Genomic DNA, 57671 nt, shown 5'->3' with positions numbered 1-57671 from the left:
ACGAGCATGATATTGCCTTAATCAACGCTGAGACCACCACCGTCATTGACGATGAAGGTAGGTTTACCGTTTTCGATAACCACTATCGCCCTATGAGCAACCCAGATAGTGCCAACCTGACCAATCTCATTCAAGCAATGGAAGAACTAAAGCGCTTCTATCGTACGGAAAGAGATTAGCGCAAACTGATCCCGCCAGTGCTACCGCTTTGCGATACACTGGCGGAAACCATCTTCCCACCCATCATTATAGCTCTCATCATAGTGCATTCTTTCGATATCCTGATGATATGATTCACCGTGCACCTTTCCCTGTTGCGTTCTAGAATAACAGCCATCTTGATAACCATCGAGGTACTCTTGCTCAAAACCGAATTGCCGCAACACACCAATACGATCTGGCCCTGAACACCCAACGATGAACAGTAACAAAACCACACTAACAATACCTCCCTTCATCTATCCCCCTGATTGCATATGCATTACCCTCTTTTTAACATAGTCGACACCAACCAATGACGCGAACAACCCAAAGATTTCCGACGCGCTACCTGATTAAAGTCGACCCCCGTAACCTTCTCTTTGTAACAAAAATTGAATTGCATATAACAATATGAAGTGCCGAAGAAAAAAACTATTTTCACCTTGAATGAGTTCAAAATTGTTACCATGATAATGATACTCATTGCATAACGGGAGGGGGGTGGCATTAATGTCACTTATCACAGGCTTTTTTAGCGCACTTTGTCACAAGCTAAATCAAAACCAAGGGTTAAAAAGCCTTTGTGATGCGTTGTGGTCTCAACTTGTTAGCGATTTTGATGTGCAACAATTGACCCTTATCATCTCCTACCAATCACAATGGAAAGTATTGATGACGGCATCGAAAGGCGAGTATTGCTATCACTCCCCTCCCATTGCTACTTATGACCGAATGCCACACCCGTTTTATCAAATCAGTCAGTCAATACGAGATAACGTTCCAAATATTGAGTGGCAGGGTTCACTACAGCGCGTTTGGTTACCATTACAAAGAAAATCACGTCCGCTTGGTTGTCTCGTGATCGATGTAGCCGCGCAAGTCCACTTTAGTCATGATGACCTCACTGTTTTAACCTCTCTATTGGCCGCAGAAATAGAAGGTCGCATACTCAATGAAACGGCACAAAGTGATTACAGTTCATTGCGTGATAAAGAGAGTCAACTCTTTAACAGCCAAAGAGAGCAAAAAGCCTTACTCGATCGCATGCAAGCTTTGCATGCACTTTCATCCACCTTCTCACAAACTCGAACGATGAATGAGTTACTTTATACATCGGTAGAGCACGGTAAAAAAATGCTTGGCATTGACCGTATGGGGGTATTGCTTTACGACCATCGTGGTGGTGTTGTCAAAGGCAGTTATGGGACAGATATTTATGGTGAAACCATTGATGAAAGCTACTTTTCATCCCCTCTCTCCAGCCACCCTTTAGCGCAACAAACGCTAAAAGATAAACAGTTCCTCCTTTTTCAGGAAGACACCGAACTCTATCAAGACATGACCGTGGTAGGCCGGGGATGGAATGGCTACGTCGCACTATGGGATGATAAGACACTATTGGGGTGGATTGCGGTCGATAACCTTGTTTCTGGCGCACCGCTGCGCTCATACCATAAGCATATATTGAAACAATTTGGAGCGACACTGTCGCAGCATATCATCCGCCGTCAAGCTGAAGATGCGCTGATCACCCTCAACCAGCAACTGGAGCAACGGGTACAAAAGCGAACATATCAACTTGAGGAGGCCAATCGACTGTTGGAAAAATTATCTCAAGAAGACCCTTTAACTGGGATCGCGAATCGGCGTGTCTTTGATACTGCATTGGACAACGAATGGCGCCGTGCCGAACGCCATCAACTGCCTCTTTCGCTGCTTATTATCGATATTGACCATTTTAAACAGTACAACGATAAATTCGGCCACCAGCAGGGAGACAGCTGCCTACATAAAATTGCGACCACACTTAATGCGTGCGAACGACGGGCAGGCGCCCTCTTTTCTCGTCTTGGCGGGGAAGAATTTGCGTATCTTTTGCCAGGATTTGATCAACAGGCTGCCCAGTACACCGCTAATCGACTTGTAGCCGCTATAGAAGCGTTATCGCTTCCTCATCCTAATAAAGGCAAAGTGGTCACCATTAGTGTTGGCAGTGCGACCATTACGCCGCAACTTGGGCAACAGCCACATACCCTCTATGAACAGGCCGATAAAGCCCTATATCAAGCTAAGTCTTCGGGGCGGAATTGCGCTTGCGACGTCCTGCTGATTTAGTTTTCACATTGCCCCCTTTGGAACTCGCTGTGCCGCTACGGCGCTTTTTATACGCCGGTCGCTTCACCTCAGGCAAAGAAAATAAACTCTGTGGCACAGGCTCTTGTTGTGCTTTAGACATAAATTCACTAACGCTGTCAGCCAGCTGAGCCATAAATGGCGCGTATGCGGCCCGCTTTTCAGCAATATCTTGCAACTGATGTTCCCAGTGTGCCGTCATATCTGGTAAGACAGCCATTGGTGGTAAGGCATAGATTAAGCCTTTCCCTGCTTCTGAAGCCCGTACAGTTTTACCTTGTCGTAACAACAGCTGGCGCTTAAATAAAATATCAATAATCCCGGCTCGCGTTGCTTCCGTACCTAAGCCATCCGTTTCTCGCAACACCTGCCGTAAAGACTCGTCGCCAACAAAACGAGCAATTCCTGTCATTGCTTGCAATAACGTTGCCTCAGTAAAATACTTTGGTGGCTCGGTCATCTTATCCGTTATCGCGCCTTCTCGACATGTCCACACTGAATCGAGCTCAAGGGCTGGCACTGTCGCTTGCAGCGCTTCATCATCTTGCTCCGTTTTTCCCACCAGCGCCTTCCAACCCGCTTGCGCCAAGTAGCGCCCCTTCGCTAAAAATTTTCCACCTTCGATATCAAACAGCAAACGCGCATTATCATACACAGCGGCAGGATAGAACTGCATGAGATATTGTCTGGCAATCAGCTGATAAACTTGTGCTTCTCGCCCTGATAGCGCACTGCCTTTCCCCCCTTTAGGGGTTGGAATAATCGCATGATGGGCATCAACCTTCTTGTCATTCCAAGCAGCAGAGCGTCGTTGCTTGTCTGCCTGTTCAACTGCGGTTTCCAATGAGGGGTCATTACTTGCAATCGCACTTAGCACACTATCACGCTGTGCATAGTGGTCGAGTGGAAGGTGGCGACAGTCACTACGAGGGTAGGTTATCAACTTATGCTTTTCATATAAGCTCTGGCATACCGCTAATACATCAGCTGCCGACAGCTGAAAGCGTTTGGCGGCATCAATTTGGAGCGCAGATAGCGAATACGGCAAAGGGGGATTTTGCTTGGTTGTCTTGCGCGTAGACTCCACCACCGTTGCCGGCTTATCATAAATTCGCTGCTGCACGTTCTCAGCCAAAGGCCGCGACAATAACCGTCCAGATTCATCTAAATACCGGCCACACGCTTCACTTGGTTGCCAGCGCGCTCTAATGTCCTGCCCTTGATACGGAATAAGTGCGTCGAGTTCGTAGTAAGGCTTTGCATTAAAATTAGCAATCTCATCATCACGCCGAACCACTAACCCCAGCACCGGCGTTTGCACCCGTCCCACTGACAATACACCGTTATAACCCGCTTTCTTTCCCAATAACGTATAAGCACGAGACATATTCATGCCATATAGCCAATCAGCACGAGAGCGAGCCAAGGCAGAAACAGATAGTGGAACAAATTCGCTATTATCGCGCATGGTTTGCAGTGCGCGCTTTACGGCGGGTGGATTCAAATCAGAGATCAGTAAACGCTTAGCTTTCTTTTTCTTTGCGGCAGGTGCTTTTAAATAGTCCAACACTTCATCGACTAATAACTGTCCTTCACGATCCGGGTCTCCCGCATGCACTAACTCATCTGCACCCTTTAGCAATTTACGGATAACAGCCAGTTGCTTTGCAGCAGAAGAGCGAGGTTTTAATTGCCACTGTGGCGGGACAATCGGCAAATCAGCTAAGTTCCATTTCTTGTATTTTTCGTCATAGGCATCCGGCTCAACCTGTTCTAACAGATGACCAATACACCAAGTCACCACATCACCATTTCCTACAGTGATGTAGCCTTGTTGATTACTATGAGGCTTAGGTAAGACAGCAGCAATCGCCCTCCCCAAACTCGGTTTTTCAGCGATATAAAGACGGGACATAGTCATTCATCAATGTGGCACACTGATGATACTGTATAAAAAAACAGTTAACTAGGCAAGTCGGCTGACATTCTCTTCCTTTTACCTGTTTATCTTTTGACTCAATGGATACCTTGCGCCGACTGACTACAAATAACTCACGTAGCGGTCTACATCTCGCTCAGGCAATTTAGCCGATTGACAATTTGGTGTACCAAGATACAAAAAGCCAACAATGGCTTCTTCGCCAGTAACCCCAAGTGCATCGCGCACACTGGCGTGATAGGCCCATGAGCCAGTTCGCCAAAACCCACCAAATCCCTTCGCCACAGCCGCCATCTGCATGGCGTGTGTCGCACAGCCAGCAGAGATAATTTGCTCTATCGCAGGGACCTTGTCATGCGCTGTAACAGCAGCAACAACAGTGATCACCATCGGCGCGCGAAAAGGCGCCCGTGCCGCTTTTTTTAGGGTTGACTCTGGCGCACCATCGGCTTGTGCCGCAGCAACGAAAATGTCCGCTAAACGGTGTAGCCCCGCATCGTGTGCAACGATAAACCGCCACGGCGTTAACCCTGCATGATCAGGGGCACGTAATCCAGCATTGAGAATCACCTCCAATGCTTGTCCTTGCGGAGCTGGGTTGACCAATTTCGGAAGTGAACGTCGCTCAAGTAATAACTGCACTGCTTCCATGTTATCTCTCCTTGTTGGTTCAAGCCTATTAACTTAGCACAACAATTACAACTGTGCTGCCAGCTCAACGCCACGACGAATTGCCCTTTTCGCATCTAGCTCACCGGCTAGCTCCGCACCTCCAATAACATGTACCGCTACCCCTTTATGTGCCAACGGTGTCGATAATTCATCTACAGATTGTTGTCCACTACATAACACCACATGATCGACAGGCAAACACTGCGGTTGCCCTTGAATCAGGATGTGCAACCCTTCGTCATCAATGTGTTTATACACCACATCAGACAGCATCTTAACGCCTCTTTTTTCCAGCGTTTTCTTATGAATCCAGCCGGTTGTCTTGCCTGGACCACGCCCCATCTTTCCGGGTTTTCGTTGTAAAAGCCAAACTTGTCTTTTGGGGCTGTATTGCTCTGGCGGGCATAATCCTCCACCGTGAGTTAATCCATGATCAATACCCCAGCTTAACAGCCAGCCTTCCAGAGATAATGGCGCCGGCTCACTTAACATCGAGGCCACATCAACACCTACCCCACCCGCACCAATCACAGCCACTCGGTTGCCTAACTGAGGTTTATCACGAATTAAGGTTTGATAATCGATCACCTTAGGGTGAGTGATACCACTAATATCCGGAATTCGGGGTTTTACCCCGGTCGCGACAATGACATCATCAAACAGGCTGAGATCATCAACCGTCGCACAATGGCGCATCACCCGTTTCACACCCAGTAAGTCCAACTGCACATCAAAGTAACGAATGGTCTCCTTAAATTCCTCTTTGCCCGGAATCGACATCGCCAAGCGAAATTGCCCACCAAGTGCAGCTTCTTTCTCAAACAAGGTTACCCGATGTCCCCGCTGTGCTGCAGCCTTTGCTGCCGATAGGCCTGCCGGCCCAGCACCCACTACCGCAATTGAGCGAGGCTGCACAGCAGGCTGAAGAATGAGTTCTGTCTCATAACACGCTTGTGGATTGACTAAACACGTTGCACGCTGCATCACAAAAACATGATCGAGGCACGCCTGATTACAACCAATACAGGTATTAATGGTCTCCGGCTTACCTGCCTTGGCTTTGGCGACGAAATCGGGATCCGCTAAAAATGGCCGAGCCATCGATACCATGTCCGCTTGTTCAGCCGCAAGAATAGACTCTGCTACGTCGGGCGTATTTATCCGATTACACGCTATCACAGGGATTGAAACATGCTGTCGCAATCGTTCCGTCACCCATGAAAATGCGCCACGTGGCACCTGTGTTGCGATAGTAGGTATTTGGGCTTCATGCCAACCAATGCCAGTATTTAACAGCGTCACCCCACTTTTCTCTAAACGCTGAGCCAATGAAATAACGTCTTCAAGCTGGCTGCCTTGTTCAACCAAATCCAGCATAGAGAGACGAAATATAACAATGAAATCCCGTCCAACCCGAGCCCTTACCGCCTTAACCACCTCTAATGCAAATCGCATTCTATTTTGGCTACTTCCGCCCCAATCATCATAACGCTGGTTGGTACGCTGACAGAGAAATTGATTAATCAGGTATCCTTCCGACCCCATTATTTCAACGCCATCGTAGCCCGCTTCACGCGCTAATTCGGCGCTATGAGCAAAGTCCGCCACCGTTTTACGTATCCCCCTATCACTCAGCTGATGCGGGGCAAAACGCGATATCGGCGCTTTCATGCCTGACGCACTCACCGCAAAAGGGTGCATCGCATAGCGACCAGCATGCAGTAATTGCAGCGCAATTTTGCCACCATGCTGATGCACCGCCTCCGTCAATATCCGATGCTGCCTAACGTGGCGAGTATGGCTAAATTGAGCCCCTAACGGATGTAAACGTCCTTTGAAGTTAGGTGAAAAGCCACCGGTCACAATTAACGCCACATCCGCTTTCGCCCGTTCAGCATAAAACGCAGCCAGCTTAGGAAAACCACCACGGACATCCTCGAGTCCCGTATGCATTGAGCCCATCAACACCCGATTTTTTAATTGAGTAAAACCTAAATCCAGCGGTGCCAATAAATGTGGGAAGCGTTCCATAAGGCCTTTACTCCATTTTGCGATGGTCTGACCAGATTAGGTCGACTTGGGATATTGCGCAACCATACAACAACATTTTGTTAACCACGCAGCATTTTTACGCTGTATTTCCGTTTCAAGTGCGATAGGATAAGGAAAATTACTTTACAGGCTACTTAACAGCATGAAATCACTCTTTAAAGGGGTGGCGACACTTTGTCGCTGGATATGGAAAGGCATAAATTTCACCCGCCAGCTACTTATCAATCTGGTCTTTTTCTTGTTTATTGGTGTCTTTATATTTGCTATCACTCAACAGCAAACAACCGAAACAGATACCGAGCAACCAAAGGCACTAGTCTTAGATCTTAACGGCAAAATTGTCGAGCAACGCTCATACAGCAGCAATTTTGATTCGTTTACACAAACCGCATTTGGTAATCCAGCCCCTAAAGAAAATGTCTTGTTTGACATCGTTGATGCCATCCGTTATGCCCGTCATGATGACAGTATTAGTGGGGTGGTCTTACAGTTAGGCCAAATGGCTGACACTAGCCTGACGCAATTACGCTATATCGGCAAAGCACTCAATGAGTTTAAAGCCTCTGGCAAACCGATTTATGCTTACGGAGAAGTGTTTACACAAAGCCAATACTATTTGGCATCATATGCTGACAGCTTGTTAATGTCACCCGACGGTGCGGTGCTGCTGCAAGGCTATGGCAGCTACCGACTCTATTACAAATCCCTTTTTGAAAAACTGGACATCAATACACACGTCTTCCGGGTGGGTACGTATAAGTCGTTTGTTGAACCGTACACTCGCGATAGCATGTCCAAAGAAGCACGCGAAGCCAATCAAGTCTGGCTCGATCAATTATGGGGAGCATTTATTAGTGATGTGGCGACTAACCGCCAGGTAGATAAACAACAGCTTACCCCAGATATTGACACCCTAATCGCACAACTGCGCGATGTTGATGGTAATTTCGCTCGCTACAGTAGCCAACAAGGGTTGGTTGATGGATTACTAACACGACAAGAGGCCAATCAAAAACTGGGCGACATTTTTGGTCGTGATGATAAAGGTCATTACCAAGGTATCAGCTACTACCAATACCAACCACAAGCCCCTCTTGTCCAAAGCAGTGAGCAAATTGCTGTCGTGGTGGCAAGTGGTGCAATCATTGACGGGCCACAACGCCAAGACACCATTGGCGGTGATACCACTGCCGCACTGCTAAGGCAAGCACGGCTGAATACTTCAATTAAAGCTGTTGTTCTGCGGGTAAATAGCCCGGGCGGTAGTGCATTTGCTTCAGAAGTCATTCGCAATGAAGTCGATGCACTAAAAGCTGCTGGAAAACCCGTGGTCGTCTCCATGTCATCCACCGCAGCCTCTGGCGGCTATTGGATAGCCAGTAGCGCCGATGCGATTATTGCCAGTCCAACAACCCTAACAGGCTCTATCGGTATTTTTGGTTTATTAACAACGTTTGAAGATAGCCTAGCGAACTGGGGCGTATACACCGATGGCGTTGGTACAACGGACCTTGCTGGGGTTGGCATTACTCGTCCCCTTTCACCTAAGGTAGCTGAACTCTTTCAGATTGGAATTGAAAATGGTTACCAACGCTTTATTAATTTAGTCGCCCGTTACCGTAACATGAGCTTAGAAGAGGCAGATGCCGTCGCTCAAGGGCGTGTTTGGACTGGTGAAGATGCCCTGCAGCACGGATTGATCGATGCGGTGGGCGACTTTGATGATGCCATTGCAAAAGCGGCTCAACTGGCAGAGCTTGAAACCTATCGCCTCAATTGGATCGAACGGCAACTTTCGCCAATGGAAGCATTTTTATATGAGCTATCTAACTCGGTTAGTGCCCCTATTGCTAAGCAACTGTCTACACTGCTGCCCCCGGCATTGCAAAGCTCATTGCACGAACTCCAGCAAGCAACAAGCCTGCTAGATACCCTTAATGATCCAAAAGGCCAATTTGTCTATTGCCTAAATTGTGCCGAAATCCGCTAAAGTGGTCACAAATATAGAAAAAGCCTGCAAATGCAGGCTTTTTCCCTGAAAATATTTACCAATAGTAGCTTGGTATTCTTTATACCACACGTATAATGTGCCCACCTGTTCTTAGTCTGTGTCAATATGATGGAAAGAAAACATATCTATATCGCCTACACTGGCGGCACCATTGGTATGCAAAAATCAGCGCAAGGGTACGTGCCCGTTGCTGGATTTATGCATGATCAACTGAATCGTCTTCCTGAGTTTCATCGCCCAGAGATGCCTAAATTCACGATACATGAATATGACCCTCTGATCGATTCATCAGATATGTCGCCAGCAGATTGGCAACGTATTGCTGATGACATCAAAGCAAACTATGACAAGTACGATGCATTCGTTATTTTGCACGGCACAGACACGATGGCTTACACCGCATCGGCCCTTTCGTTCATGCTCGAAAACTTAGGTAAACCTGTCATCGTAACGGGGTCACAAATCCCGATTGCCGAGCTGCGTTCCGATGGCCAAAGCAATCTACTTAATGCTTTACATGTTGCCGCTAACTATCCAATCAATGAAGTGACGCTGTTTTTTAACAACAAATTGCTACGTGGAAACCGCAGCACAAAAGCGCACGCAGATGGCTTTGATGCCTTTGCTTCACCAAATCTACCGCCGCTGCTCGAAGCGGGTATCAATATTCGTGTTAGTAACGACATTGAGCTGAGTAAACCGCCTCAGGGGGAGTTTAACGTTCATCATATGACTCCTCAGCCGGTTGGCGTTATCACCATGTATCCGGGAATTTCACCAGAGGTTATTCGCAATACACTCCGACAACCAGTTAATGCAATGATTTTATTAACTTTTGGTGTAGGAAATGCGCCACAAAATCCTGAGCTGCTTGGTCACCTTCGTGATGCACATGAGCGTGGAGTTATTGTTTTGAATCTCACTCAGTGTTTTTCTGGCAAAGTGAATATGGGTGGATACGCGACTGGCAATGCGTTAGCTGATGCTGGCGTGTTAAGTGGTTTTGATATGACGCCAGAAGCCGCGCTAGCTAAATTACACTATCTATTAAGCAAAGATCTGCCGATAGAACAAATTCGTTCACAAATGCAGCAAAATTTGCGTGGTGAAATGAGCTTATAAGCTAACAATATATGAGTGTTTAGCCCTAGCTTTTAGGGCTAAATCGCCGTGTAGAAATAAATTGAACCTCAGTCGTACCTTAGTTGTTTTCAGGTGATGCTGGTTGAACTCGGAAAATTTCATCTTCGCTTTTGTGGCTAAACTGCCTTTTCAGTTCACTTTTACTCTTTATACAGATATCACCACCTGCGGCCACCGTCATATGTTCAGCGGCGCGATTATGTTTGGACTGATACAGCATAACCGCTTGCAACGTTTGCTCCTTTTGAGCGGGTGTTAATGGCTTTCCATCTGGCCAACGTCCGGTTTCCACAGCAAAACACAGCCGCTCATAAATCTCTGGCGTTATAGCCGACAACAATGTCTCTACCTTCATCGCTCTCATCCTTGTTTTACCTTTGCACACGATATATTCATTCAAAATACAAGGTCAATCCCAACTTCAAAACATAAACCTATCAATTCATTACTGTCGCTTGCTGTTTACGTCGTTTACTTACATCATAGACAGACACAAACGAATGGTTTATCAATGAGATACTTACTCGCCACTTTTATCTTTTTACTGACAGGGTGTGAACAACAATTTCGCACCACTGACGCATTATGTGATGCGCACCCCGAGCTATGTGTCAGCCTTAATAATGGTGACGGTCAATGCCGCAACCAGCGTACCGACTTAATTTGGCAGCGTTTCGAGTCAAAACAACATAAGAATGAACTAAATTTATATACCGAACTACAGTTCACTCATGACTATTTACGTTGTATTGAGCGCGTTAGCGGCATTGAACACATCGAACAGAAAGAGCGCAAAACCAACCGAGTCGATTCCCTCCTTGCTACGCAGGAGATAGCACGCGAACTACAGCAGACGCTTAGCACATCAACAAATCCGGAAGTCATCTATTATCTCTGGCGCCTTGGTGATGAAAAGGCAAAATACCGTTTTCTCGAACTGGAAGGCAGCACTGAACTCAATACGCCCTATCTCCAATTTGCCTTAGCGAGTTTTTATACCTCAGAGGATAAAGACAAAACCCTTGAATTACTTCACTATGGACTATCTCTTGTGGAGTCGAGCGACAACCTCGAACCACGGCTGATATCGACAATAGCAACCATTTATCATCAATCTGGGCACCATGCCGAAGCATATACTTGGTCAAAAGTCGCTACGCACTTTAACCTGCCAGTCAGTGATGACGCTCGATTAAGGCGTCTTTATCCGCTAACAGCCTCCGAATACCGCTATTACAATGAATTAGCATCAGTGATTGCCAAAGACATCAATCGAGGGCGCTATAAAGCTGGTCACTATATTTACTCTTCGTCTTCAGCAGGGTGAAAGCACAGAGAAACTGAGTTGACACAATAGCGCTGCCCTGTAGTCTTGGCAGGGCCATCAGGAAAAACATGCCCCAGATGGCTATCACAGTAGCGGCAACGTATCTCTACCCGTTGCATACCGTGACTATTGTCTTCAACATATCGAATTGCCGACGCATTCAGTGGCGCATCAAAGCTGGGCCAACCGCACCCAGAGTCATACTTATTGTCAGACAGAAACAGTGCCGAACGACAACACGTACAGTGGTATACCCCAGTCTGTCGATTATGCAATAGGGTGCCACTAAAAGGGGTTTCGGTCTCTCGTTGGCGGCAAACGCGAAACTCCTCATCGGTGAGCTGCTGGCGCCATTCGGAGTCAGGCTTATCCATCTTTGCTCCTTTCTATTGTCAGTACCATGCTAACAAGACGTTACGGGCTTGCCTTTCACAGCTTGACAGTAAACGGCAAGAAAAGGTTGCAATATAACAACAGTGTGGCACATTATTTCCATCAAATGTAATTCTGCTATATTGCCGTTACATTTGAAGCATTCACGCGAAGAATGCTTGATGACTTGACCTATTCAAGATGTGATGCGGCTCTTATTAATAAGAGATTAAATATCAAGCATGTAGTCAATATGTAAACAAATTCCGTCAAAAATTTTGACCTCAAGCAATAAAAGTTCCGATTTTGCTTGCACGGTCACGTCGGATTCTGTAATTTTACTACCAATTTCTTTCATCAAGAACTATTAAGTTGTGGAGCAACTATAATGACTATCAAAGTAGGTATTAACGGTTTTGGCCGTATCGGCCGTTTCGTTTTCCGTGCATCTGTTGAGCGTAACGACATCGACGTTGTAGCAATCAACGACCTGATCGACGTTGAGTACATGGCATACATGCTTAAGTATGATTCAACTCACGGTCGCTTCAACGGTACTGTTGAAGTTAAAGACGGTAACCTAATCGTTAACGGTAACACTGTACGTGTTACTGCTGAGCGTAACCCTGCAGACCTTAAGTGGGACGAAGTGGGTGTTGACGTTGTAGCTGAAGCAACTGGTATTTTCCTAACTGACGAAACTGCTCGTCAGCACATCACTGCTGGTGCGAAGAAAGTTGTTCTAACTGGTCCATCTAAAGACGCAACTCCAATGTTCGTTATGGGTGTTAACCAAGACTCATACGCTGGTCAAGACATCGTTTCTAACGCTTCTTGTACTACTAACTGCCTAGCACCAATCGCTAAAGTACTTAACGACAAGTGGGGCATCGAATCTGGTCTAATGACTACTGTTCACGCTACTACTGCTACTCAGAAGACTGTTGACGGTCCTTCTGCTAAAGACTGGCGTGGTGGTCGTGGTGCTTCTCAGAACATCATCCCATCTTCAACTGGTGCTGCTAAAGCGGTAGGCGTTGTTCTTCCAGAACTAAACGGCAAACTAACTGGTATGGCTTTCCGCGTACCAACTGCTAACGTTTCTGTTGTTGACCTAACTGTTAACCTAAAAGAAGCTGCTTCTTACGACGAAATCTGTGCTGCTATGAAAGCTGCATCAGAAGGCGAAATGGCTGGCGTTCTTGGCTACACTGAAGATCAAGTTGTTTCTCAAGACTTCATCGGTGAAGTTCAAACTTCAGTATTCGATGCGAAAGCAGGTGTTGCTCTAACTGACAAATTCGTTAAAGTTGTATCTTGGTACGACAACGAAATCGGTTACTCAAACAAAGTTCTAGACCTAGTTGCTCACATCTCTAAGTAATTTCTGGTCTGAATTTTGATTAAAGCGGCTTTATAGCCGCTTTTTTTGTACCTTTTTTTTAATTATTACGCAACGTTACAGTATCTGCCACGCCCTGCATTTAGCAATGGTATTCAATCTGATCTTCGGAGTCTCTATGCACAACCTACACTTAAAACCGATTAATGCGATTTCTGAATATATTACCGTCTGCGATTACCAAGGTATTCCTGTCCTTCACATCACGCACCCTCTTGCAGAAGCCGCGATATCCCTGCACGGTGGGCATATTATTGGCTTTAAACCACACGGTGAAAAAGGTCTTCTCTGGTTAAGCGAAAAAGCCGAATTTGCGCCTGATAAAGCGATTCGTGGTGGTATCCCTGTCTGCTGGCCATGGTTCGGTAAAGCGACTGCGCCAGCACATGGCTTTGCACGTACCAGTCTATGGTCTCTACAAGAGCACAGAGAAAATGACACAGGTGTTATTGTTTCCCTATCTTTAGAAGATAATGAAGAGACCCTTGCGATTTGGCCTCACAAATTCCACAACGTTCTTCGCTTTGAAATTGGTAATACTCTAACCGTTAGTCTCACTACCACCAATACTGACGCTCACCCATGGCAATATGGCGGTGCGTTACACACCTACTTCGATGTTGAACATATCAACACAACAACGGTGACGGGCATGGGCGAGGTTTACCTTGATAGCTTACAAGAAGGTAAAGTCTGTAAAGGCGAGCTGGCTCTGACGTTTGAAGCAGAGACAGACCGCATCTACACCCAACCAGAGCCGACGATCGTCATCAACGATACACAACGCCAACTGATGGTAAAAAATGGCGGCGATCGCAGCGCCGTAATTTGGAACCCTTGGATGGCGCTCTCAACCAGCATGGCTGACATGGCCGATAACAGTTATGAAACCATGCTTTGCGTTGAATCCACCATTCACGGCAACGACGTTACTTTAGCACCAAGCGAATCACACACGCTCACAACAAAAATTAGCATCGGTTAATCTTCTTACAGCCGACATTACCTAATGTCGGCTCAACGATACTTTGCTATGCGCGCATAACTTGCTGCACTTCCAACAATACCCAACCATTTCCATCGGGGTCAGAAAATGTCGCATAACGCCCCCCTTTCGTCATAATCACTTGTGATACGCTAACGCCACGCCGCTCTAATAAGTGACGCGTGTGATCAACATTGTCTGTTTTTACCATCAGCCCCTGAACACATCCAGGTTGCATTGTTGCAAATGGTTTCACCAGTGAAATCGTTGTCTGACCTCCCTCAGGAACCAGCTGAACCCAGCGGCTAGACTGCTGAACGATATCCCGAAGAACAATAAAACCAAGCGCGTCACGATAGAACGCTAACGCCTTGTTCTGATCGGTGACTGGAATTGATACCGTATCAACAAACGAGATGCTCATACTTTTCTCCTCTACACACTACCGATAAGCGTATGACACAGGAGTTGTTTCAGCGCAAAAAAAAACTGCGTATTGTTGTATCAGAAACTAGAATCTCAGCGCAAAACAGCATAGCAATATACTGCATATATAAGGCTTTCAGGCTCGTTTGCCCTCTTTTCCATTTCTAAACAAGAAATTAGCAACTAAATTTTTTTAATCGATTTACTTGCGCACCTGCGCTTTTAGGCAAATAGTTTACTTACTGTTTCCATTTTTACTCTCTGTACAATCCAGTTGATATTTTTCAACTTTCCAAACAAGTCAGCCGACATGAAGCAGAAAAATCAGTCGACAGCAGCTAGGCTTAAAGAGGATGTGAAAGAAACCGTGCGCCATCCTTTCCAGTAGATCAGGTAACGTTTTTTTAAGGGGCTTCACCATGAGTATTTTCGACCACTATCGTCAGCGTTATGAAGAATCGAAAGATGAAGAGCTATCGCTTCAAGAATTTCTCGAAATTTGCCGCAATGATCGCAGTGCTTATGCGAACGCGGCTGAACGTCTATTAATGGCAATAGGCGAACCAGAAATGATCGATACCGCTCAAGACCCTCACCTTAGCCGCCTTTTTTCTAACCGAGTCATTTCACGTTATGCAACGTTTAAAGATTTTTACGGTATGGAGGATGCAATAGAGCAAATCGTTTCTTACCTTAAGCACGCCGCACAAGGGTTGGAAGAACGAAAACAAATTTTGTATTTACTCGGACCGGTAGGTGGCGGGAAATCTTCACTCGCTGAGAAACTAAAAAGCTTAATGCAGCGTGTCCCTATCTATATTCTGACTGCCAACGGCGAGCGCAGTCCTGTTAACGATCACCCTTTCTGTCTCTTTGATGTCAGTGAAGACGGCGGCCTGCTCGAAAAAGAGTACGGCATTCCACAACGCTATTTACGTTCAATTATGTCGCCGTGGGCTGCAAAACGTTTACATGACTTCGGTGGCGATATTACCAAGTTTAAAGTGGTGAAAGTTCGTCCATCTATCCTTGATCAAGTTGGGGTGGCCAAAACAGAGCCAGGTGATGAAAACAATCAAGATATCTCATCATTAGTCGGCAAAGTAGACATCCGTCAATTAGAACATTTTTCTCAAGATGATCCAGATGCGTACAGTTACTCCGGAGCGCTATGTAAGGCAAACCAAGGACTAATGGAATTTGTCGAAATGTTCAAAGCCCCCATCAAAGTACTGCATCCTCTGTTAACAGCGACGCAAGAAGGGAACTACAACGGGACCGAAGGCCTCTCTGCCTTACCATTCGATGGCATGATATTGGCGCACTCCAATGAATCTGAATGGCAAACCTTCCGTAACAACAAAAACAACGAAGCCTTTTTAGATCGGGTTTACATTGTTAAAGTGCCTTATTGTCTTCGTGTATCAGAAGAGATCAAAATATACGATAAATTGCTGCAAAACAGTGAGCTAGACCAAGCACCATGCTCACCGAGTACCCTAGAAATTCTGGCACGCTTCACCGTATTATCACGCTTAAAAGAGCCTGAAAACTCTAGCATTTACTCAAAAATGCGCGTTTACGATGGCGAAACGTTAAAAGACACAGATCCAAAAGCAAAATCGTATCAAGAATACCGTGATTATGCCGGTGTTGATGAAGGAATGAACGGGTTATCGACTCGCTTTGCCTTTAAGATCCTCTCCCGTGTGTTTAACTTTGATCATTCAGAAGTCGCGGCAAACCCCGTCCATCTATTTTACGTGCTTGAACAGCAAATTGAGCGCGAACAGTTCCCTGCCGACATCGCTGAAAAATATTTGGAACATCTAAAAGGCTTCTTGATTCCTAAGTATGTGGAATTTATAGGAAAAGAGATTCAAACCGCCTATCTAGAATCCTATTCTGAATACGGACAGAATATCTTTGATCGTTATGTCACGTATGCTGATTTTTGGATTCAGGATCAAGAGTACCGCGATCCTGAAACCGGACAACTTTTCGACCGCTCTGCACTTAACAACGAGCTAGAGAAAATAGAAAAACCAGCAGGGATTAGTAACCCTAAAGATTTCCGTAATGAAATCGTTAACTTTGTGCTGCGTGCCCGTGCGAACAACTCGGGGAGAAATCCAAACTGGACCAGCTATGAAAAACTGCGCACCGTCATCGAGAAGAAAATGTTCTCGAATACCGAAGAGTTGTTACCCGTTATCTCTTTTAACGCGAAAACCTCAACTGAGGAGCAGAAAAAACACGACGATTTCGTCGCTCGTATGATGGAAAAAGGCTACACACGCAAACAAGTTCGTTTGCTCTCTGAATGGTACTTACGTGTTCGTAAGTCCTCTTAATTGAGCACTGATGGAGAGGCTTATGGGACACTTTATTGACCGGAGGCTTAACGGTAAAAAAAAGAGCACGGTGAACCGCCAACGTTTTCTGCGCCGTCATAAGCAACAGATCAAGGAGTCCATCTCGGATGCGGTTAACAGCCGCTCCATCACCGACGTTGATAGCGGTGAAAGTATCTCTATCCCGTCGCGTGATATTACTGAACCTCAGTTTCACCAAGGGAAAGGCGGTAAACGCGACATGGTTCACCCGGGTAACGACCAGTTTGTCCCAGGTGACCGCATCGAACGCCCCCAAGGTGGGGGCGGCGGTAGCGGCGGGGGAGAAGGGCAAGCCAGTCCAGATGGAGAGGGAAAAGACGAGTTTATCTTTCAGATATCTAAAGATGAATATCTCGACCTCCTCTTTGAAGATTTAGAATTACCCAACCTGCAGCAAAATCAGCGTAATAAACTGGTTGAGTGGAAAACATTCCGCTCTGGCTTTAAGGCAAGTGGTGTGCCAGCCAATATCGCAATTGTGCGTTCGCTGCAAAACTCATTGGCGCGTCGTACCGCAATGACTGCGGGGAAAAGACGTACAATACGAGAGCTTGAAGAGCAACTTAACTTACTCGAACATTCAGAACCGGCACAGCCTTTTGAAGAAGAAGCACTACGCCAACAGATAGCAGAGTTAAAAGATAAAGTTGCCGCAACACCGTTCCTTGATACCTTCGATTTGCGCTACAAGAATTACGAACGCAAAGCGATACCGAGTAGCCAAGCCGTGATGTTTTGTTTAATGGATGTCTCTGGCTCGATGGATCAAGCGACAAAAGATATTGCAAAACGCTTTTATATTTTGCTCTACCTTTTCCTCACTCGTACATACAAGAATGTGGAAGTGGTGTTTATTCGCCACCATACACAAGCGAAAGAGGTCGATGAGCATGAGTTCTTCTATTCGCAAGAAACAGGAGGAACCATCGTTTCCAGTGCACTGCGTTTAATGGATGAGATCGTTAAGAAACGCTACTCGCCTGCGGAATGGAACATTTATGCCGCCCAAGCATCGGATGGAGACAACTGGGCAGATGACTCGCCGGGATGTCGTGCACTACTGGAAAAACAAATTCTTCCAGTAACACGTTACTACTCTTACATCGAAATTACCCGCCGGGCGCACCAGACCTTGTGGCGAGAGTATGAGGCATTACAAGCAAGTAATAATAACTTTGCGATGCAAAACATTCGCTCTGCAGAGGATATATTCCCGGTATTCAGAGAGTTGTTTAAAAAACAGGTTGATTAGCATCGACTAAATTAGGGGAGTCACGATGACAGCGAAACACAAGCAGCAAACGCCATTAAGTGACGGGCCGGATTGGACATTTTCTCTATTGGATCAATACCATGAGGAAATAAAACGTGTTGCCGCCCATTACCGCCTCGACGCTTATCCTAACCAGATAGAGATTATTACTGCCGAGCAAATGATGGATGCCTACTCCTCCATCGGCATGCCGATAAACTACCATCACTGGTCGTTTGGTAAGCGTTTTATAGAAACCGAACAAGGTTATAAGCACGGACAAATGGGCTTGGCTTATGAAATAGTGATCAATTCCGACCCTTGTATCGCCTACCTCATGGAAGAGAACACCATTACGATGCAAGCTCTCGTCATGGCGCATGCTTGCTATGGGCATAATTCCTTCTTTAAAGGAAACTACCTGTTTAAAGCATGGACTGATGCGGGTTCAATTATTGACTATCTGTTATTTGCTCGAAAGTATATCTCGGAGTGCGAAGAAAAATACGGTGTAGAAGAGGTAGAAAAGTTACTCGACTCTTGCCATGCATTGATGAACTACGGTGTGGACCGCTATCAACGTCCAGAGCGTATCTCCATGACCGAAGAAAAAGCGCGGCAACAAGCACGCGAAGACTACCTACAAACCCAAGTTAACGCCCTGTGGCGTACCATCCCCGTTCAGAAAGAAGAAACCACCGAAGCCGAAGTAAGATTCCCCGCTGAACCACAAGAAAATTTACTCTACTTCATCGAGAAACACGCCCCTCTCTTAGAGCCTTGGCAGCGAGAGATCGTGCGCATTGTTAGAAAAGTCAGTCAGTATTTTTATCCCCAAAAACAGACCCAAGTAATGAATGAAGGTTGGGCGACGTTTTGGCACTACACTATTCTTAATCACTTATATGACGAAGGATTGGTGACTGATCGCTTTATTCTGGAGTTTTTGCACAGCCATACCAATGTTGTCGCACAGCCACCATACAACAGCCCTTATTACAGCGGTATTAACCCCTACGCGCTTGGTTTTGCAATGTTTACCGATATTCGGCGTATCTGCGAAAACCCGACAGAAGAAGATAAACATTGGTTCCCAGATATTGCTGGATCAGATTGGCTTGATACGCTGCACTTTGCGATGCATAACTTCAAAGACGAGAGCTTTATCAGTCAATACCTGTCGCCAAAGGTAATGCGCGACTTTAAACTTTTCTGTGTCAATGATGATGATAAGCATAATTATGTTGAAGTTGACGTCATCCATAACGAAGAGGGATATCAGCAACTACGAGAAAGACTCTCCGCTCAATATAACCTCAGTAATCTAGAACCCAATATTCAGATTTGGAATGTGGCGCTAAATGGCGATCGATCCCTGACTTTACGCTATGTTCCTCATAATCGAATACCGCTGGCTGACTCTTACTGTGAGGTGTTAAAGCACCTTTATCGCCTATGGGGCTTTGATATTACCTTGGAGGAAGAGCTCCCCGACGGACGAGTGCAAATTTTAGGCACATGCCCAAAGCGGAATCAATATAACTCTGAGATCTAAACCCAACCAATAACGTTGTATTGCAAGAAGTAACAACGAAAAGGGGCTTATCTAAATAAGCCCCTTTATTTACGCTATTTTTCTTCTTCTGCCATTAGATGGGCAATGCTCTCACGGTGTTTAAACCAAATTGCTCCACTCTCTCGCCCGTAGGCTTTCAGTACCTCAGGCACTGACTCAGGACGCTGCTCAGAGCACACCTCAAGCATCGAGCGGTAGAAGGATAATGCCAGTCCACATGCTTCTTGCTCCATAAAATAATAACCGCCAATTCGGGTATATATTTTACGTAGCCCGTTAATGGTTAGCACATAAACCATGTTGTTCGATTGCGCTGCCAATCCTTGGAACAGACGATAGTCGTAAAAATTAAACGCTCGTCCTCGGCAAATCGCTTCGCACAATGCAGGATCGTTTTTGCCATATTTATCGACAATTTTCTTCACTTCCTGCGTCAGAGCGAGCTTTTCTGCTGGTTCACAGCTTTCAAGATAAGCCTCAAAACTATCGGCCTGCAATAAGCGTTCGCAATTAGCAATAACAGTACGAATCACATCTTCTGAACCGTGCTGATTGCCTTTGATTGCATAGCGCATATAGACACTACTAATGTCCGTTCGCGCAGCCAGTAGTCCTTCGACCACACCTTGTATATCCTGACCATCCAGTGTCACTAAGGTATCAAGAATACTCAAACCAGAAGTTTGCATATAATCGTTGACCCGGGTTGGTTTGCCGTGCTGGATGGTTAACCAACCGTCACGAGCCAAACGCTGTAACACTTCACGCAGTGTCGTACGGGTTACGCCAATTAGCTCTGATAACTCACGCTCCGCTGGCAGTATGGATCCCTGCGGAAAATGGTTATTCCAGATACTCTCGATGATGTATTTCTCAGCAAATGATGCCGGGCTATCAGCCTTAATTACCATAACAATCGTTATCCAATGTTTCTTGTTTTATAAATGCAGAAACCCGCAACCGTGCAGCATTCCTTGCTTGGGTAGTCATCATACCACTGCACCCAACTATATCGAAATTATGATGCCCAGATTGCAATGAACGGTAATCATATTGAAAAAACTAGAGCAATATCACCAAAGCGAACACTTGTACGCTAGAATATGATGATTTTTCTCAAACAAATAACGTATCAACATGTAACCACAGGTAAGGCAACGTTACAATCTGTAAGCTGAATCCTTCCTTATTGTGTTGCTAAGCAGAACAACAATCAACCGCAAGCGAACTACGGCGTTAATAACACACCATGCAAGCATGAAATCATAAGCAATTAAAAAATAAAGCATTATTCGAGACAAAGATTCAAACATAAAAAAATAAAACTTGATTAAACAAAACTAACAACAGCACTAACTACCCACTTCCCTTGTTATTGCTATTTACGTTATGAAACAGATATTACTTTCCATTTTAATCAATATAGTATCGAGTATTCGCTCTAAAAACATGCGATACCGATTTATTTCTTCGAGTTTGCTTCTCTATCCAGCAGAGGAACCTTTGCAATCATAATGGGTCTGATGTAAAACAATATTCATGATTTTTCATGATGTTATTACCCGACTATTCATTTAATGCTAGGAACGTCAACATGCTAAACATGCTCTATCGCTGGAGTCTGACACGCCAGCCATGGCTTATACTTTTATTGATTGTCATCGCGTTGGAAGGCAGTGCCTTTTTCTTTCAGTATGTCATGTTGCTCCCACCCTGTGTGATGTGTATTTATGAACGTGTTGCCATGATGGGAATGGGGATAGGGGCAGCCATCGGCTTATCAGCACCAAAAAATCCACTGATTAGAGGTTTGGGCCTTGCAACTTGGGGCTACAGTGCATTTCGCGGCTGGCAACTGGCCAACGAGCATGTCGGTTATCAGTTTGCAGATCCTAATAATATCTTTGCTGCCCAATGCGATATTTTCGTCTCTTTCCCGGCTTGGGCACCACTCAACGAATGGATTCCGGGTTTCTTTTCTCCTGATCTCTCGGGCAACTGCAGCAAAATTGTCTGGCAGTTTCTAAGCCTATCTATGCCACAATGGCTGGTTGTCATCTTTGCTCTAAACCTCCTGGCTTTCTTTGTCGTCGTGATAAGCCAACTCTTTGGTAGAAAGAAGTAATCACATACAGCTCTGCCTTTGCCAACGAAGCATGATCGACAAAGCATAACCACCGTATTAAAACGCAAAAAGGCACCTTAAGTGCCTTTTTGTATGCCATCCATGCATTGTTACGGCAACATCGCGTTTAACAGAGGAATATCTGCCGGACAGAGTTCATATTGCAACGCGTCTTCCACACTAACCCAAACCATTTTTTGATGGCTGTGTAAACAGATGTCACCCCCGACCCAAGTGACCCTATAGGCCAACAGGCGCACGGTTTTGTTTGGGTAATGGGTTACCGATTCAGCAATAAACTGCTCGACTTCAACCTGAATGGCTAACTCTTCACTCAGCTCTCGCTCCAGCGCGACGGCATCCACTTCGCCCATTTCGACTTTGCCACCCGGCAACTCCCACAGCCCACCTTGGCTCGCATCCTCTAAGCGTTGGGCTAAAAGTACTTTATCCGCCTTTACAATCGCCCCAGCGACCACTCGAATCTGGGTCATGCATCACCACAGCACTGCTTAAACTTACGACCGCTGCCACATGGACATGCATCGTTACGTCCAACGTCTTTGTAAGGGTTAATAGCAACGGCTTTACTGCCTTGATGCAACTCATCCGCCGCCAACACTAATTCTGGTAGTAACATGGGTAACGAAGCCAACATGACATCGACATTGGGCAGTTCATCGACTCCGGCATGACTCATCTGGGCGAGCGTCTCCACCTCATCTACGGCTAAATACATACCAAGATGAACATTCGACAATACTGACAATATCGCATCCGGCACGGCGACCGCTTGCCATGTCGGTTCAATTACCGACCATACCGCAAGAAAACCATGCGCCAACTCCAGCAATCCCTGCTTGTCATCAACACACCATACATATTCACCACGTTGAATTAAGCCAAATTGACGCTGAAAGTGCTCACTGATTTCATCCACCACCGCTTTGGGTGGAAGGTTCTCCCATAAAGGAGCCAGCCATGTTTCTGGGGGACATGGTCTAGGGTTGCAGTTTGCCGCCAAACACGCCCCCTCAAGCATTAACGGAGTAACAGCGTTCCACGGCGCAACAAGTGTTAGGGTCATAAACTCAACCTTTTTGATAACTCGCCCTCAAGCGAAAGGGCACTTAAACGGCCGTCAGTGTAGACTAATTTAACGTCATTCTGAAATCGGTACGACATCACCCTCACGCATGATCAATCACTTTCCCCATAACCCCAAGTAAAAACCCTAAGTAACATTGGCACATCACAAACATAAGCCCTTGTTTATAGTGGCCAAAATGGGTAGTGTGGCGCGTTACTGTAAAGCATGATGCTAAAACTCATTAAGTTTAGGGAAATAAATGAACAACAAAAGTCTGTTTGCCATTTTGACAATGGCAATGCTGTCTGGCTGCAATGCAAATGAAGACTCGTCAGGTGGTAGTGGTGGTCATCGCTTTGATCAAGGGTGGGGAGTCACCCCAGGGACATCTTATTCGAGTATTCAATCACGAATAAACGCGATTCCCAGTGTCGTTAGAAAAACCGTCGATAATGGTTACTATGTGACGAGATCAAGGCATATGGGTACGGCATGTGGGCCAGAACACAACATCGGCTCTGATAGCGCAGCGTATAATTCAGCGCATTTTGAATTGGGCATTGATAACAAACGCATTCCTCTATCTGATATTCAACGCATCGCTGGCATTGTTGAAGTCAGCCTTGAAATGATTGCCGAAGAATTAAATGTGCTACCTCGTGATTTAATTTCACATGCGCACACTGACAGTAACGGCGAACAACGTCTCGGCGTATGCATTCTCTCAGGCAAAAGCTCCAACGGTGCTGGGCATGGGAACGAGATGGTCGTTAGTCAATCAAATACCCACGGTGGTGTCTACGAGTTCACACTACTAAAACACGAACTAGCCCATCTTATCGATAGCCAATTTAATAACAATGAATTCGCATACAATTTAACGCCAAACTGGTGGGTCGAGGGGTTTGCAGAAAATGTAACAGGAACAAAACCCTTATCAAAATCCGCATGGCAATCTCAACATAAAAAGTATGTCGGCGATCAAAATATTGTTACCTTAGGCGGTGCGCCTACAGGTGGATACGAAGCCTATAGCCTCTACTCCACAATGGTTGCCTATTTGCGTAATAAGGGGCTTACTGAAGAGGCGTTTTTCGAGTTCGTACAATCCGATCGCTGGCATGCCGATGGCACCACAAACTTTGACCCCGAAGGGTCGTGCAAAGGTCAAGTACCATCAAACTATGGGTTAACAACCGGTTCTTGTGGTGCTTTCTCGGACGTGATGGCTATTTTTTCAAACCGGTTCAATTACGTGAGTGGGCGTTCTGGTGGTGAATTAAGCGGGTTCGATGACTTCGAAACCAATTACTACCAACTCATCTCTGACTGGTTATCATCACGCTAAAGTACTAATACAATTAGCCTTCATAAAATAAAGTAAGGGCTGAAAATTAACGGCCCTTCACACCTATCACTTGAACAATTCATAATAACGCCAATAGACTTTCACCTTGAAGTTTGCTTTAGTTAAGCTCACCGCTCACTTTTATCACGAATCAGAGGCGCACTATGTCATCGCATCACGTTATCATTGCTGGTAGCACGGGATTGGTCGGGCATCATCTACTAAAACAGCTGATACAAAACGACAAAGTAGCATCCATTACTAGCCTCACACGTCGCACCAGCCATCTAGATAGTGATAAATTACACGAGGTGCTCTCAGCCGAATTACACCTCGAGCCCAATACCTCCATACCCGCAACTGTCGGCTTTATTTGCCTCGGTACGACAAAGCGCCAAGCACAAGGCAACGCGGGCTTACGTGCCATCGATGTCGAACTGGTTCATCACGTCGCAACACAAATGCAGCAGCAGGGTGTGACACGCCTTGGCGTCATCTCCAGCCACGGCGCACACCCAAAGCACCTTAGTCACTACCTGCGTTGCAAGGGGCAAATGGAACGGGCACTACTAGACCTCGGTTTTGAACACCTAACAATTATTAGGCCGGGTCCACTGAGTGGCGTTCGAGAGCAGCCTCGTGCTGACGAGCACCTAGTCGGATATATAACAGGCCTATTAGCGCCGCTACTTAAAGGGCCACTGCTGGCGTTTAAACCTATCAAAGCAAGCATTGTGGCCAAAGTCATGTTCGATGCAACGTTAGCAAATTCACAGCGTCGCCAAATTGTATCAGCCATCGACCTACACCATCAGGCAGTCCCCGAATGCTAAGGACATATTCCGATATCACTCCTACCCTGCCATTCAGGAAAGGGATGACAAAACGGACATAGCTCACTACAATCGCCTGCTTCGATATTGAGAGGCAACACAATCATGACAGACACCCCCGGACGCATTATTCTTGGCCCAATGGAAGGGGTACTTGATGCATTAATGCGAGATATGCTCACCGACATCAACCACTATGACCTTTGTGTCACAGAGTTTGTTCGGGTCATCGATCGTTTGTTGCCAGCCAGTGTTTTCTATCGTCTGTGTCCAGAACTTCATCATGGTGGGCATACCCCTGCTGGAACGCCAGTGCGCGTACAACTGCTTGGTCAAGAGTCGGGTTGGATGGCCGAGAACGCAGCGCGTGCCATTGCACTAGGTTCGCCGGGTATCGACCTCAACTTCGGCTGCCCAGCAAAGTCGGTTAACCGCAATCGGGGCGGGGCGACACTATTAAAAGATCCAGAAAAAATCTATCAAATTGTCCGCCATTGTCGCCAAGCGGTTGATAGCCAATATACCGTTTCGGCTAAAGTACGCCTAGGTTGGGATGACCCTGCCCAGTGTGATGAAATCGTCGACGCTGTCAATCAAGCCGGAGCAAGCGAGCTAACCATTCACGCCCGAACAAAAGAAGATGGCTATCGTGCCGACACCATCAAGTGGGAATACATTGATCAAGTCCGACGCAAGTACTCTATTCCACTGATTGCCAATGGAGAAATTTGGGATTACGACTCTGCACAGGCATGTCGAGAAGTGACTGGATGTAACGATATTATGGTGTGCCGAGGGGCTCTGCACCTACCCAACTTGGGAAATGTTGCGCAGCACAATGCTGCACCAATGGCTTGGCATGACGTGGTCAGATTATTGATCCGCTATACCCGGTACGAGGTTGATGGAATAAAAGCGGCGTATTATCCAAATAGAATTAAGCAATGGTTCAATTACCTTCGCCACCAGTATCCTGAAGCGAAAGCACTCTTTGCTGATATTCGCCGCCTCAATAGCGCCGGTGAAATCAGTACACTGCTGGAGAAAGAGCACCAGAAAAAAGTGGCTTAATGATAAAGAGGTGTGGAGCTGGGTCTACAATCTAATACGCCAAGATCTGACTTGGCGTATTATTGGAAATATGGCGATGACAGGGGCAAACCCGTACAGAGATTACTCTTTGTCAACTTCAACGCCAGCAGGTAAGTTTTGAATATGATCTGACCAATCAATCACATCAATTTCATACACTATTTTCCCTCGCACCGACTCTCCCGCTGCATGCATCGCAGACTTCGATCCGGTTAGCAATGGATGCCACGCAGGTAGTGACTGACCTTCAGCCAATAGTCGATAAGAACAGGTTTCAGGCAACCAGATAAACTCGTCAATTTTATCACGCGTGAGTTTTAGACACTCTTCACCCGATTTGAAACGATTAGGATAATCTTTACACGAGCAAGTCTTGTCATTTAGAAGGCTACAAGCAACATTGGTATAGTAAATGTCATCGGTATCTTCATCCATCAACTTGTGTAAACAGCATTTACCACACCCATCACACAGCGACTCCCACTCACTATCACTCATTTGAGTTAGGTCTTTGGTTTCCCAGAAATTCGCCATGTTATGTACCTCACTACTGTTTAGTTGCGAATATTAAAGAGGCGGTGTTATAGCTTGTCACCAACGAAAGTGCAACCATTGCATGTACAACCGCGCATTTTGACCTCACTGCTTAACTTTAGTATGCTGCGCCACCATTGAGTAGCCGCTGAACCCCAACAGCCGCGTTCAAACGCTAACAATTGAAGCCACAGACCGTCACCCGCGGAGTCGATAACATGAAAAAAACACCACTAACTTGCCGACTCGGATGTGGGGCTTGCTGCATTGCACCCAGCATTTCATCAGCGATTCCTGGCATGCCAAAAGGCAAGCCCGCCAACACACGTTGCGTTCAACTGAATGAAGATAATCTCTGTCGATTATTTGGGAAGCCAGAAAGGCCAAAAGTCTGTGGAGATTTTCAGCCTTGTCCCGATATTTGTGGTGGCAGCAATGAGTTTGCTATGTCACAGCTGCTCGAGTTAGAAGCAATGACTTAACGCTTAACCGCGAAAGTCGCCGCTAAGGATGCGCAACGCCGATTTGGCGTGTTCGACCACTTCATGACCCGTCGAGGTGAGATAACCGCCATCAATCGCTGAAGTTAGCCCCTTATCAAATAAGCGCTTTGCCGCTGCAACCATTTCTGGGGCGGCGTCACTACGAACCTTTATTCCTTCTAAGTCTGAGTGCATTGGGAATAACACTAGCAAGTTCATTTCAGCAAGTAACTCTTCATTAAAACGCATACATCATACCTTTGTTCATTAATACGCTGATTCATTCTAACAATTCAAATCGTTAAAAAAGCGTTTAGCGTCAAACATTAAAAAATATAATCGGGCTGTTTTGCTACGCACCTCTCGATTACAGCAAAGAAAAATCGCTTCGGTTATAAATGTAGCAACAAGCGTCCATCTACGCGACCCTAGAAAAGGCTCACATCACTGTGTCAATACACGCTTTTATGTCTATCGACTAAACAAAAAACGGGCCGAAGCCCGTCTTTCTATTGATAATGCGAAAACCTCTTAGGGTTAGCTTCCCTGAATTCCAACAATCATCCAAGGCGCATTGGTGGCGAGCAAGTCACGCTCCAAGTGCCAAATGTCTTTGATCTCTTCTTCACTGTTGTCACCACGATCCCGTACCCGACCAGTATACTTGATACTAATTTGCGCCAAACTCATGTCATGATCAGCACGAACAATTTCTGCATCAACATACATCACATCGGTTTGTGGTGGTGTCTCCAACTGGGCACGCTCAGTTTTTAAATCGGCCATTAATGCGGGCGACAAATATTCCGCCATGGTGTCAAAATCATCATGGTTCCACGCGCCTTGCAAGGTGCGATAATGCTCGCGTGCACCACTCAAAAAAGCCGCCATCTGAAAATCTGCCGGTAGATTGAACGGAATATCATCAGCTACAGCGGTTTGCGTAAATCCACCCGATGTATTTGGCGTATGCTCTGCTTGCCATGCCGGTTCGTCACTTTGTCTCTGCTGATAACCGCTCATTGCAGGGTTCGTGGCCCGTGAACGCAGAAAACGCATCGCCATCCAGATCAATGCAGCAACGATCACCATATCCATGGCATTGACACCATTAAACGCGCCACCAAACAGAGCAGCAATCAAGCCACCAGCTAATAGCCCCCCCATCAATCCGCCCAACATGCCTCGACGTTGTGGCGCGGCATTCGGTCTCACGGTTTCCGTCTGGCGAGGCTGTGCTTGACGCTGAGCTGGTGCGGTGCGGTGCGTTCTGCCCAAATTGCGCCCGCCCCCCATTCGACGTGCTTCTGCCTCTGGCACTGCAACCACAAACACCATTAACGCAACGGTTAACAGTGAAAGAAACTTCTTCATTAACGATCTTTCCAATATTTCACTCGATGTCCGCATCCTAAGCGGGTAACAAGACAGGTGTCAAACTACACTTGCAACAAAATATTTGTAAACTTCCCATTGAACATGAAATCAATATGCTTTACTCATAGACAGAATAAAAACAATATCAGGATGCGCTTATGCAAAACACACACAGTAAACTGCTCGGTTATCTCTTGTGGATTTTCGGGTTTACCGGTGCCCACCGCTTCTATTACGGCAGGCCGATCACTGGTACCATTTGGTTTTTTACCCTTGGTCTACTTGGTATCGGTTGGCTTATCGATCTATTCCTGATCCCAAGCATGGATAGGCAAGCGGACATCCGATTCCAATCCGGCGCCGCTGACTATAATGTCGCTTGGCTTCTCCTCACATTTTTAGGCTTATTTGGTGTTCACCGCCTCTATTTGGGTAAATGGATTACTGCCATCATTTATCTTTTCACCGCAGGCTTCTTTCTTGTAGGTCTTTTATATGACTTTTGGACGTTGAACGAGCAAATTTCCCAGCGTAATAGGCAACTTAGATCCAGACGCCTTTAAGTTAAACGCACTATTACCCCTCATCACGGTGATTTAGCGTCGAGGGCAAGTTTTGGTTGCTATTTGTTACGTTTTAACTAAAATATCGAACAGTGTTCAAAACCTATGCAGAGAACTATGGCCAGACGAAACGATCACACGCGCGAAGAGCTTATCGCCCTAACATTAAACAATGTAAAAGACTTTCTCGATGCGCACTCGCATCATGAGCTCAGTCTTCGCAAAATTGCCGCCATGATAGGCTATGTTCCGAGCACCCTGATCAATATATTCGGTAGTTACAACCTTCTCTTGCTAGAAGTGGTTGCTAACACCTTGGATGAATTGGCCTTAGAAGCTAAACAACAAGTTGTTACTGCACACACTCCCGATCAGGCCATTCGCATACTCGCTAATTGCTATCTCTCCTATGCAAAATCACACCCTTACCGCTGGCAATTAATTTTCCAACATAAAATGCCTGGCGATGAACTGCCTGACTGGCAAAACAACCGTATCAATAACTTAACTGCGATGCTAGAAGGGCAAGTCGCTAACCTAACAGGGCTTGAAGACAATAGAGAAATCGAGAAAATCAGCCGCGTTTTGTGGGCTGGCGTGCATGGTATCACCCTACTTAGTGTTGATGACAAGCTTTTTGCAAACAACGTTGTCAGCGGCGCAGAGTTGATTGATAACCTCATTGATAATTACCTTAGCCCATGGCGACGCAAGGAAGCATAAGCATGGATAACTCATTACTGGCTCAACGCCGATTCTTGCCCTATTTCATTACGCAATCTCTCGGGGCTTTTAATGACAACGTATATAAAAATGTATTGCTCATTTTTGTTGCCTTTGCCGCCCCCGGCACCCTACCGCTTGATAGTGACCTAATGGTTAACCTCGCAGCGGGTCTATTTATTTTACCGTTCTTCCTTTTCTCAGCCTCCGCTGGGGTTATCGCCGATAAATTTGAGAAGTCTCGCTTAATACGACTGGTGAAGTTACTCGAAGTCATCATTATGTCGTTAGCAGCCTACGCAATCCTCCAACAGAATTTTACCATGATGCTGTTGCTACTTTTCTTAATGGGGACCCAGTCTACGCTTTTTGGCCCAGTGAAGTATGCGTTACTGCCACAAACCCTTAAGCAAGATGAGCTTGTTAAAGGCAACGCCCTAGTCGAAACAGGCACCTTCCTCGCCATTTTAATCGGCACCATTGTTGCTGGCTTCATCGCTAACCACCACTTGGCCTACCCGCTTGCCGCCATTGCTGTTGTCAGCTTTGCTGTTTTTGGCTATATCAGTGCCAAATCGATTCCCCTCATACCAGCGGTTAATCCTAGTATGCCGCTGCGCTGGGCACCAATCCGTCAAACCAAAGAGACGTTGAAGATTGCCCGCCAAGACAAGGTAGTTTTCCAGTGTATATTGGGGATCAGTTGGTTCTGGTTATTGGGCGCCAGTTATCTGACCCAGTTTCCTAACTTCACTAAACACTATTTAGGCGGAAACGCAGCAGCAGTCTCATTCTTACTGACACTGTTCTCTGTTGGTATTGCACTGGGTGCCCAGCTATGCGCGAAGCTTTCAAATCATCGTGTCGAGCCGGGGATTGTGCCGCTAGGTAGTCTGGGGTTGACGATTTTTGGTGTGGACCTGATGTTTGCCGTTCCCACTATCGCCCCTGTAACTGACAGCTTTTTGGCCTTTGTTCTGCACCCAGAGCTACGCCGTGTTTTTGTCGACCTGCTAATGATCGGCGTGTTCGGCGGGCTGTTCATTGTTCCCCTCTATGCGATGATGCAACAACGTGCCAAAGAAGAAGAACGTGCCCGAGTCATTGCTGCCAACAACATTTTTAATTCACTGTTCATGGTAATAAGTGCCGTCAGTGGCATCGTGTTGCTGGGGGTTATTGGACTTGCTATTCCACAATTCTTTTTCATTTTAGCGGTGGCCAACGCCATTGTCGCTCTATATGTCTACTTGCAAATTCCTGAGTTTTTCCTACGTCTTGTGGTCTGGATGATCAGTCATACGATGTATCGCGTCACGCATCAAGATCTGGATCGCATTCCGCAAAAAGGCAGTGCCTTGTTGGTCTGTAATCATGTCAGCTATATGGATGCCCTGCTGTTGGCTGGCGCTTGCCCACGCCCTATTCGTTTTGTCATGGATAAAACCCTGTCTGAAATCCCCTTATTGAAGTATTTTTTCCGCCATTCAAAAGTGATCCCGATTTGTCCTTCAGACCGACAATCGGTGGCCAACGCCTTTGAGCAGGTGGATAAGTGCCTAGCCAGTGGCGAAGTGGTCTGTATCTTCCCAGAAGGGCGACTGACCTATGATGGCGAAATTGGGATCTTTAAGCGTGGCGTAGATACGATTATAAGCCGCACACCTGTTCCGGTGGTCCCCTTAGCTTTGCAAGGTTTATGGGGCAGTTGGTTTAGCCGCGAAAGTGGTAAGGCGCTCTTAAAACGTCCTAAGCGCTTTTGGTCACGGGTAACGATTGTGGCTGGTGAGGCCGTAGAGCCTGATATTGCTAACGCTGCACTGTTACGTGAGCGAGTGGTGGCACTGCGTGGAGAAAAAGCATAAGTGCGTTAAATAACGCGCAAGAAATGCAGGGGTGATGTCTCGCCCCTGCCTACTCTTCCATCAACGTGTTCTGCAACCATTTCGCCATCTCACGCCGCGACGGCTTAATCCCACCCTGTTCAACCCCCTGAGGCCAAGGATAATAACGATAAGGGCGAAGCAAGCCCGGCAAATGAAGCAAAGCCCATTGATGCCAATGCTGTGAAGAAAATGTGCTCGCGTCGACGATCGCGACGGGACGGCTGCCATACTCTTGATCAGCAATAGGCAGAACCATCACCCGCTTAATCTCATCCACCTGCATGAGGATCGATTCTATCGACTCGGGTTGAATGTTCTCTCCCCCAGAGATAAACATGTTGTCTTTTCTGCCACGAATAAACAGCTCGCCGTCGCAACTCTCACCCAAATCTTTACTGTAAAAGTACCCATCAGGTCCAGTCACTGAATCGATCTGTCCGTGGCGGAGGTAACCCAAGCAGAGTGTTTCGCCTTTTAAGCAGATCTCACCACCTTGCAATGTCATCTCTCGTCGCGGGATCACCGTTCCTACGCCTGCGGATTTATCGGCTGGTTTCATGGTGACAGTGGACGCCATTTCTGTCATCCCATATCCGCACCAACACGCAATACCTTGCTGCTTGGCAGCGCTAACAAGCTCAACGGGGATTGCCGCTCCACCAAGCAGGACTTGTTTTAATTGATGTATTTGATTTTGCAGTAAAAAACGTTGTAACTGAGTTGGCACTAACGAGGCGTGAGTCACCAACGACAACGATGCTAGGGCATCTTCACCGGGAATAGTGAGTTGGGCCCCTTTCAGCAACCAGCGCCACACAATCGCCATGCCAGAAATATGAAATAGCGGCAAAGACAATAGCCAATCATCCCCATACTCAAATGGCAATCGGCTCAGCAAACCCTCGGCAGAATACAAATGGGTTTGCGGTGAGTGGACAACGGCCTTAGGGGTTCCGGTAGAGCCCGAAGTCAGCGTCAGCGTCAACGCCCGTGCCGGGTCCCATGCTTTTAGTGATGTAACTGAGCATGGTGTTGACGTTGCTAAATGCGCCGTAAGGGGAGCAATGTCGAGCCACGTCACCGTCACCCCCATCGCCACCTCTATTTCTGCACACTGCGTAGTAGTAAAGCGTGGATTCGTGCAAAGCAGCAACTCACCGCGCTCACAACAAGCAAACAGCAAAACAAGCAATGAGAGATGATTGGGGCTTTTAGTTCCCCATACTCGCGCAGAGCCATCACTCACTGACGTGTGCGTCATCTGCGCTAAATATTGGTGGCACCCGTCAATTTGAGTCGCCAATGAGCACCAGTCAATCCCCCCGGAAAGTGTCTTTATTGCAGTTGCATCCGGACGGTGTTTGGCCCAATGGCGCCACGGGTAGGTAGAAAACAGTTCTGACATGCTGACACACAAGAAAAGGGCGGCTTTAGCTCAAGCCGCTAAAATACGTTAACAGCTAAACACCTTGTCTAGCTGCTGCTTAACCGGTAGATCACACCCCGGCCAAACGGGTTCAACTTGTTCCATGAATAGCTGCATGGTGTCTAAGCCCGGTACCGTCTGTGGTGTTTTCCACTGCGCCAAACGTGCCAGCTGGTTTAACCCTAAGCTTGACTCTAGACTCGAGCTAATCACCGCTTCAAGCCCTAACTCATGGGCGCGCTCAATTAACGCAATACATTTGTCGATACTGCCCGTCAGCGTGGGCTTAATCACCACAGCGGCTAATCCCGGCTCACTTTTTAACTCAAACCCTGGCTCACGCAAGGTCTCATCCCACGCAATCGCAATGCCGGTCTCTTTGGCAAATGCCAAGCTCTGCTCTGGGGTTTGACATGGCTCTTCCATAAACGCGATGGTATGACGGTTTGCCGGATTAACATATTTGGCAAACTGTTGTGACTTCAGCGGCGTCCACATGCGGTTGGCATCTAGACGCAAGCGAATATCGGGAATCGCTTCAGCAAACATGTTTGTTACCATGCCATCACGCACCGCCTCATACATCCCCACCTTAATTTTCGCGATTTTGTCGCCGGCTTGTGCATTAAGGGTGACCACCAGTTCATCTGGATCACCACTACACAGTGGCGCCACTTTATAGTTGCCGTCTAATGGCAGCTGGCCGTCTAACTCTAGGCACGCCACTGACAAACCAAATGCAACAGAAGGGGCAAGAGCCTCAAGTGATTGTTCTTGATGATTCTGCCACGCTTGTAACCAAGCAATTGCTTGACCTTGCGCTTCTTCGAGGGTTTCATGACTAAATTCAGGTAGCGGCGCAATTTCACCCCATCCCACCTTATCGCCATCACTGAGCTTTACTAACAACCCATCCCGGGTCTGCAAACGCTGATTCCGAAGTATCACCATGGAGTCCATGGTTAACTGGTAGCGATAAAGATCTACTGAGCGCATTACTGCTCCTTAACGTCAATGTGTTGTAAAAACAGCATGAGCGCGCGACAAAAGGCTGCTGGCGCTTCATGATGTGTATTATGGCCAGCCTGTTCCACTACCCCTATAGAAAATGGGCGAGAACGGGCTAACTGAGTAAATTTATTGTCCCACTCACCAACTAAGTAATGGACGGGAAGCCGGGATTGAATTAGCGGTATATCAAGGCAAGCCTGTCGACCCAAAGATGTTGCGCGCATCATTGCAGCGAGGCTTGCGCCCTTTTGTTGCCCGCGTTGCTCAATCAAGTGGTGCCGTTGCTGCATTGAAAGGTGAGAAAAAACCGTCTGTTGATACCAGTCAGCTAAGACCGTCGGCATTGGCTCATTGGTAAAGCGTACCGCCCATTTTTCATCATGAGTCAGTCGGGCTGCACGCTCAACATCAGGCAAACCAAAATGCCCCCCCTCTATCACCAACCCAACCAAGCCTTGTGGTTGCTGTACCGCATGGAACATAGCAATACGTGCGCCCAAAGAATAGCCAATGAGCACATACTGCTGAATGCCTCTAGCTTGTAATAGCTGTTGCAAATGGTGATGCGACTCCTCAAAGCCCGCTTGCGCTGATACACGAACGGCAACACTCTGACCATGACCGGGTAAATCAACCAAGATACAATAATAGTGCTGACTTAACCGCCGCACCACTGGCATCCAGTCAGCCCCAGAGCCTAAGAAGCCATGCAAGAAGACCAAGCAAGGGTGAGATGGGTTGCCATAACTAGCGGAGAAGAGCATCGTCTTCTACCTCATTCATCATTTGCGCCAGTAACGCCCCCGCTTCACCCGCTGGGGTGGTCAACTCCAACAAAGTTACACCTGAATGCAATAACCCAGCTTCTACAGCTTGTCGCACTGAATCCATTGACGTCGGCGCAACATAATTGAGATTAAACATGCTCGCCGCCGCTGCAAACGTTACGCCATGCGGCATACGATAAAGCGACGCTTTTTTCTCTTCAGGGACAGGCAACATATCAAAAATGCCACCGCCATCATTGTTAATCACCACCAACACCAGTGGTGTTGATGATCCTGATAGCAAAGCGAGACTATTTAAGTCATACAGACAAGAGGTGTCCCCCAGCAGAGCCAGCATCGGACGTTGCCTGACACGCTGTACACCCGCTAAGGTCGCCACCAAGCCATCGATTCCCGATGCACCGCGGTTGGCAAAAGCAGGCGCCTGCCAATTTCTCGCGAGCATATCGATCAGGCGGACAATAAGGCTATTGCCTAAAAAGAGATCACTACTGGATGGCATCCAATCGAGCACATTAGCAGCAAAGCTCAATTCCGATAGCTTGGTTTCACTCCACGGCTCAGGCAATGCTGCAAGTTCAGAGGCCCAATCGCCATTTTCACACACCTCAACACTGTCTGCGGCTTTCAGCGCCCAAGTTACCACATCAGCTTGAATACGCAGGTGAGGACGATGTTGTGGCTGCAGACGCTTGTTAGAATCGTCCACTAACCAAAATTCACCTTGAAACTGATCTAGCCATTCCCCCAGCCGCTTAGAGACAAAACGACCACCAAACTGAATCACCATCTCTGCCTGATCAAATGCAGCACGGCACTGTGGGTTCTTCAACCACACATCATAGCCACTCCAAGCACTGCTTCCCCCTGCTTGAGGGTCTGCCAACAATGGCCAACCTAAACGACGCGCCAGCACTTTTATTTCCGACAAAGCCCCTATCGGCACCCGTCCAACGACAATCACCCCTTTGCGTTTCTGCCACTGCGCCCAACGGGAAGGCAGCTCAACCACTGCAGTAACGGGAGCATAATCAATATAAGGCTGAGCGCTATTTAACCAAGATGCTATAGGGCCGAGGTAGTCATCAAACCCCAAGGTATCTCCACCATACAAGGGTTCAGGAAACGGGCAGTTAATGTGCACCGCCCCGTCGCGCTGCTGCCCCACTAATGTATCAATACTGCCGAGTAACCATGCCGCGCTGTGCTGTAACGAAGGAGAAGGTAGAGATAATTCACCACCGACATGACTCGAGAAAATGCCTTTTTGCTCAATGGCTTGATTCGCGCCAACTGCGACTAGCTCTTGCGGCCTATCGGCGCTCAAAACAATCAAACGCTCACCGGTTAAATTGGCTTCAACAACAGCCGGCAGCAAATTGGCCACTGCGGTACCAGATGTGACAACAATGGCCACAGGGCGACCACTCGCCTTGGCTAAACCAAGTGCGAGAAAGCCAAGGCCTCGCTCGTCAAAGTGCGTATGAATGCGCAAGTTTTCATGCGCATCAGCTTCTAATGTCAACGGTGTTGAACGCGATCCTGGCGCAATGCAGATTTCCTGTACACCATGACGCGTCAACGCCTCCAGTATCAAATGCGACCAGAGGCGGTTAATCGATGCTTGTTGGGTGGTTTTCACAAAATTCTCGTGTCGTTGTCTTGAGATCAAGCGCGCTGCTGTTGAGGGTAGCGCGGTTCGCCTTCTAACAGGGTCTTTAATGTTGCTGTTTTTCGGTCTAACTCTTGCCACTCCATCTCAGGCAAAGAGCCAGGTACAATACCAGCACCAGCAAACAGGTGGATCTCTTTGCCCACCATTAATGCACTACGTAAAGCAACACAAAATTCGCTCTGATGATGACCAAGGTAGCCCACCGAGCCGCTATACCAGCCCCGAGGAAAGGGTTCGTGCTGCAGAATATAATTATATGCCGTATCCCGAGGTAAGCCAGCCACTGCCGCTGTTGGCTGCAAACAGTCGAGCAGATTGGCATGCCGCAGAGCGCGGTCTACTTTTGCTTCAATCGGCCGTTTAAGGTGTTGAACTTGTCGCAGCTTGACCAACTCCGGCGTTGTTGCAATGGCGATCTCATTCGTATGCAGCTGCAGACGCGCATAGATGTCATCAACCACCAATTGATTTTCATACCGGTTTTTTGCGTCACTTAATAGCCACTGCGATAGCTGCGCATCTTTAACAGGATCGCTATCGCGTCCAATGGTACCAGCCAAGGCTTCAGTCATTAGCTCGTCATCACGCCTTAACATCAGGCGCTCTGGCGTAGACCCGACAAAGCTATGATTTTCATTCAATGCCATCATAAAGTGGTAGCTTGACGGATTAACAGCACAACTCGCTTTAAGTAGCTGGGCTGGGCTCACCACCTCTGACATGGTTAACGTCGTGCGACGGGCTAACACAACCTTCTCTAGCGCTGTCTCAGCAATGGCGGTCAAAGCATCGTGAACCATTTGCGTCCAGTCGTTCTTCTCGGGATGACAACGTTCGGTCACAATATGGCTATCCAACGGCGCGACAGGCTGCATCGTTAAGACAAGCGCATCGAGAGATGCTAGCAGTTTATCAGTCTGAGACGACACATTAACCACCAGACGCCAGAAGCCATCCTGACGAACCACCTCAATCTGCGGTAAAAAGAAGTATGAGGGCATACAACGCCGATTGGCAGCGGTACGGCCATCAAACGAGTGTCCCCCCCAAATCCGCTGTCCTTCCGTCAAGGTCTCTTCCGCCACCGCAGCGTCAGTAAAGGTCGCGACTTGGCCTAAAGCAACAACTTCTTCTCGGCCATCTCGGTGCTGCCAATAAAACTTAGGATAGAGCGTTTGTCCGTCCAACCAATCAATAAGATCCACGTTCGCAGGCCAGTCGAGAGGGGTTTCCAAACGAATAGGGGCTGAACGTGGCATCGTCGCGATGGTTTCGGCTAACGCTTCAATGGCAACTCGTAACGCAGTCAATGTCACCTCACACAGCAGTTGTCGAGCAAAAAACTAATCAGCCATTCTACCCCAAGCCAGAATAAAAAGGGATCGCCAATACGCCATTAAATCCTTAGCTGATAAAATCATAGATATTAGTTATTTTCTCTATTTTTCCTATTAAGGCTTTATTTTATCTGCTTTTGTAGTGTAATTTGTAATCAAAACAAAATGAAAATACAGGAACAAACACATGTATGATCTTGGCATGTCAAATAAACTTGACAACGTCTGCTACGATATCCGCGGTCCAGTACTTAAACATGCTAAGCGTATGGAAGAAGAAGGGCATAAAATTCTAAAGCTAAATATTGGCAATCCAGCCCAATTTGGCTTTGATGCCCCTGATGAAATTCTCGTTGACGTCATACGCAACTTACCAACATCGCAAGGGTACTGTGATTCAAAAGGGATCTATTCCGCCCGTAAAGCCATTGTGCAGCACTATCAAAAACGGGGCATGCTGGATCTCGATGTTGAAGACGTTTACGTTGGTAACGGCGTTTCAGAGCTGATTGTCATGGCGATGCAAGCATTGCTCAATAATGGTGACGAGATACTCGTTCCGGCACCAGATTACCCGCTCTGGACCGCGAGTGTCTCTCTCTCTGGCGGTAACCCTGTGCACTATCTATGTGATGAAGAAGCCAATTGGTACCCTGATCTTGACGATATTCGCCAAAAAATCACCCCAAACACCAAAGGCATCGTACTGATCAACCCAAATAACCCGACAGGAGCAGTCTATAGCCGAGACTTTCTACTCGATGTTATCGAGATCGCTCGGCAGCATAAATTGATCATTTTTGCCGATGAGATCTACGACAAAATACTCTATGACGGTGCAATTCATCACTCAATTGCCCCACTGGCAGAAGATGTGTTTTGTGTTACGTTCAACGGGCTATCTAAGTCATATCGTGTTTGTGGTTTTCGTGCTGGTTGGATGCTGCTCTCTGGACCACGTCACCAAGCCGCTGGCTATATTGCAGGCCTTGAGATGCTCGCCTCAATGCGCCTATGTGCCAACGTTCCAATGCAACATGCCATTCAAACAGCATTGGGGGGCTACCAGAGTATTAATGAGTTGATATTGCCTGGCGGTCGCCTACTCGAACAGCGCGATAAAGCGTGGGAGATGATCAATGCCATTGAGGGCGTCAGCTGCAAGAAGCCCAAAGGCGCACTCTACCTGTTTCCTAAAATTGACACCAAAAAATACAAGATTGTTGATGACGAGCGAATGATGCTCGATTTCTTGATTCAGGAAAAAGTGTTGATGGTACATGGCACGGGTTTTAACTGGCCATCACCAGATCACTTCCGCATTGTTACCCTTCCTCGTATTGATGATCTCGAAATGGCCATTAGCCGCTTCGAGCGTTTCTTGCATAGCTATAGCCAATAACACATAGCTATCGTCAATAACGCATCGCTACAGCCAATACCCCCCTGCCATCGCCGGATACACGCCGGCGATGATAATTGCCTGATTGTCACACAACTGTTAACGTATAAGTAACATAAGCCGTTACGAGAACATCGAATGTCTGTCAGTCACTTCTTCGCCCATCTGTCACGAATGAAACTGATCCAGCGCTGGCCATTAATGCGCAATGTTGCCACTGAAAATATCAGCGAGCACAGTTTAATGGTCGCTTTTGTGGCCCACGGATTGGCGTTAATCAGCAATAAAAAATTTAATGGTCAGTGTAATCCAGAGCGCATCGCACTGCTTGCGATGTTCCATGACACCAGTGAAGTGATCACTGGCGACATGCCAACCCCTATAAAGTACTTTAATCCCACCATTGCCAACGAATACAAAAAAATAGAACTTGCCGCTGAACAACGCCTGCTCGGCATGTTACCACCAGAATTCCAAGCAGATTATGCCTCGCTGCTCGACAGCCAAGCCATCGATCCTGACGATTATGCCATCGTCAAACAAGCTGACACTTTGTGTGCATATATAAAATGCTTAGAAGAGCTCAGTATGGGAAACCATGAATTTGAGCAAGCCAAAGCCCGCCTTGAAGAGATGCTTGAACAACGACGCACCCCGGAGTTAACCTATTTCGAGCAAGTGTTTATTCCGAGCTTTACCCTTACCCTCGATGAGATTAGCTAATGACAAACTCGCTACATGAAATATGGCAACACCGACACACCAATGAAAACAAACAACGTCGGGATGATCATCGTAGTGTCTATGAGCGAGATAGAGCTCGAATTCTTCACTCAGCCGCCTTTCGCCGCCTACAAGCCAAAACACAGGTACACGGCGCAGGAATGAATGACTTCTACCGTACTCGACTAACACATTCGTTAGAAGCCGCTCAAGTCGGGGCGGGCATCGTCACGCAACTGAAAATAAAACAACCGGAGTTCACGCATTTATTACCATCAAACAGCTTGATTGAAAGCCTATGCCTTGCCCATGACATCGGCCATCCACCTTTTGGCCATGGCGGAGAAGTCGCACTTAATTACATGATGCGCAATCACGGCGGCTTCGAGGGAAATGCACAGACATTTCGTATCGTGACACGTCTAGAACCCTATACGCCTGAGCATGGCATGAACTTAACGCGACGCACACTACTTGGCTTAATGAAATACCCAGCACTACTTAGCGCGGCAGTCGCACCACAACGCCCAAATGACATTGAGAACTTCCGCTGTCTTGTCGCTTCACAATGGCAACCTGCAAAAGGGATTTATGATTGCGACAACGCACTCTTTAACTGGGTTATCGCACCGCTGGGCGAATCAGAGCAGCAGCATCTCAGTACGCTCCGTCCCTCAAACGAGCCTAACTTACACCGGAAAACCCTATTTAAGTCGTTTGACTGTTCTATTATGGAGCTGGCAGACGACATCGCCTACAGCGTTCATGATCTCGAAGATGCGATTGTGATGGGTATTGTCTCGCGTCATCAATGGCAAGAGCTGGTCGCCAGCCAACTGATCGACTGCGGCGATCTCTGGATAGAGCAACACATAGATAAAATAACCCAGAGCTTTTTTGGTCAGCCACACGAGCGTAAAGACGCGATAGGCTCACTCGTTAACGCCTTGATTACCGCAATCCACATCGAACCAACAACTAGCGTTAACAACGACCAGCAGCTTAGCCCCCTTCTGCGCTGGCAAGCGACGCTCAGTCAACCAATGACATTAGTACTCAATGCGCTCAAGCAGTTTGTCTATCGTTTTGTCGTAATGAATCATGATTTGCAACTTTTTGAATATAAAGGTCAGCAGATCATTATGGCGTTATTCGAAGCCATTGAAGCCGACCCCATACGCTTACTGCCTGAATCGACACGGCAGCGCTGGGTTGCCTCGGGTAACGACCCAAGAGTGATTGCAGATTACATCGCAGGCATGACAGATGGTTACGCTCAGCGCCTACATTCTGCACTGTTTGATGCGTCACTTTCACAAGGTATTCACCGCCCACTTTAGCGCGAAATTCACGGTGCAGCGACGTTGGCTGCCGCGAAATAAGAACATCAAGCGCGTCACATCACATTCCCTCACCTAGCAAACTCAACAAAAACACAACACTCGCGCTACCTAATACACACACAAGTAACACACAGCTCACAAAAAACAAAATCCCCTCACACTTTGACACCTGTGCGTCATGATTTTGGCGCATGCTTTACTAAAGATAGACAAAAGTGTATGCAAATATATTCAGCGAGGTAAAAAGAGCATGGTACTTACTTTAGATTGTTCACATTGCAACCAGAACTCAACGTTCTATCGCATCCATCGTTCAATACCAGAAAAATATATAACACGTCGCAGCTGGCAAAAGTACCAGTGCAAAAATTGCCACGCTATTGTATTTCGGGAAAAGCCAACCAATCAGCTCTGCACGGATAACGGCGTTAAGCTTGCCAAATGATTACTCGAGTCTGGCACCCTAACAATGCAACACCACATCAATAAGATATGGAGATTCGCTATTACCGTTCGGAATAATTTCGACGTGCAACATCCGGTGTCATCTGCTGGAGCTGATAATCGATCATTTTGTCAAATGGAACAAGTAAGGCATCTAAACCATTGTTACTTGGCTCAACAGCTCGTAGTGCAAAATACCCCGCCTCGACAGTACTAACCCCTGTCTGCTTTGACGTTTTACGTATGCGATAACGTCCTGGTAGTACGTCATCCAGAAAGCAACAAGGCAAGGCATGTAAATTACTCGATAGCTGCATTATTTTGTAGGCTTTCTTCCACGTGCCATCCAATAGAATAAAGCCAATGTTTCGCTGACTTTGGGTCACTAGTTGGCTAGCTGGCGTCGCGAATTCCCCTGGGTAGAGTAGATACCAATCAATATCATCGCGCGTTAGCGCCTGATTTAGTCCTTCGTGCTCAGTAAAGTCTTCACCGACCATGACTTGGCAAGTCGCTAGACTTAAATCGAGTATCCTCGCTGTTCCAATTGCTCGCTTCACCTCAGTAGGGTGTTGCAGAATCAACAATTCAGTTTTAGTATCAACAGGCTGAATCCATTGGCATATACACGCTTTGAGCGCTTTATTACAGCGCGGACAATACTGTCTCATGAGGATCTCTTGACTACTTATCGCTATCTATGTCTATTTACTGTACTGCTAATACTCATGCAGTTTCCTGCCATTAACGAGTGGGCCTATTGGCAGCGTGAGTCCATTGAGCTTGGCCAATGGTGGCGCATCCTAACAGGAAACTTTACCCATACCAACCTTTGGCATCTCGGTATGAATGTCATCGCCTTTTGGCTTATCAGCCATATATTCCGAGAATATATCAGCCCTTACCACTATACAATATTGATTCAGCTTATTAGTGCTATTATTGGACTGAGTTTGTTCATCACTGACATTGAGCTTTATGCTGGATTTTCCGGCACATTGCATGGGCTGTTTGCTTGGGGCGCAATAAAAGAGATCCAACATAAATATGCTGGTGGCTGGTTAATGTTGGTTGGCATTTGCTTAAAAGTAGGCATGGAGTTCTATACTGGTGGTAGTGCTGCAACCGCCAATTTAATAAATGCACGTGTCGCTATTGAGGCCCATGCTATGGGTATGATAAGTGGAATTATATTATCCCTCATCACCAAGGTGCACACTAGGAACGTGTAACACATTACAACTCATTCATCAAATAAATACCTTAAATACTAAGTCGCATGCTTTACAGCGTTAAAGTGTAAGTTAATGTAACAAGGTCATGCCTTTCACTGACTAATCCTACCGAACAGAAACGCAGCACTTACATCACACCATTACAACACCAAGGCAACAATAAGCCATCACTAGCAACAAACAACCAGGAATGCAAACACATCAGCACGCCAGATGTAAGCAACTCTCGTTAGACACGTTAGCATGGCGTTATCCACTCCGTTAACCCGAAACACCCTCGCAACACGCAATAGCTGTGCGCAATTTAACCGCTTTGTTCGATTTGATCTCAAGCAAATTTTAGAAACATTCTTCTCTTATAATCTCTATTAATTCATAGGTGTACAAAATACAACCAGATATAGATACAAAAGTTTGTTTTCATTATTTCAATAATAATCAACGCTAATTTTCGTATATATATTTTACTATTTTTATAAGGGATATGATGAAAAAGTCTACCATTGCACTTGGCGTTATCGCTGCCGCTGCATTAATCGCTTACCCTACTTATCGCTCATTCATGGGCGTCCAATCTGTCACTGTTGATATGACAGAACAAGCACAAAAGCTAGCTGAATATGCAAACAGCGATGCATTTATAACACCTCAAGCACTTGCAGAACTAATGAATGCAAATGACGATGTTGTTGTTATTGGTGCGCTAAATCCTGTTCGTGGTGACTCTCCTATTCGTGGTTCTCACACCATGTGGCGCCCAGACTACTCAGCAAGTAACGATGCCTTTGATTTTGGCGGTATGCGCAACACCCCAGAAGAGATGGAGAACGTACTTGGAAATATCGGCGCAACGGCAGACAGTACCATTGTTGTTTACGCTGCCAACGCACACCACGATGCCGCACGTCTATATTGGCAAATCAAAATGTTAGGCCATGAAGATGTTCGCTATCTGGACGGTGGCCTAAATGCATGGGCAGGAGCTAACCTACCCACAGGCAACGCCAACCCTCGCGTAGAAAGTACCGTTTATACAGCGCCAAATGCAAATAAAGATCAACTAGCAACACTGGACATGGTTCTTGATGCCATTGCAGATGACGAATGGGTAATTGTCGATACACGTGGCATGAGCGAGCATGATGGCTCCCAAACCCTTTCTGGAGCATTTGGCCCAGGTATGATCCCAAACAGTATCTTTATCGAGTGGACCGACGCCGCGAATGACGATACTACGTTAAAATCTGCTGAAGAATTACAAGCTATATACGGTGACATTATTGATGGCAAAAAGGTCATCTCTTACTGCCAATCTGGCGTACGTTCTGCTCACACCACGATGGTTCTAAAAGAAGTACTAGGCGCAGAAGAAGTCTACAACTACGACGGCTCTTGGATAGAGTGGAGCCACGCGCACTACGAAGCAAATAATGCGGATGTAAAAGTCGCTAACGGCCAAAGCTAACGCTATCCACTAATTACAAAGGCACAGACTACCTGTGCCTATCATTACAATTCAGAGCCCTATATTATGCAAAACCTCATTTTTAACCAAAAGCTCTACGATACAGCCCAACACGTTGTTGATGGTTGTATGGGCGATGCAGCCCCTGCGTGTGAAGCAGCATGTCCAATGCACACCAATGTAAAACAATATGTTAAGCAAGCCGCTCAAGGTGAATATCAAGCCGCACTTGATACCATCCGTAATAAGCTATTCTTACCTCAAACCTTGGGACGCATTTGTGCGCACCCTTGTGAAGCAGCGTGTCGTCGTAATAGCGAGTTTGGACAACCAATCAGTGTTGCAGGCGTTAAACGTTTCGTCGCAGAACAAGTGGATAAAAAGGAAAACTGGGATCTTACCGTTGGGCAACCAACAGGCAAGCGTGTTGTCATCGTTGGTGCAGGCCCTGCTGGTGCACAAGCCGCCATCGAACTACGTCGCCAAGGTCATGCGGTAACCCTACTTGAAAAACTAAACGTTTATGGCGGCATGATGCGTGTCGGTATCCCAGAATATCGTCTACCTCGTGACGTGATTGACTTTGAATTCAGCTACCTTGAAATGCTAGGTGTTGAGGTTCGTTTCGGTGTAGAAGTCGGTAAAGACATTCGCTTTGCTGAGCTACGTGAACAGTATGATGCGGTTATTCTGGCGCACGGCGCACATATCGGCTCAATCATTCCACTGCCAGGTCACCAGTCTCAAGGGGTGTTCTCAGCGGTTGAATACCTGAAAGAAATTTCAGAAACACACGCATTCCCGAAAGCGGGTCAGCGCGTAATGGTGATTGGTGGTGGTGATGTTGCAATGGACTGCGCGCGCTCGTCTTGGCGTATCGGTGCTGACGAAGTACATCAGTGCTCGCTAGAGAGTATGGAAAATCTGCCTGCTAGTCAGATCGAAATTGAAGAATCACTCGAAGAAGACGTCAGCTTCAATGCTGGTTGGGGTCCTAAAGAGATCTTATCGCAAGACGGAAAAGTCACGGGTATTGTACTACAAAAAGTGGCATCTATCTTAGATGCTGAAGGTAACTTTGCGCCGACTTATACCGAAGAAACTCGCACTATCGACGTTGATACAGTGATCTTCGCGACTGGACAAGTCGTTGCCGACATTACAGACGGTGAACTGGAACAAGGCCGCGGCGGACGTTATATCGTAGATAACGAAACCCTTGCGACTTCAGCTCCGGGTGTCTACGTCGCTGGCGATGCTAGTGGTGCGAATATTGTCATCCAAGCCATGGCGCTTGGGCGTAAAGCGGCACTGAGTATTGAACGTCAGTTTGCTAATAAAGCACTAACTGATGACCGAGATTTTACCCAAGAGTACAGCTATACCAGTCGCCTCGATGTACCTCTTCCTGAAGGATCAACCGATCAACCTCGCCTACATGGCAAGCTACGTGATGCACAAGAACGCAAGCGTGACTTTAAGCAAGTTGATTTCGGCTTCACCGCTGAGCAAATCAAGCAAGAGTCTAACCGCTGTTTCCAATGCGAATGTAAATTGTGCATGAAAGAGTGCATCATGATGAACGACTTTGGCGACTGTCCAAAGACGCTATTTAGTGATTTCACTGAGAATAAGACAATGGACCCGCTACTTGCTTACTCTTGTAATGCGTGTGACCAATGTACCATTGCTTGTCCTAAAGATTATCCAATGAAAGAGATATTCTTAGGTGCGCGTGCTGATTTCGTCAATGCAAATGGCGGAAAATCACCAATGCCTGGCCACAAAGCCATCTACATGCACCAAAAATTAGGCTTTTCTAAGCTCTTCACTATGGCCAAAAAATCAGTAGGACGTTAATCATGAGCAATAAAATTTTTATGCCGGGCTGTAGTCTTCCGTCATATAACCCAGAAGCAGTATCAAAAACAGCAGCACATCTAAAGTCAGTTTTTCCTGAGCTGGGTGCTGTACAAAACTGTTGCGGTAAACCAACCGCAGCCCTTGGCCAAACAGAAAAATTCAAAGAGCGCTTTGGGTTACTGCAGGCGGACTTCAACAAACTAGACGCTGAAGAAGTCATTGTCGCCTGTCAGAGCTGTTTCGGTATGATCAAGAAAAATGCCAATGGTCAGAAACCGGTCTCTTTATGGGCACTACTCCCTAAAATTGGTTTGCCTAAAGAGCTAGTCGGCAAGGCAAAAGACAGCGATGTGGTTTTCACTATCCATGACTCATGTTCAACCCGTTATGAGAGTGAACTGCAAGAGGGGATCCGCTGGGTTCTAAACGAGCTTGGCTATAAAACAGTAGAGCCAAAATACACCAAAGATAACACACGCTGTTGTGGCTTCGGTGGCATGGTAGTTCCAGCCAACCCAGATGTCGCAAAACGTGTTATCGAACGCCGTGTCGATGAGTTCGAAACGAATCACATTGTGGTCTACTGTGCTGCATGCCGTGCATCAATGATGGGCGTAGGTGCGCAATCATGGCACATCTTAGATCTTCTTTGGGGACCAGTTGTTATGCAAAACGACAGTGCACCAGAGAACGTATTGGCAAGTCCGATGAAATCATGGATGAACCGTTATAAAAGCAAAGCTGGTCTAATCAAGTGCATGACCGTTGACTAATCGCCACGTCCCAACGGCTATGTACGCCGTTGGGTTTTCTCATTCTCATGGAGAGAAAGTTCGATGAAATTTATTAAAATCGCCATCATTGCTGCTGTCGTTGCAGCGCTGTTATTTGCCGCGAAACAAACCGGCATTTTAGATCTTTTAACTGATGTAGAAGGTCTACAAAACTGGATTGCTGGCTTCGGCCCTATGGGTTATGCCGTCTTTGTTCTGGTTTATATTGTATCTTGTATTTTCCTACTACCAGGTAGCGCACTTACCATTGTTGCAGGTATCGCTTTTGGGCCGATTGCAGGTGGCATCATTGCCCTATTGGCTGCAACCGCTGGCGCTACCGCTGCTTTCGTGGTTGGTCGTTTCCTTTTGCGTAACCTCATCCTAAACAAGTTCGGTGACAACCCAATCTTTAAGAAGATTGACGATGGGGTAGCAGAGAACGGCGCTAGCTTTTTGATCCTAACTCGCCTAGTTCCTGTCTTCCCATTTAGTCTGCAAAACTATGCATACGGCTTAACCGGGCTTAACTTAGGCACTTACGTTATCGTATCACTCGTCACAATGGCACCTGGTGCATTTATCTTTGCTTACATGGCTGGTGATATTGCAACTAACGGCGTATCAGCGATGCTACTTGTGAAGTTCGCTGCAGCTGGTCTTGTATTATTTGGCATGTCGCTCATTCCAAAGTATATTGCCAAGAAGAAAGGTATTGATATGGATGCCCTTGCTAAATAGGGCCGTCATAACTGCATTCAGCGCTAGCTCTCAAGGCTAGCGCTTTATTTCTTATTTGGTAAAACAAAATGCGCCGCTTCCTTCTATCTCTATATTGTGTAACGTTATTGTTTTGCACCCCTGCCACACTAGCCACTGACTGGACTCACATTGAGCAAAAAGCTCAGGGACAAACGGTCTACTTCTATGCTTGGGGCGGTAACCCTCAGGTCAACCACTATATAGAGTGGGTTGCCAGCCAAGTCGAGCGGCAGTTTGACATTACGCTTGTTCATGTAAAAGTTGCCGACATTAGCGATGCGCTAACATTAATCATTAACGACAAATCTAGCGACCGAGATCATGGCGGAAAAGTCGACATGCTATGGCTCAACGGTGAAAATTTTGCCACATTAAAATCACTTAATCTCCTTTATGGACCTTTTACCGACACCCTACCCAATACTCAACTTCTTAACCCTGCGTTACCAACTGACAGCGATTTTTCTATTCCAGTCGAAGGGTTAGAGTCCCCATGGGGAGTTGGGCAACTCGGCTTTCTGTTTGACGAAAAAACCACGCCAACCCCTGCACGCAGTGCGGTCGAGTTACTACAATACGCTAAGCAGCACCCTGGAAGGATCAGTTATCCCCAACCGCCTCAGTTCCATGGTACGACCTTTCTTAAGCAACTGTTATGGGAGCTTACCGATGATCCAGACGCATTACGTAAAGATGTCAGCGAGGTGGATTTTGATGCTGTCACACAACCTTTATGGACTTACTTAGATGAACTGCATCATTACGCTTGGTATAAAGGACGGCGCTTTCCACAAAGTGACCGGCATATGATCCAATTAATGGGTGATCGTGAATTGCATATGGCCATCACGTTCAATCCCGGTGAAGGGCCTGCAGCAGTGCAACGAGGAGACATACCCTCAACCGTGTCACAGCACACATTTCGTGCCGGCGCCCTCACCAATATTCACTTCCTCGCCATTCCATATAACTCCGATGTTAAGGAAGGCGCAAAAGTTGTGATCGATTATTTAATGTCAGCGGAAGCACAAACGAGAAAGGCCGATATTGCCCACTGGGGAGATCCGACTGTGCTTGCACCTGAACATGTGCCATCAGTAACAGCGGAGCTATCGCTAGGCATTCCCGAACCGCATTTTACTTGGCATACCCATTTACCATTAGCTTGGAAGGCACGTTATGGTTTCTAAACGCCTCTCCTTTTCTATGCTTATCGTCGTCGCTATCTGCCTGCTGCCATTATTGGCTGGCGTGCTGGCCACGATTATTCCAGCACTCGGTTATTACCCCGCATTAGGTCACCATAATATTCACTTGGCTCAATGGGCTAAGTTGTTCTCGGAGCCGGGGTTACTCTTTAGCCTAACATTAAGCTTAAAAATTGGGATAGTTTCAACTCTACTCGCAGTAGCACTGACCTTTACGCTTCTCAGTCTACTTTGGCAACAGCGCGGCTGGCGCATCGTCTCTCTCTACCTCGCCCCAGCACTCGCCTTACCCCATGTAGCCTTCGCCATTGGGTTAAGCTTCGTCTTAGCACCAAGTGGTTGGTTTATTCGTCTGCTAATGCCACTACTTGATGGCTCAGAGCCTCCCCTATGGATGACAATTAATGACCCATGGGGCTGGTCATTGATTGTTATGTTGATCATAAAAGAAGTGCCATTCTTGTTATTGATGGCGCTAGGGGTGCTTAGTCAGTTAGAACCAGAGCGTCAACTGCTTATGGCGCGAAGCTTAGGTTATGACCGAATACAGGCTTGGTGGAAAGTACTGGTTCCACAAATCTATACAAAACTGCGCTTACCGATTGCAGCCGTTTTAGTGTATGGAATAACAGTGGTTGACGCAGCGATGATCATCGGTCCTCAGCTTCCGCCACCAATGGCAATTCGCGTCTTTCAGTGGTTCCAGCACAGCGATCTTGATCATCGCCTGCTGGCTTGCTGCGGCGCTATTCTGCTAACCCTGTCAACCTTGCTAGTTTTGGGTCTTTGGCGAATGGCTGAGAGAGCACTCCTTCCTTTATCAAAGCGAGTCTGGTTGAATGCACGAAAGCGTGTTCACCATCCCGCGGTTATGCTTGGCGCTTTCGCCCTTCCCGTGTTGGCCTTGTTATCGGTGATGACATTAATCGCGCTCATCATCTGGTCACTCACTCAACATTGGCACTTCCCGAGGTTAATGCCTGCTACACTGAGTTTGCAAGCATGGTATCACGCAAGCAACGCACTAAAAGGCCCAATGTTTACGGCACTCACATTAGCATTATCAGCCACATTGCTCGCGACAGTAGCCACCATCATTGTTTTAGAATATCAACAACAACGTGATCGATATTGGCCAATGGTCATCCCCTGTTGCGCCCTTTTCATCCCCGGTATCACGCTATTTACTGGGTTACCCATGTTGCTAAATCAGATAACTCATCACCTACCGTTTATTGCCGTCGTATGGGGCCATCTGCTCATGGCGTTTCCTTATGTTTATCTTAGTTTGCATGGGCCATACAAAGCCATTGATGGGCGGTACATCACTGTCGCGCGTTCGTTAGGCGCATCGTCATTCACTGTATGGTGGAAAATCAAACGTCCACTGTTACAATCAGCGATTCTCAGTGCTCTCGCGATTGGCTTTAGCGTCAGTATCGTACAGTACCTACCTACTTTGTTAATGAGTGGGGGACGTCTTGCGACGGTAACCACGGAAGCTGTGGCAATTACAGCCAGCTACGACCGTACCTCTGCTGCGATTTACGGCTTAAGTCAAGCTGCCATGCCTTTAACGGTTTTCTGGTTGATCAAGCTATGGAAACCGAAACATTTACGTAAAAGATATCAATCATCATGACTTCGAACCTAAAGCAACTGGAACTAAAACAACTACAACTCACCAAAGCAGCAATACCGTTCTTAAGGCCCATTGAGGCTACCGTACGTGGTGGGGAGATCCTTGCTATTACTGGGCCAAGTGGTTGTGGTAAGTCAACGTTATTGTCTGCCATCTCTGGTAGTCTGCACCATATTTTTACCGTTCAAGGCGAGATCCTGCTAAATGGAGATAACATTTCTGACAAAGCGATTGAGCAGCGTCGGATCGGCATTCTTTTTCAAGACCCGCTACTATTCCCTCATTTAACCGTGGTTGAAAATATCTGTTTTGCTGATGGTCATGGCCACCATGAGGACCGAATGTTACGTGCTATGGCGTCGCTAGAACAAGTCGGGCTCAATAACATCGCCCATCGCTATCCATCCGAAATTTCAGGAGGACAAGCGGCGCGGGTCGGATTGCTACGAACATTACAAGCAAAGCCTTTAGCTTTGTTATTGGACGAACCATTTTCCAAACTAGATAGTAAGACACGGCTCACCTTTAGAGAGTGGGTCTACCAGATCATCAAACAACGCGGGATCCCGACATTGTTAGTCACTCACGACGAGGCTGATATCCCAGATCCAACATTTACCTTAAACATTGGGGACTACAGCTTATGATTGACCGCTGGACCGCCGCTGCGGTAAAACCACCGTTGCACCTCATTGCACAAACTTTTTGTCATCAACGAATTAGCGCAAATCATGTCACAGTGTGTGGCTTTTTCATTGGTATGCTCGCCTTGCCGTTATTGGCATTCGAACAATACCTACTGGCATTGGTCTGTGTTTTATTTAACCGCTTTTGTGATGGATTAGACGGCGCAATTGCTCGGGTTAACGGAGGTAGCGACCTAGGAGGATTTCTTGATATTGTCCTCGATTTTATCTTTTACGCAGCAGTGATATGCGGCTTTGCTCTTGCACAACCTGAGAATGCCGTCTTTGCCAGCTTGCTTTTGTTTGGTTTTATGGGAACGGCCAGCAGCTTTCTTGCCTTTTCATCTATCGCCGCAAAACGAGAGATCGATAACCCAATTTATCCCAATAAAGCCCTGTACTATTTAGGTGGGATCACTGAAGGCTCTGAAACCATCGCCTTCTTTGTCGCAATGTGTCTCTTCCCACAGCACTTTGTGGCTCTCTCTCTCACCTTTGCCATCTTATGCTACATCACCACATTCACCCGCATTATGTCAGCCATAGCAACATTTAAAGAGTAGAGTTACATTTCACACCAGCGCCCTGTAGCAATGCGAGGGCGCTAGATTGTCGTGTTGTTGAACTTTCTAATCACGACGACCGGCGCCTTTTTTGGCATCAAATGCTACCAGCTGCTCCGCAGTAGCGGGCTGTTGATACTTCGCTTTCCATTCACTGTAAGGCATACCATAAATTCTGGCTCTAGCCTCTTCATCTGTTATATCAATCCCCGCCTCATCAGCCGCCGCTTTATACCATTTGCCTAGACAATTCCGGCAAAAATCAGCCAATATCATCAGATCAATATTCTGAACTTCTTTATGCTCATCAAGGTGTTGCAACAGTCTCTGGAAGACGGCTGCGTCTAATGCTGTCTGTGTTTGGTTGCCAATATCTTGAAGCGGTGCGTTTTTCTGTGTCATGTCCTGCTCCTTCATCCTTTGCTGCCTCTATCGGCAGTTTTAACCAATGGCAAGTGCGTCGCCATAGTGTTAAATCTAGCACCGGATCAAAGGTCATGAAATTAACACCCTGTTCAAATGCTTGCTGATAAAGAGGTGAATTTGTCATTCCACCTAAAACAGGATGACGTAGGTGCTTCAATACACGCTTAAATTGTTCAAGCCCTTGCTCCCCTTTACCATTACGTGTCGCGACAAAAGCAATTGGCTGACGGCGTTGACGGTAGGTCGGAGAATGAATCAATTTTCCAATAAAATTCAAAATGGCATGAATATCAATTGGAGATGGCTGCAGCGGGACAATAATTCGATCCGCGAGAGACAAATAGCGTTCCATTTCCAGCATGGAAAAATTTGATGGCGTATCCATCAATATAACATCGCTGCGGCGATCAACTTTTACCGCCAAAGAGAATAACTGCCCAGTATCAAATTGAAAATGTTGTGACTCAACGATACCGCTGATATTCCCCCAATGTTGTGATGTTCGCTGCGTATCAAAGTCTATTAACTCGCAACGGTAGGAGCTGGATAACACACTGGCTAACGCAATCGCAAACGTCGATTTTCCCGCTCCACCCTTACGATTCATAATCAAAACTTTACAACCAGGGGCAGACTTTAAGCCACAAGATTGATAAGAGCTATCCTTCTGTCGTTTCATTTAAGCTCCCTTAGATTAAAATTTTGAGCAGCTTATCAATGACAACGACTGAATGACGAATTGAATGTGAGAAGAAATGACAATTTGAAAGCAAGATCACGAATTACGCAATCTTGTTGTGATGCAGAGATAACAATACGCTTACATTGCGCGCAAAGGGAATAAAAAAGTAAGAGAGCATGACAATAAAGCTATCCGGTACTCTCTTACTGTATACAAGCTTATCGTTTAGGTTGCCACTTAACAATGCCATCACTTTGTGGCTTGCCCGTTGTCGTCTGTTTGCTTTGTGGAGAGCGACGCTTAGGTTTAGCGCTACTGCCGTTTTCAGACTTGGCACGACGTCCATCATAGCCTTTGGCACTATGGGTTCTACTTGTCGAGCGTGATTCGCTCAAATTGGCTTTTTCTTTGGCATCATGCAACTTAGCCGGCGTCGCTTTTCGAATGACCTTACCCGTGGTATCAGTACGTGAAGCCTCTTCCGTTTTACTCGACTCTGCAATCATGGCATTAATTTGCGCCATTTCATCATCAGAAAGGTAGCGCCACTTTCCGGTCGGTAAATCATCAATCGTGATGTTCATGATACGTACACGCTTCAACTTAAATACGTCATAACCCAGCGCTTCACACATACGACGGATCTGACGATTCAAGCCCTGAGTCAGGGTAATACGAAAGACAAAACGCGACTCCTGCGACACCTTACACGGCAGGGTAACCGTATCAAGAATTGGCACACCGGCACCCATTTTCTCAATAAACTCTGGAGTAATTGGCTTATCAACCCTTACCACATACTCTTTTTCATGGTTGTTACCCGCGCGCAAAATTTTATTGACGATGTCACCATCATTGGTCATAAATATTAAGCCATCTGATGCCTTATCAAGGCGACCAATGGGGAAAATACGCTTGCGATGACCAATAAAGTCAACAATATTCCCTTCGATATGCTTTTCTGTCGTACAAGTAATACCCGTTGGCTTATTCAAAGCAATATAGATAGGTCTCTCTTTGCTGCGTAACGGGCGATCATCAACACAAACCTGCTCACCGTCCGCGACTTTTCGCCCCATTTCGGCCACTTGACCATTAATTGTAACGCGCCCTTGCTCTATCAGCTTATCGGCTTCTCGGCGTGAGCAATAGCCAGTATCACTGATGAATTTATTAAGGCGAGTTAAGGTGGCTTCTGTCATGGTTAAATCTCTAGTAGGGTATCGCTAAACCGTAGCGCAAAAAGGGAGGCTATTCTAGCGGAAAACCCACAAGGAATCGAATTTCCCTGATACAAACGCTCGTCTGGCTTGCATGCCAATTAGGGGTCACTTAGGTATAGATGCACTCATGCTTATTTCTATCTTCTTTATAGATACGCCCAATCGCGACTAACAAGATACCAATACTAAACACATCATTAACTAAGCCACCGTAAGAACCAACTACAAGCGCATTGATCATCCACAAACACGCACAAAATAGAAATGCCAGTCGCATTGCCAAGCCACGAACACAAAACAGCGCATAACAGCCAAATAGCGATGCCACTGCTGGTAGTAAGTCTCGCGGCTCTTGGAAAAAGAACAAACTCATTGAAAGCTGAATGAGTGCAAAGCAAAAAAACGGCTTATAACCCTGAAATTTTATTGAACATAGGGCTCTAAAAGCACTGATGCCGAAATTAATCCCAGCAACTACCGCGCCAAGCAACATGTAATGGATAGAAAACGTTATACACGAACAGCAAATCAATGCTCGCATCCGATTATCATGGGTCGTCGACCCCGCTAGAATATTGAAACCAAGAGCAACAAAGCCCAAGGACTGAATCCAAACTTCATTCATTCATTTCTTCCGTTAAAAACCGCACCAAACGCCTTAAACGGAAAAAGGCCCCTAACAGAGCCATTCATTCGCAATTAAGCCTTTGGCATATCGTCTTCATCGCCTCAAACAGGTCACATATTTGTGCTATTTGCGATAGAGCAGCGTCGATTGCCCTATTGGCTCGTCTACGTCAACTCTGCCGTCTGTGAGGTTTTTCCTGTCCAAACATCTATTTAGCCACTCATATTCTGGAAAACAGACATTTTTCACGATTTCGTCCCAATTATATACGGCTGCAACCAGTAGTTCACGCCTAAACAGGTGCTAAAACTTGATCTCGTAGACAGTTGTCTCTTTTTTATAAAGCATAAACCACGCGCGCTGCACTGCCGCCGTCTTATGCCCTTCATTATCCAGATATAAAAAATCCCCTTACTCACTAGGAGTAAGGGGATTTTAATCATGTTAACTTAGCCATGGTTATGGCGCGTTACCACATCTTTTTGCAGTTCTTTCTCTAACAACTGTTCAACGTAGGCTGGAGAGTGCGTCTTCGCAGCTAACAAGCGATACATGGCAGGAATAACCAACAAGGTAACAAATGTTGCAAAGGCCATACCGAAGAACACCACCGTACCTACTGCCATACGGCTTTCTGCCCCCGCTCCCGTCGAGAAGATCAACGGCAGCGAACCAAACAAGGTGGTGAACGCTGTCATCATAATCGGACGTAAACGACGCACTGAGGCTTCAACGATCGCCGACTCAAACTCACGACCACGGTCACGCAACTGGTTGGCAAACTCAACAATCAATATACCGTTCTTCGTCACCATACCAATCAGCATAATCATACCAATTTGGCTATAGATATTTAGCGACAGATCCGTTAACCAAAGTCCACCTAGGCCACCAAAAATACCCATCGGTACGGTTAGCATAATCACCAACGGGTTAATAAAGCTCTCAAACTGCGCAGCCAACACCAAATAAGCAACTAACAGTGCCAAACCGAACACAAACAGCATGCTGCTCTGATTCTCTTTGAAATCTTTCGATTCACCGTTATAGCTAATAGAGATATCGGCTGGCAATAACTTGATAGCCTCTGCTTCCAGATAATCAAGCGCCTCACCTAAGGTATACCCTTCAGTGACGTTCGCTTTAAGGGTGATCGCTTTTTGCTTCATAAAGTGATTCAAGCGGCTTGCTGATGCAACCTCTTCAATCGATGTCACGGTATCAAGGGTTATCAACTCTCCACGCGAGGTACGCAAATAAATCTTTGACAGATCGGAAACATTATTGAAACGGTCTTCTTCACCACGCAGATAAACATCATACTCTTCACCACGGTCGACATAAGTCGTTTCACGACGCCCACCCAGCATCACCTCTAGTGTTTGTGCGACCGTTGATACCGTCACGCCCAATTGGGCGGCACGCTGTTTATCAATCGACACCAATAGCTCTGGGGTAGCTTCACTGTAATCGAGATCAGCACCATTCATGTATGGACTATCTTCTGCTATCACTTTTAGCTTCTCTGCCCAGTCATTTAGCTCAGAGTAATCTGCCCCACCAAGCACCATCTGCACCGGCTCAGACGAACCGCCGCGCATGCCTGGCATAAACGGGAACACGCGCACATCGGGTATGCCAGCCAAGGCCTTACGAATATCACCTAAGATCTCCTCAGCATGACGGTCACGCTCTTCCCAAGGTTCAAGCTGTATGATGACAAAACCAGTCTGGTCGCCAGCATTACCACCAAATGCGGGTGTTTGTAAGCTCATGGCACGAATATCACCCTGGCCAACCAAGCCTAAGATACGCTCTTCAACCAACTCCATGTTTGCCACCATGCGGTTATAACTGGTCGCATCGGCACCACGAACAAAAGCAAACACAACACCACGGTCTTCCATTGGTGCTAACTGCGCGGGGATCGTTTTCATCAATCCAACACTAGCAGCAATACAGCCAATAATGACCAGTGGGGCAAACCAGCGCCCTTTAACCGCAAGCTGTACAACCGCACGATAACCATTTTCAAGCTTGGCAAAAAGTACATCCACACCGCGGTTAAACGCATTACGCTTCACATTGGCTTTTAATATTTTGCTGCCAAGTACAGGGGTCAGTGTTAATGCAATCAGAGACGAGAACATCACAGCAACGGCCAATAGCACCGCGAACTCAGTAAAGAACTTACCAATCATGCCATCCATAAATGAGATGGGTAAGAATACCATCACGAGTACCACGGTAGTCGCAACAACGGCAAAGCCGACCTCTCGCGTACCTTTATACGCCGCAAGCAGTGGCGATTCACCTTCTTGGAGGTGATGGAAGATATTTTCGACAACAACAATCGCATCATCCACTACCAAGCCAATTGATAAGATCAGCGCCATTAAGGTGAGTATATTGATGGAAAAGCCCAT

At 46.7% G+C, this 57671-nt stretch carries 54 protein-coding genes (2 of these 54 running past the window's edge); 30 read left to right on the top strand and 24 right to left on the bottom strand.

Annotated features, from left to right (window positions below; genetic code table 11):
- Positions 1-179: the 3' portion of a DUF3413 domain-containing protein gene (locus tag ACKLNH_RS09680; protein ID WP_413112049.1), read on the top strand. The gene continues 1654 nt to the left of window position 1, outside the view; only the last 179 of its 1833 coding nucleotides appear in the window; the start codon falls outside the window, past its left edge; its stop codon occupies positions 177-179.
- Between the two features lie 21 nt (positions 180-200).
- On the opposite strand, the gene ACKLNH_RS09675 is transcribed toward ACKLNH_RS09680, so the two are convergent.
- A complete protein-coding gene (locus ACKLNH_RS09675) occupies positions 201-458 on the bottom strand; it encodes a hypothetical protein (RefSeq protein WP_413112048.1) in 258 nt (85 codons plus the stop codon).
- A 253-nt stretch (positions 459-711) separates the two neighbouring features.
- Here ACKLNH_RS09675 and ACKLNH_RS09670 point away from each other — a divergent pair, with 253 nt between their 5' ends.
- Complete coding sequence (locus tag ACKLNH_RS09670) at positions 712-2316, top strand: GGDEF domain-containing protein (RefSeq protein ID WP_413112047.1); 1605 nt, start codon at positions 712-714, stop codon at positions 2314-2316.
- Here the strand turns inward: ACKLNH_RS09670 and ACKLNH_RS09665 are convergent.
- The 3 genes from ACKLNH_RS09665 to ACKLNH_RS09655 form a co-directional block, all read right to left on the bottom strand.
- Positions 2270-4249 (bottom strand): DNA topoisomerase III, encoded by a 1980-nt coding sequence (locus ACKLNH_RS09665; protein ID WP_413112046.1) that lies wholly within the window; start codon positions 4247-4249, stop codon positions 2270-2272. The genes ACKLNH_RS09670 and ACKLNH_RS09665 overlap by 47 nt on opposite strands.
- A 126-nt stretch (positions 4250-4375) precedes the next feature.
- Complete coding sequence (locus ACKLNH_RS09660) at positions 4376-4924, bottom strand: NAD(P)H nitroreductase (protein WP_413112045.1); 549 nt, start codon at positions 4922-4924, stop codon at positions 4376-4378.
- Between the two features lie 45 nt (positions 4925-4969).
- The gene (locus ACKLNH_RS09655; RefSeq protein WP_413112044.1) at positions 4970-6976 is read right to left on the bottom strand and encodes an FAD-dependent oxidoreductase; all 2007 of its coding nucleotides are present in this window, start codon (positions 6974-6976) and stop codon (positions 4970-4972) included.
- A 163-nt stretch (positions 6977-7139) separates the two neighbouring features.
- Here ACKLNH_RS09655 and sppA point away from each other — a divergent pair, with 163 nt between their 5' ends.
- Entirely contained in the window at positions 7140-8987 is a 1848-nt protein-coding gene (sppA, locus tag ACKLNH_RS09650) for a signal peptide peptidase SppA (protein WP_413112043.1), read from the top strand.
- A 129-nt stretch (positions 8988-9116) separates the two neighbouring features.
- Complete coding sequence (gene ansA / locus ACKLNH_RS09645) at positions 9117-10130, top strand: asparaginase (protein WP_413112140.1); 1014 nt, start codon at positions 9117-9119, stop codon at positions 10128-10130.
- A 79-nt stretch (positions 10131-10209) separates the two neighbouring features.
- On the opposite strand, the gene ACKLNH_RS09640 is transcribed toward ansA, so the two are convergent.
- Positions 10210-10506 (bottom strand): YeaC family protein, encoded by a 297-nt coding sequence (locus ACKLNH_RS09640; protein WP_413112042.1) that lies wholly within the window; start codon positions 10504-10506, stop codon positions 10210-10212.
- Positions 10507-10662: 156 nt separating this feature from the next.
- Here ACKLNH_RS09640 and ACKLNH_RS09635 point away from each other — a divergent pair, with 156 nt between their 5' ends.
- Complete coding sequence (locus ACKLNH_RS09635; protein ID WP_413112041.1) at positions 10663-11478, top strand: DUF2989 domain-containing protein; 816 nt, start codon at positions 10663-10665, stop codon at positions 11476-11478.
- On the opposite strand, the gene msrB is transcribed toward ACKLNH_RS09635, so the two are convergent.
- The gene (gene msrB / locus ACKLNH_RS09630) at positions 11454-11852 is read right to left on the bottom strand and encodes a peptide-methionine (R)-S-oxide reductase MsrB (protein WP_413112040.1); all 399 of its coding nucleotides are present in this window, start codon (positions 11850-11852) and stop codon (positions 11454-11456) included. The genes ACKLNH_RS09635 and msrB overlap by 25 nt on opposite strands.
- Before the next feature lie 386 nt (positions 11853-12238).
- On the opposite strand from msrB, the gene gap reads away from it, so the two are divergent.
- Both gap and ACKLNH_RS09620 read left to right on the top strand, forming a co-directional pair.
- A complete protein-coding gene (gene gap / locus ACKLNH_RS09625) occupies positions 12239-13234 on the top strand; it encodes a type I glyceraldehyde-3-phosphate dehydrogenase (RefSeq protein WP_413112039.1) in 996 nt (331 codons plus the stop codon).
- A 136-nt stretch (positions 13235-13370) separates the two neighbouring features.
- The gene (locus ACKLNH_RS09620) at positions 13371-14237 is read left to right on the top strand and encodes a D-hexose-6-phosphate mutarotase (RefSeq protein ID WP_413112038.1); all 867 of its coding nucleotides are present in this window, start codon (positions 13371-13373) and stop codon (positions 14235-14237) included.
- A 46-nt stretch (positions 14238-14283) separates the two neighbouring features.
- On the opposite strand, the gene ACKLNH_RS09615 is transcribed toward ACKLNH_RS09620, so the two are convergent.
- Positions 14284-14661, bottom strand: a complete 378-nt coding sequence (locus ACKLNH_RS09615) for a VOC family protein (RefSeq protein WP_413112037.1) — start codon at positions 14659-14661, stop codon at positions 14284-14286.
- 421 nt (positions 14662-15082) lie between these two features.
- On the opposite strand from ACKLNH_RS09615, the gene ACKLNH_RS09610 reads away from it, so the two are divergent.
- From ACKLNH_RS09610 to ACKLNH_RS09600, 3 genes are read left to right on the top strand one after another with little or no spacing between them, the layout of a single operon-like run.
- A complete protein-coding gene (locus ACKLNH_RS09610; RefSeq protein WP_413112036.1) occupies positions 15083-17017 on the top strand; it encodes a PrkA family serine protein kinase in 1935 nt (644 codons plus the stop codon).
- 22 nt (positions 17018-17039) lie between these two features.
- Positions 17040-18311, top strand: a complete 1272-nt coding sequence (locus ACKLNH_RS09605) for a YeaH/YhbH family protein (RefSeq protein ID WP_413112035.1) — start codon at positions 17040-17042, stop codon at positions 18309-18311.
- Positions 18312-18336: 25 nt separating this feature from the next.
- Entirely contained in the window at positions 18337-19866 is a 1530-nt protein-coding gene (locus tag ACKLNH_RS09600) for a SpoVR family protein (protein ID WP_413112034.1), read from the top strand.
- A 74-nt stretch (positions 19867-19940) separates the two neighbouring features.
- On the opposite strand, the gene fadR is transcribed toward ACKLNH_RS09600, so the two are convergent.
- The gene (fadR, locus tag ACKLNH_RS09595; protein ID WP_413112033.1) at positions 19941-20798 is read right to left on the bottom strand and encodes a fatty acid metabolism transcriptional regulator FadR; all 858 of its coding nucleotides are present in this window, start codon (positions 20796-20798) and stop codon (positions 19941-19943) included.
- A gap of 683 nt (positions 20799-21481) precedes the next feature.
- Here fadR and dsbB point away from each other — a divergent pair.
- The gene (gene dsbB, locus ACKLNH_RS09590; protein ID WP_413112032.1) at positions 21482-22012 is read left to right on the top strand and encodes a disulfide bond formation protein DsbB; all 531 of its coding nucleotides are present in this window, start codon (positions 21482-21484) and stop codon (positions 22010-22012) included.
- A gap of 110 nt (positions 22013-22122) precedes the next feature.
- On the opposite strand, the gene ACKLNH_RS09585 is transcribed toward dsbB, so the two are convergent.
- Both ACKLNH_RS09585 and ACKLNH_RS09580 read right to left on the bottom strand, forming a co-directional pair.
- A complete protein-coding gene (locus ACKLNH_RS09585; protein ID WP_413112031.1) occupies positions 22123-22506 on the bottom strand; it encodes a (deoxy)nucleoside triphosphate pyrophosphohydrolase in 384 nt (127 codons plus the stop codon).
- On the bottom strand, positions 22503-23099 hold the full coding sequence (locus ACKLNH_RS09580) for a YecA family protein (RefSeq protein WP_413112030.1): 597 nt from the start codon (positions 23097-23099) through the stop codon (positions 22503-22505). The genes ACKLNH_RS09585 and ACKLNH_RS09580 overlap by 4 nt, the downstream gene beginning before the upstream one ends.
- 262 nt (positions 23100-23361) lie before the next feature.
- On the opposite strand from ACKLNH_RS09580, the gene ACKLNH_RS09575 reads away from it, so the two are divergent.
- The 3 genes from ACKLNH_RS09575 (at position 23362) to dusC (ending at position 26354) form a co-directional block, all read left to right on the top strand.
- Positions 23362-24450, top strand: a complete 1089-nt coding sequence (locus ACKLNH_RS09575) for a hypothetical protein (protein WP_413112029.1) — start codon at positions 23362-23364, stop codon at positions 24448-24450.
- Positions 24451-24614: 164 nt separating this feature from the next.
- Entirely contained in the window at positions 24615-25283 is a 669-nt protein-coding gene (locus tag ACKLNH_RS09570) for an NAD(P)H-binding protein (RefSeq protein WP_413112028.1), read from the top strand.
- 105 nt (positions 25284-25388) lie between these two features.
- Entirely contained in the window at positions 25389-26354 is a 966-nt protein-coding gene (gene dusC, locus ACKLNH_RS09565; protein ID WP_413112027.1) for a tRNA dihydrouridine(16) synthase DusC, read from the top strand.
- A gap of 102 nt (positions 26355-26456) precedes the next feature.
- Here the strand turns inward: dusC and ACKLNH_RS09560 are convergent, their stop codons facing one another.
- Positions 26457-26909, bottom strand: coding sequence for a YcgN family cysteine cluster protein (locus ACKLNH_RS09560; RefSeq protein WP_413112026.1), 453 nt, complete (start codon positions 26907-26909; stop codon positions 26457-26459).
- A gap of 218 nt (positions 26910-27127) precedes the next feature.
- On the opposite strand from ACKLNH_RS09560, the gene ACKLNH_RS09555 reads away from it, so the two are divergent.
- Complete coding sequence (locus tag ACKLNH_RS09555; protein ID WP_413112025.1) at positions 27128-27391, top strand: YkgJ family cysteine cluster protein; 264 nt, start codon at positions 27128-27130, stop codon at positions 27389-27391.
- Positions 27392-27394: 3 nt separating this feature from the next.
- Here ACKLNH_RS09555 and ACKLNH_RS09550 read toward each other — a convergent pair whose 3' ends face one another.
- Both ACKLNH_RS09550 and ACKLNH_RS09545 read right to left on the bottom strand, forming a co-directional pair.
- Positions 27395-27640 carry a TIGR02647 family protein gene (locus ACKLNH_RS09550; RefSeq protein ID WP_413112024.1) on the bottom strand — a complete coding sequence of 82 codons (246 nt, stop codon included), beginning with the start codon at positions 27638-27640 and terminating at the stop codon, positions 27395-27397.
- Between the two features lie 288 nt (positions 27641-27928).
- Positions 27929-28765 (bottom strand): Tim44 domain-containing protein, encoded by an 837-nt coding sequence (locus tag ACKLNH_RS09545; protein ID WP_413112023.1) that lies wholly within the window; start codon positions 28763-28765, stop codon positions 27929-27931.
- A 161-nt stretch (positions 28766-28926) separates the two neighbouring features.
- Between ACKLNH_RS09545 and ACKLNH_RS09540 the strand changes: the two genes are divergently transcribed.
- The 3 genes from ACKLNH_RS09540 (at position 28927) to ACKLNH_RS09530 (ending at position 31919) form a co-directional block, all read left to right on the top strand.
- Entirely contained in the window at positions 28927-29331 is a 405-nt protein-coding gene (locus ACKLNH_RS09540) for an NINE protein (RefSeq protein ID WP_413112022.1), read from the top strand.
- Positions 29332-29448: 117 nt separating this feature from the next.
- Positions 29449-30054, top strand: a complete 606-nt coding sequence (locus ACKLNH_RS09535) for a TetR/AcrR family transcriptional regulator (RefSeq protein WP_413112021.1) — start codon at positions 29449-29451, stop codon at positions 30052-30054.
- The gene (locus ACKLNH_RS09530; protein WP_413112139.1) at positions 30051-31919 is read left to right on the top strand and encodes an MFS transporter; all 1869 of its coding nucleotides are present in this window, start codon (positions 30051-30053) and stop codon (positions 31917-31919) included. The genes ACKLNH_RS09535 and ACKLNH_RS09530 overlap by 4 nt, the downstream gene beginning before the upstream one ends.
- 49 nt (positions 31920-31968) lie before the next feature.
- On the opposite strand, the gene menE is transcribed toward ACKLNH_RS09530, so the two are convergent.
- The 5 genes from menE to ACKLNH_RS09505 are packed head-to-tail and all read right to left on the bottom strand — an operon-like array spanning position 31969 to position 38150.
- On the bottom strand, positions 31969-33345 hold the full coding sequence (gene menE, locus ACKLNH_RS09525; protein ID WP_413112020.1) for an o-succinylbenzoate--CoA ligase: 1377 nt from the start codon (positions 33343-33345) through the stop codon (positions 31969-31971).
- A 48-nt stretch (positions 33346-33393) separates the two neighbouring features.
- The gene (gene menC / locus ACKLNH_RS09520) at positions 33394-34362 is read right to left on the bottom strand and encodes an o-succinylbenzoate synthase (protein ID WP_413112019.1); all 969 of its coding nucleotides are present in this window, start codon (positions 34360-34362) and stop codon (positions 33394-33396) included.
- On the bottom strand, positions 34362-35141 hold the full coding sequence (gene menH / locus ACKLNH_RS09515; RefSeq protein WP_413112018.1) for a 2-succinyl-6-hydroxy-2,4-cyclohexadiene-1-carboxylate synthase: 780 nt from the start codon (positions 35139-35141) through the stop codon (positions 34362-34364). Before menH ends, menC begins: the two co-directional genes overlap by 1 nt.
- Positions 35125-36807 carry a 2-succinyl-5-enolpyruvyl-6-hydroxy-3-cyclohexene-1-carboxylic-acid synthase gene (gene menD / locus ACKLNH_RS09510; protein WP_413112017.1) on the bottom strand — a complete coding sequence of 561 codons (1683 nt, stop codon included), beginning with the start codon at positions 36805-36807 and terminating at the stop codon, positions 35125-35127. Before menD ends, menH begins: the two co-directional genes overlap by 17 nt.
- A 26-nt stretch (positions 36808-36833) precedes the next feature.
- A complete protein-coding gene (locus ACKLNH_RS09505) occupies positions 36834-38150 on the bottom strand; it encodes an isochorismate synthase (RefSeq protein WP_413112016.1) in 1317 nt (438 codons plus the stop codon).
- A 214-nt stretch (positions 38151-38364) separates the two neighbouring features.
- On the opposite strand from ACKLNH_RS09505, the gene ACKLNH_RS09500 reads away from it, so the two are divergent.
- From ACKLNH_RS09500 to ACKLNH_RS09490, 3 genes are all read left to right on the top strand, one after another.
- Entirely contained in the window at positions 38365-39579 is a 1215-nt protein-coding gene (locus ACKLNH_RS09500) for a pyridoxal phosphate-dependent aminotransferase (protein WP_413112015.1), read from the top strand.
- 138 nt (positions 39580-39717) lie between these two features.
- The gene (yfbR, locus tag ACKLNH_RS09495; RefSeq protein ID WP_413112014.1) at positions 39718-40302 is read left to right on the top strand and encodes a 5'-deoxynucleotidase; all 585 of its coding nucleotides are present in this window, start codon (positions 39718-39720) and stop codon (positions 40300-40302) included.
- Positions 40302-41642 carry an anti-phage deoxyguanosine triphosphatase gene (locus ACKLNH_RS09490; RefSeq protein WP_413112013.1) on the top strand — a complete coding sequence of 447 codons (1341 nt, stop codon included), beginning with the start codon at positions 40302-40304 and terminating at the stop codon, positions 41640-41642. The genes yfbR and ACKLNH_RS09490 overlap by 1 nt, the downstream gene beginning before the upstream one ends.
- A gap of 509 nt (positions 41643-42151) precedes the next feature.
- Here the strand turns inward: ACKLNH_RS09490 and ACKLNH_RS09485 are convergent.
- Positions 42152-42760, bottom strand: coding sequence for a tRNA-uridine aminocarboxypropyltransferase (locus ACKLNH_RS09485; protein WP_413112012.1), 609 nt, complete (start codon positions 42758-42760; stop codon positions 42152-42154).
- 9 nt (positions 42761-42769) lie between these two features.
- On the opposite strand from ACKLNH_RS09485, the gene rrtA reads away from it, so the two are divergent.
- From rrtA to ACKLNH_RS09440, 9 genes are all read left to right on the top strand, one after another.
- A complete protein-coding gene (rrtA, locus tag ACKLNH_RS09480) occupies positions 42770-43321 on the top strand; it encodes a rhombosortase (protein ID WP_413112011.1) in 552 nt (183 codons plus the stop codon).
- A gap of 490 nt (positions 43322-43811) precedes the next feature.
- Positions 43812-44789 carry a sulfurtransferase gene (locus tag ACKLNH_RS09475; RefSeq protein WP_413112138.1) on the top strand — a complete coding sequence of 326 codons (978 nt, stop codon included), beginning with the start codon at positions 43812-43814 and terminating at the stop codon, positions 44787-44789.
- Between the two features lie 66 nt (positions 44790-44855).
- Positions 44856-46649: an FAD-dependent oxidoreductase gene (locus tag ACKLNH_RS09470; RefSeq protein WP_413112010.1), complete on the top strand. Its 1794-nt coding sequence runs from the start codon at positions 44856-44858 to the stop codon at positions 46647-46649.
- Between the two features lie 2 nt (positions 46650-46651).
- Positions 46652-47425, top strand: a complete 774-nt coding sequence (locus tag ACKLNH_RS09465; RefSeq protein WP_413112009.1) for a heterodisulfide reductase-related iron-sulfur binding cluster — start codon at positions 46652-46654, stop codon at positions 47423-47425.
- Positions 47426-47488: 63 nt separating this feature from the next.
- Positions 47489-48166 carry a TVP38/TMEM64 family protein gene (locus ACKLNH_RS09460; RefSeq protein ID WP_413112008.1) on the top strand — a complete coding sequence of 226 codons (678 nt, stop codon included), beginning with the start codon at positions 47489-47491 and terminating at the stop codon, positions 48164-48166.
- Between the two features lie 68 nt (positions 48167-48234).
- Entirely contained in the window at positions 48235-49377 is a 1143-nt protein-coding gene (locus ACKLNH_RS09455) for an ABC transporter substrate-binding protein (protein ID WP_413112007.1), read from the top strand.
- Complete coding sequence (locus ACKLNH_RS09450; RefSeq protein ID WP_413112006.1) at positions 49367-51037, top strand: ABC transporter permease; 1671 nt, start codon at positions 49367-49369, stop codon at positions 51035-51037. The genes ACKLNH_RS09455 and ACKLNH_RS09450 overlap by 11 nt, the downstream gene beginning before the upstream one ends.
- On the top strand, positions 51034-51684 hold the full coding sequence (locus ACKLNH_RS09445; RefSeq protein WP_413112005.1) for an ATP-binding cassette domain-containing protein: 651 nt from the start codon (positions 51034-51036) through the stop codon (positions 51682-51684). Before ACKLNH_RS09450 ends, ACKLNH_RS09445 begins: the two co-directional genes overlap by 4 nt.
- Positions 51681-52286: a CDP-alcohol phosphatidyltransferase family protein gene (locus ACKLNH_RS09440; RefSeq protein ID WP_413112004.1), complete on the top strand. Its 606-nt coding sequence runs from the start codon at positions 51681-51683 to the stop codon at positions 52284-52286. The genes ACKLNH_RS09445 and ACKLNH_RS09440 overlap by 4 nt, the downstream gene beginning before the upstream one ends.
- Positions 52287-52352: 66 nt before the next feature.
- Here the strand turns inward: ACKLNH_RS09440 and ACKLNH_RS09435 are convergent, their stop codons facing one another.
- The 5 genes from ACKLNH_RS09435 to ACKLNH_RS09415 form a co-directional block, all read right to left on the bottom strand.
- Positions 52353-52688, bottom strand: a complete 336-nt coding sequence (locus ACKLNH_RS09435; protein WP_413112003.1) for a DUF1244 domain-containing protein — start codon at positions 52686-52688, stop codon at positions 52353-52355.
- A complete protein-coding gene (locus ACKLNH_RS09430) occupies positions 52594-53391 on the bottom strand; it encodes a ParA family protein (RefSeq protein WP_413112002.1) in 798 nt (265 codons plus the stop codon). Before ACKLNH_RS09430 ends, ACKLNH_RS09435 begins: the two co-directional genes overlap by 95 nt.
- 221 nt (positions 53392-53612) lie before the next feature.
- Positions 53613-54596, bottom strand: coding sequence for a 23S rRNA pseudouridine(2604) synthase RluF (gene rluF / locus ACKLNH_RS09425; RefSeq protein WP_413112001.1), 984 nt, complete (start codon positions 54594-54596; stop codon positions 53613-53615).
- A gap of 130 nt (positions 54597-54726) precedes the next feature.
- Positions 54727-55242 (bottom strand): YgjV family protein, encoded by a 516-nt coding sequence (locus ACKLNH_RS09420; RefSeq protein WP_413112000.1) that lies wholly within the window; start codon positions 55240-55242, stop codon positions 54727-54729.
- A 452-nt stretch (positions 55243-55694) separates the two neighbouring features.
- Positions 55695-57671 carry the 3' portion of a multidrug efflux RND transporter permease subunit gene (locus tag ACKLNH_RS09415; RefSeq protein WP_413111999.1) on the bottom strand. It continues 1137 nt past the right edge of the window, so 1977 of the gene's 3114 nt are visible here — the last part of the coding sequence; its start codon lies off the right edge, out of view; the stop codon is at positions 55695-55697.

The organism is Thaumasiovibrio clandestinus, assembly GCF_047250365.1.
In the GTDB taxonomy this organism is placed as follows: domain Bacteria; phylum Pseudomonadota; class Gammaproteobacteria; order Enterobacterales; family Vibrionaceae; genus Thaumasiovibrio.
Note: the sequence above shows the minus strand (reverse complement) of the source record. Positions and strands in the feature narration are given on the sequence as shown.

Excerpts from the sequence above, each read along its gene's own strand:
- ACKLNH_RS09675 (WP_413112048.1), bottom strand. The coding sequence starts at position 458 with ATGAAGGGAGGTATTGTTAGTGTGGTTTTGTTACTGTTCATCGTTGGG.
- ACKLNH_RS09670 (WP_413112047.1), top strand. The coding sequence starts at position 712 with ATGTCACTTATCACAGGCTTTTTTAGCGCACTTTGTCACAAGCTAAAT.
- ACKLNH_RS09665 (WP_413112046.1), bottom strand. The coding sequence starts at position 4,249 with ATGTCCCGTCTTTATATCGCTGAAAAACCGAGTTTGGGGAGGGCGATT.
- ACKLNH_RS09660 (WP_413112045.1), bottom strand. The coding sequence starts at position 4,924 with ATGGAAGCAGTGCAGTTATTACTTGAGCGACGTTCACTTCCGAAATTG.
- ACKLNH_RS09655 (WP_413112044.1), bottom strand. The coding sequence starts at position 6,976 with ATGGAACGCTTCCCACATTTATTGGCACCGCTGGATTTAGGTTTTACT.
- sppA (WP_413112043.1), top strand. The coding sequence starts at position 7,140 with ATGAAATCACTCTTTAAAGGGGTGGCGACACTTTGTCGCTGGATATGG.
- ansA (WP_413112140.1), top strand. The coding sequence starts at position 9,117 with ATGGAAAGAAAACATATCTATATCGCCTACACTGGCGGCACCATTGGT.
- ACKLNH_RS09640 (WP_413112042.1), bottom strand. The coding sequence starts at position 10,506 with ATGAAGGTAGAGACATTGTTGTCGGCTATAACGCCAGAGATTTATGAG.
- ACKLNH_RS09635 (WP_413112041.1), top strand. The coding sequence starts at position 10,663 with ATGAGATACTTACTCGCCACTTTTATCTTTTTACTGACAGGGTGTGAA.
- msrB (WP_413112040.1), bottom strand. The coding sequence starts at position 11,852 with ATGGATAAGCCTGACTCCGAATGGCGCCAGCAGCTCACCGATGAGGAG.
- gap (WP_413112039.1), top strand. The coding sequence starts at position 12,239 with ATGACTATCAAAGTAGGTATTAACGGTTTTGGCCGTATCGGCCGTTTC.
- ACKLNH_RS09620 (WP_413112038.1), top strand. The coding sequence starts at position 13,371 with ATGCACAACCTACACTTAAAACCGATTAATGCGATTTCTGAATATATT.
- ACKLNH_RS09615 (WP_413112037.1), bottom strand. The coding sequence starts at position 14,661 with ATGAGCATCTCGTTTGTTGATACGGTATCAATTCCAGTCACCGATCAG.
- ACKLNH_RS09610 (WP_413112036.1), top strand. The coding sequence starts at position 15,083 with ATGAGTATTTTCGACCACTATCGTCAGCGTTATGAAGAATCGAAAGAT.
- ACKLNH_RS09605 (WP_413112035.1), top strand. The coding sequence starts at position 17,040 with ATGGGACACTTTATTGACCGGAGGCTTAACGGTAAAAAAAAGAGCACG.
- ACKLNH_RS09600 (WP_413112034.1), top strand. The coding sequence starts at position 18,337 with ATGACAGCGAAACACAAGCAGCAAACGCCATTAAGTGACGGGCCGGAT.
- fadR (WP_413112033.1), bottom strand. The coding sequence starts at position 20,798 with ATGGTAATTAAGGCTGATAGCCCGGCATCATTTGCTGAGAAATACATC.
- dsbB (WP_413112032.1), top strand. The coding sequence starts at position 21,482 with ATGCTAAACATGCTCTATCGCTGGAGTCTGACACGCCAGCCATGGCTT.
- ACKLNH_RS09585 (WP_413112031.1), bottom strand. The coding sequence starts at position 22,506 with ATGACCCAGATTCGAGTGGTCGCTGGGGCGATTGTAAAGGCGGATAAA.
- ACKLNH_RS09580 (WP_413112030.1), bottom strand. The coding sequence starts at position 23,099 with ATGACCCTAACACTTGTTGCGCCGTGGAACGCTGTTACTCCGTTAATG.
- ACKLNH_RS09575 (WP_413112029.1), top strand. The coding sequence starts at position 23,362 with ATGAACAACAAAAGTCTGTTTGCCATTTTGACAATGGCAATGCTGTCT.
- ACKLNH_RS09570 (WP_413112028.1), top strand. The coding sequence starts at position 24,615 with ATGTCATCGCATCACGTTATCATTGCTGGTAGCACGGGATTGGTCGGG.
- dusC (WP_413112027.1), top strand. The coding sequence starts at position 25,389 with ATGACAGACACCCCCGGACGCATTATTCTTGGCCCAATGGAAGGGGTA.
- ACKLNH_RS09560 (WP_413112026.1), bottom strand. The coding sequence starts at position 26,909 with ATGGCGAATTTCTGGGAAACCAAAGACCTAACTCAAATGAGTGATAGT.
- ACKLNH_RS09555 (WP_413112025.1), top strand. The coding sequence starts at position 27,128 with ATGAAAAAAACACCACTAACTTGCCGACTCGGATGTGGGGCTTGCTGC.
- ACKLNH_RS09550 (WP_413112024.1), bottom strand. The coding sequence starts at position 27,640 with ATGCGTTTTAATGAAGAGTTACTTGCTGAAATGAACTTGCTAGTGTTA.
- ACKLNH_RS09545 (WP_413112023.1), bottom strand. The coding sequence starts at position 28,765 with ATGAAGAAGTTTCTTTCACTGTTAACCGTTGCGTTAATGGTGTTTGTG.
- ACKLNH_RS09540 (WP_413112022.1), top strand. The coding sequence starts at position 28,927 with ATGCAAAACACACACAGTAAACTGCTCGGTTATCTCTTGTGGATTTTC.
- ACKLNH_RS09535 (WP_413112021.1), top strand. The coding sequence starts at position 29,449 with ATGGCCAGACGAAACGATCACACGCGCGAAGAGCTTATCGCCCTAACA.
- menE (WP_413112020.1), bottom strand. The coding sequence starts at position 33,345 with ATGTCAGAACTGTTTTCTACCTACCCGTGGCGCCATTGGGCCAAACAC.
- menC (WP_413112019.1), bottom strand. The coding sequence starts at position 34,362 with ATGCGCTCAGTAGATCTTTATCGCTACCAGTTAACCATGGACTCCATG.
- menH (WP_413112018.1), bottom strand. The coding sequence starts at position 35,141 with ATGCTCTTCTCCGCTAGTTATGGCAACCCATCTCACCCTTGCTTGGTC.
- ACKLNH_RS09500 (WP_413112015.1), top strand. The coding sequence starts at position 38,365 with ATGTATGATCTTGGCATGTCAAATAAACTTGACAACGTCTGCTACGAT.
- yfbR (WP_413112014.1), top strand. The coding sequence starts at position 39,718 with ATGTCTGTCAGTCACTTCTTCGCCCATCTGTCACGAATGAAACTGATC.
- ACKLNH_RS09490 (WP_413112013.1), top strand. The coding sequence starts at position 40,302 with ATGACAAACTCGCTACATGAAATATGGCAACACCGACACACCAATGAA.
- ACKLNH_RS09485 (WP_413112012.1), bottom strand. The coding sequence starts at position 42,760 with ATGAGACAGTATTGTCCGCGCTGTAATAAAGCGCTCAAAGCGTGTATA.
- ACKLNH_RS09475 (WP_413112138.1), top strand. The coding sequence starts at position 43,812 with ATGAAAAAGTCTACCATTGCACTTGGCGTTATCGCTGCCGCTGCATTA.
- ACKLNH_RS09470 (WP_413112010.1), top strand. The coding sequence starts at position 44,856 with ATGCAAAACCTCATTTTTAACCAAAAGCTCTACGATACAGCCCAACAC.
- ACKLNH_RS09465 (WP_413112009.1), top strand. The coding sequence starts at position 46,652 with ATGAGCAATAAAATTTTTATGCCGGGCTGTAGTCTTCCGTCATATAAC.
- ACKLNH_RS09460 (WP_413112008.1), top strand. The coding sequence starts at position 47,489 with ATGAAATTTATTAAAATCGCCATCATTGCTGCTGTCGTTGCAGCGCTG.
- ACKLNH_RS09455 (WP_413112007.1), top strand. The coding sequence starts at position 48,235 with ATGCGCCGCTTCCTTCTATCTCTATATTGTGTAACGTTATTGTTTTGC.
- ACKLNH_RS09450 (WP_413112006.1), top strand. The coding sequence starts at position 49,367 with ATGGTTTCTAAACGCCTCTCCTTTTCTATGCTTATCGTCGTCGCTATC.
- ACKLNH_RS09445 (WP_413112005.1), top strand. The coding sequence starts at position 51,034 with ATGACTTCGAACCTAAAGCAACTGGAACTAAAACAACTACAACTCACC.
- ACKLNH_RS09440 (WP_413112004.1), top strand. The coding sequence starts at position 51,681 with ATGATTGACCGCTGGACCGCCGCTGCGGTAAAACCACCGTTGCACCTC.
- ACKLNH_RS09435 (WP_413112003.1), bottom strand. The coding sequence starts at position 52,688 with ATGACACAGAAAAACGCACCGCTTCAAGATATTGGCAACCAAACACAG.
- ACKLNH_RS09430 (WP_413112002.1), bottom strand. The coding sequence starts at position 53,391 with ATGAAACGACAGAAGGATAGCTCTTATCAATCTTGTGGCTTAAAGTCT.
- rluF (WP_413112001.1), bottom strand. The coding sequence starts at position 54,596 with ATGACAGAAGCCACCTTAACTCGCCTTAATAAATTCATCAGTGATACT.
- ACKLNH_RS09420 (WP_413112000.1), bottom strand. The coding sequence starts at position 55,242 with ATGAATGAAGTTTGGATTCAGTCCTTGGGCTTTGTTGCTCTTGGTTTC.